Here is a 44829-nt window from a genome sequence, read left to right as displayed (position 1 = left end):
CTAATAATTTGACATGATTACCCAGTATCTGGTTAATTTCGGCTGCGATAATAGGAAAATGTGTACAGCCTAATACCAGCACATCAATATCAGCATCTTTAATAGGTTGCAGTATTAAGGCCAATTCTATTAGGTCTATGATTTCACCTGCGACATATTTCTCTGCCATCATAACCAATTCTGATGACCCGAATAATTCTACTTTGCAGTCATCGGCAAATTCATTGATCAGTTCTTGGGTATAGTCGCGCTTTACTGTGCCTGGTGTGGCAAGTAATCCAATATGCTTTTTAGCAGATAATGCGGCGGCGGGTTTAATGGCAGGTACAACACCAACAACAGGAATAGATAAACTCGCCCTTAACCTTGGCAATACTAAAGTGCTAGCGGTATTACATGCAACAACCACAATAGCAGCATTGATTTGATGCACCTGTTGCAGAATTAACTCAACACACCCTTCAATTAAATCTTCTTCTGATAAGTTGCCATAGGGCAAGCGGGCGTTATCAAATAAATAATGATAATCCCTATTTGGCAGTAACTTGCGGATTTCTGATAGTACTGATAAACCACCTATTCCTGAGTCGAATACTAAAATTGGCTCTGACAAAGTGGTCTCCTATTTTATATACATTGGATATCGACGCTATTTGTTATAAAATTTGCGCCCTTTTTTATTGCCTTTGGTGGAGAAAATGAATTTAGCAGCCATGGACCCAAATAACTATGCTACGCAACTTGAACAAAAGCGTAACAAGCTTGAACAAGCCTTTGCTGATTTTACCCCACCAGCATTAGAAGTGTTCGCTTCTGAACCTGCTAATTATCGGATGCGCGCCGAATTTAGAATGTGGCATGAAGGCGAAGACTTATATTACTACATGTTTGACAAAGCGCTGAATGCTAAAGTGCGCTGTGATCAATATTTACCAGCGGGTACTTTGATCAATCAAATGATGGCCGCCTTAATTGAAGAACTAAAACCAAGCCCTTCTTTGCGATATCGTTTATTTCAGATCGACTTCCTGTCTACTTTAAGCGGTGAGATTTTAGTATCTTTGTTATATCACCGTCAATTAGATGATCAATGGCTTGAAGATGCTAAGGCACTGAAGGCTAAACTCGCCAAACAATTTAATGTTAATTTAATTGGCCGAGCTAGGAAGCAAAAAATCGATTTAGATAAAGATTTTGTCACTGAAAAACTGAATGTGAACGGTAAGATGCTTGAGTATAAGCAGATTGAAAATAGCTTTACCCAGCCTAATGCTAACGTGTCAGTTAAAATGCTTGAGTGGGCAATAAACGCTACCCAAAATAGCCAGGGTGATTTACTTGAACTCTATTGCGGCAATGGCAATTTCACAATTGCATTGGCGCAAAATTTTTCACGCGTACTGGCTACTGAGCTAGCTAAACCATCAGTTGATGCTGCGCAATATAATATTGAAATTAATAAAGTCGATAACGTGCAGATTATTCGCATGTCTGCAGAAGACTTTAGTGATGCGATGACCAAAAAACGTAGCTTTAGACGCTTAGAAGGTATCGATTTGGACAGCTATGATTGCAATACTATATTTGTAGACCCACCAAGAGCCGGTATTGATGACGAAACATTAAAGTTGGTTCAAGGCTATGAGCGTATTTTATATATATCGTGTAACCCAATTACGTTAAAAGATAACTTAACGGTACTAGGCGTTACCCATAAAATTACCCGCTTTGCATTATTTGATCAGTTCCCATATACCGACCATATGGAATCGGGTGTGCTACTTGAGCGCAAGTAACGCAGCTTTATCAATATGAATAAAAAGGGCAGAGAGTTAATCTGCCCTTTTTATTAAAGTATATAACTGAATTATCAGCTGCGGTTGTCCATTTTTTGTTGTAATGCTTCAGCACCTGTCGCCACCATTCGTAAATGCAACACCAGTTGATCAGCCAGCGATTTTCGCTCACTTCGCTTTAGGTCTAATGCGCTAGCACCCGCATTGAACACTAAAGTCACCAAAGCCTCGGCTTGAGCTCGTGCAAGTGTTGGGTGTCTATTTGCGTGTGCTTCGGTGTAATGGGCTAGTTCAGAAATAAAGTGTTCAACCTCACGCTCAACTGCTGCGCGAAAAGCCGCTGATGTTCCTGAACGTTCATGTAATAGAATTCGGAACACATTGGGGTTTGATTCCATGACTTCCATAAAAGTGTCAACTGAAATACGAATAACACTCCCACCCGCTTCAGCACGTTGACGACCTTTACGCATCATTTGCCTAAGCGTTAATCCGCCCTCATCAACCATAGTCAGGCCAAGCTCATTCATATCTTTAAAATGACGATAAAAAGATGTCGGTGCGATGCCGGCTTCTCGAGCAACTTCACGTAAGCTTAAACTAGAAAAACTGCGCTCAGCACTTAATTGATTAAACGCTGCATCCACTAATGCACGGCGGGTTTTCTCTTTTTGTTGTGCTCTTACACCCATTTAAAAAATCGCTCAGTCAAGATTAATTAACAGATAATACCCCTTTTATCGTATAAACACAGCCCTATTGAGCTTGACCCAAAACAGATCACAGGATAAATTAGCTTACATATGTACGCTCAATTAGTTTAGACTCATATTTAAAAGTTAGCAGGAAAGCGATTAGATGAAAAAACCTCCTATTATTTGGCTTAACACCTTGTTGTTCGCTATTACCTTTATTGGTGCTGTGGTATTAGTGCCTTGGCGTGGTATAGCGCACGGTTTTGATGGTGTAGAATGGCTTGCCTTCATTGTTTTAGCCTATGCCAGTGGCTTGTCTATCACCGCTGGTTACCATCGTCTTTGGTCCCATAAGGCCTACAAAGCGCATCCGGCAATGCGAGTATTATTTGCATTAGGTGGCGCATTAGCATTACAAAATAGTGCTATACACTGGTGTAGTGATCACCGTGTACATCATAAACATGTCGATAATAACGACAAAGACCCCTATTCAGCTAAGCTGGGCTTTTGGTACAGCCATATAGGTTGGATGTTACGTGAATATCAAGCGAGTCGTTATAGTGATTACAATAACGTCCGCGATTTGCAAAATGACCCGATTCTTGTGTGGCAACACAAACACTATTTAGCATTGGTTATTTTAATGAATATCGGCTTACCCGCTTTGTTGGGCTGGTTAAATGGTGACATAGTGTCGATGGTATTAATGGCTGGCTTGCTACGATTAGTGGTAGTACACCATTGTACTTTCTTCATTAATTCACTTGCCCATATTTGGGGTAAACAGCCGTACACAAACAAAAACACCGCTCGCGACAATGCTTTTTTAGCCTTGCTGACATACGGTGAGGGTTACCATAACTTCCACCATATTTTTGAAAATGATTACCGTAATGGTATTAAATGGTGGGATTACGATCCAACCAAGTGGTTAATAAAAACGATGGACTGGGTTGGACTAGCCTCCGACTTACGTAAAGTACCACAAGAGCGTATTGAAGCGGCCAAACTGAAAATGCAACTGCAACGTGTGCAGTACAAGGTGGCCCATTTACCTAATTGTGATGAAATAATTGATACCTTCCAAGCTGAATATGAACTTATGAAGCAGCATTTGATGGAATACTATCAAGCCAAAAAAGCGTTGATTGAAGCTAAGCGAAAGCAATTAGTTGATACCCACTTAAAAGAACAGGTTCAAGAACTTCGCGAACGCTTTCTTGAGCAGCAGCGACAATGGAAAAGCCTGACGGCTGCTTATGCGTAGTTTTAGTCTGAATTCTAGCGGCCAATTAACAGCCGCTTTACAGTGACATTAATGCCGCGCCCTTTAAGGGCGCGGCATTTTTATTAGCCTGTTGACTGTGTCTAAAGACGTTATAGCCATTTCAAAAACTAATTCAAATGCGCTTTTTCTATTTAATGCTACCCAAGTACCAGATTATCTTTCACAATGAATCTATAACAGACCTTCACTTCCTTAGATTAAGTTATTCATTATGAAGTCCAATTATCAAGACATTCGCTTAACCGAATACAGCCACGGAGCCGGGTGCGGCTGTAAAATATCCCCCCAAGTACTCAGTACTATACTGTCATCACAATTACCGCTATTCACTGACCCTAATATCCTGGTCGGTAATGACACGCGTGATGATGCTGCGGTATACAAACTCAATGATGATATTGGGATTATTAGTACTACTGACTTCTTTATGCCTATCGTCGACGACCCTTTTACCTTTGGTCGTATTGCAGCGACGAATGCAATAAGTGATATTTATGCCATGGGCGGAACCCCTATAATGGCGATAGCTATTTTAGGCTGGCCAGTAAACAAACTGCCTGCAGAAGTGGCTCAACAAGTCATAGATGGCGGACGCCAGGCCTGTAAAGATGCCGGCATTATGTTAGCGGGAGGGCACAGTATTGATGCACCAGAACCTATTTTTGGTTTAGCAGTGACAGGCCAGGTACAACTCAATGATTTAAAGCAAAACAGCACGGCTAAATCTGATGACAAGCTGTATCTGACCAAACCTATTGGTATTGGTGTACTGACAACGGCTCAAAAACAAAAAAAGCTTAAACCCGAGCATAATCATATTGCGATTGATGCTATGTGTCAGCTGAATAAAGTTGGCCAAGATATCGCTAAAATAAAAGGCGTCAATGCCTTAACAGATGTGACTGGGTTTGGTTTAGCAGGTCATTTAATCGAACTCTGCCAAGGGGCTAATCTCACTGCGACACTTAACTTTAATGCCATTCCTAGATTAGCAGAAGTCGATAACTATATTGCCCAAGGTTGTATTCCAGGAGGAACAAGTCGTAACTATCAAAGTTATGCACCGCATTTACCATCATTGACCGATTACCAGCAGGCAATATTATGTGATCCTCAAACCAGTGGTGGTTTATTGATAGCAGTAAATGAATCGGCGCTGGCAGAGTTACACAAAGTATTAGCTGAGCATCAAATTGCCCTACATTGTATTGGGACATTGAGTAGCAATGCATTGAACACACCTGAACAACTAGTGGCTTTACTCAATGAGTAATACCATTGCCGCCAGTGAATACGGTCGATTGTTACTAGAAAAGCGACCTCTGATTGACGTTCGCGCGCCAATTGAATTCAATAAAGGTGCTTTTCCCGAGTCAGTTAATTTACCTTTGATGAATGATAGAGAGCGTCAACTAGTGGGTACCTGTTATAAACAGGAGGGGCAACAAGCCGCCATTACCCTAGGCCATCAATTGGTCAGCGGTGATATTAAGCAAAGCCGAATTGATGCCTGGTGCGAACAAGTACACCAACATAATCATAGTTATTTATATTGTTTTCGAGGCGGCCTTCGCTCTCAACTTAGCCAACAATGGCTGCAACATGTAGGTATTGATATTCCCTATGTTTATGGGGGATACAAGGCACTACGTAGCTTTCTGATTAGTACTATTGAACAAGCTGAATCAAATCACCATTTTTTGATTTTAAGCGGCAGTACCGGTAGTGGTAAAACTGAGTTTATTCATCAGCGTAAAGAAACCATCGACCTAGAAGGCCTGGCTAATCATCGCGGATCAAGTTTTGGTAAACAAATAAGCTCACAACCTAGCCAAATTAATTTTGAAAATAATCTAGGGGTCGCGTTACTTAAATATCAACAGGTCAAGTCATCATCCAAATTGCTGTTAGAAGATGAGAGCTTCTTAATTGGCCGTACCGCTATTCCGCAGCCATTTTTTAAAGCCATGCAGCAAGCGCCAATTGTATTACTTGAAGAAGCATTTAATGCCCGAGTCGATAGACTTCATGGTGAATATGTCAGTAATATGCACCAACAATATTGCACTCTATTCGGAGAGGTTGAGGGGTTTAACGCGTTTGCAGTGTATTTAGTCGACAGTATTAGCAAAATCCGTAAACGCTTAGGCGGAAAACAACATGACGAGTTACAAGGACTTATTCAACAAGCATTAAAGCAGCAGCAAAATCAGCATAATCTTGATGGTCATTACGCCTGGATAAGCCAGTTACTCAGCAAATACTATGACCCCATGTATCAATACCAACTGGATAAAAAACTCACTAAGGTGATTTTTAAAGGTAATGCCACTGAAGTGCACCAATGGTTGGATGAGCAAAAATAGACGCAAATAAAAAATGCCTGATGATTCAGGCATTTTTACTTACAAAGCACTGTTGATTTACGCTATTAAAGATTAAGGTTTATATCAATTAATTGATAAGTATACTTATCAAAAAAACTTGAACGGATTGCTGAATTTTCACGGGTTTTTTCCGCTCGCTGTTGACGAAACGCTTGGTACTGGCTGGGGGAATGGTTTTGATAACCATAAATAGATACCGTTATTCGCGGTTGCGTAAGCTGCTCAAAGCGCGACTCGATATTCGCCGGTAAACTCAACTCAGGCATAACGCCATTTAACGGAGCCTCTACACTCCAACGAGCCGTACCGTATTCGTACAAATTAACGGCTAAAAGTGTGTTGCCTAATCCTATATTGGTAAAGTTATAACTAGAGGTACCACCATTGAGCATTCCCTCCAAAATAGTTTGTGTTTCCGCTAACATTTCATATTGATTCAGCGGTATATGTAAGTCCTGTTGTGACATAGCATTAGTCACTTTCTTACGGATACCTGACTGATACGATACATCACCAAATTCATTGCCCCCCAATGACTCAAACATACTTACAGAAACAAAGTTATTCTCTAAAAGCGCCGGAAAAACCTGAGGCTCATTTTGCCACGCTAACCAATTAACCCGGCCAGACTCAGTTTCTGAAAACGTAGTGTATCTAACATTGCCTGGGTCATAAGGGTTAACAATCACACTGAGTAATGCACCTTCATTCTTAGCGTTGTCGAACTGGCTACTTGACACAGTGAAAGGTTGGCTAGAGTCATGTCCATTGACATCTAATATAGCAGAGTAAGCAATAACTCCTGATTGTTGCGGCATTAAGGTCACGTGAACTGGCGCAAATTTGCCATCATTCTTACATAATAATCTTGAGGTATTTTCGCTTCGTTCAAATAACGCGGTATAACCTGAATACACTGCATTAACATCACTGAGGTCAAAATTAAATGTTTCACATTCACATTGCGCATCTAAGCTATTTTGCCAGAAAGTGCGAACACCTAAATCACCTCCAGTAATCTCAGTATCGGTATTAACCAGCATTTCACCATCGATATCGACGGCTATACTGATGTGCTTAGCATCTGCAGGCCATAGAATATCGACTTTACCGCTGGAAGGACTTTTCGACTGACTTAAGATACTGCCATCTTGACGATGGACAATAATATCGGCACCCGCTAAGGGTTGGGTAAAGCTACACTGAGATGCTTCTGACAATAAATCGACAGTTAATCGTTTACTTGGCGATATACTTATATCGCCACCGCCATCACTGCCGCCACAAGCAGAAAGCATCATAATCACTGATGCGGAAAACGCACTGGTTAATATTCTGTTCTGTTTCATTTAATTTTCTAATTCCTTGAATAATTTTCACAATAACATTGCGGCTACATTATTCAGGATTATAAAAATAACACAATATGGATTTAATAATATGCTAAGGCCAGTTACTCAGCATTAAGTAACATGACATTCCATGGAAGATTTTTCGGTACCTACGACAATAAAATTTGGATTCTCTAGTGTATCTCGCTCATTGTAAGTCATTGGGTGCAAGTGGATATCAACCAAGGCTCCACCCGCTTCTTCGACAATAATTTGTGCAGCACCTGTATCCCACTCACCTGTTGGGCCCAAACGGATATAACAATCTGCCTGGCCTTCAGCAACTAAGCAACTTTTCAATGCTGCGCCACCTAACACCACTAACTCGCAGTCTTTGGGATGGCTAAATAATTTAAGTACCTTTTGGGGGTCTTGTCGGCGGCTAACCGCTATTCGCAGATGATTTTGCTCTGATAGCGCTAATTGAGTGCTAGTAATACGTACTTCACCTTCGGGGCTACGTTTATAGGCACCTAACCCTGCAATAGCGTAATAACATACGTCGGTCATTGGCACATAAACAATTCCCATGATGGGACGATTATGTTCAACAAGGGCAATAATCACCGAGAAATCACCACTACCAGCAATAAATTCACCAGTACCATCAAGCGGATCGACTAACCAATACTTTGACCAGCTTTGTCTGACAGACAAAGGAATATCAGCATCTTCTTCACTGAGAATAGGAATGTCCGGTGTCAATTTAGCAAGACGTGAACAAATGATGTCATGGGCGGCCAAGTCGGCAGACGTTACAGGGGTATTATCAGATTTTATCTCTCGTTTAAAATCACCTGACTGGTAGATTTTACGAATAGCATTCCCTGCTTCGATAGCAATTTCAATTGCTTGTTCGATGATGGCTTCAGGCTTCATTACAACTCCAGTTGCTGGAAATAAGCATGTATTACTGATTAAAACTAACTTTAGCTAATTTTAGCCAAAGTGCGAGGATAATACTTTACTGGGTAAGTGAATGGCACTTACCTCTGTATGACTCATACGGCGAAACAAGCAGTTATTTAGCTAGAAATTACTTCGCTAAAAACTGTTTAGCTAAAAAAAGTGCGCTTACACTTCGAGATTCAGAAAAGTCGGGGTTATCTAACAATGCTTGCCAATCATCTAGTGCCCAAGGCACCACAATAATCGGTTCAGGTTCATCACCTTCAAGTTCACTGGCATACAATTGTTCAGCAACAAAAATATGCATCTTGCTAGAGAAGTACCCCGGTGCCAGTGACAACGTTTTTAGATGGGTTAATTTTTTACTGGCAAAACCTATTTCTTCTTGTAATTCACGATTAGCAGCCTCAATAGCCTCTTCACTAGGATCAATAAGCCCTTTAGGAAAACCTAATTCGTAATTATCCGTTCCGGCGGCATACTCTTTTGCCAGTAACAACTGACCTTGATGAATAGGCACAACCATTACAGCGCCACGGCTTCCGCCCTTCATTCGCTCATACTGGCGCTCAACACCATTGGAAAACTTAAGATGAACTTGCTCAATTTGAAATAGCCGACTTTTAGCGACAATTTCTGTGTGCAAGATTTCCGGCTTACTATGCCGCTGTGTCATTGCAACCCCGTGTGACGAATGAAATAAGACAAGCGACAATATTACTACCCTAAGCGTAATCTACAACCGGAATTTACAGTCTTCTTAAAACAAGTTTCTATGTTTTAGTCATTAAAGATGATTCATAGCGCTACTTTTGGGATTCTGACTCAATAAAAAAGGAGCTAATTAGCTCCTTTTTCACTTCTACAACCCTTTAAAAATGATAACGTAAACTGAGCTGGCCAGTTAAAATATCATTTGGCTCAATATCAACATATTGGTACCCCAGCCCTAAAGACCAGGATTCGGTCATTTGGTAATGAAATTGCATTCCAATATACCAATCAGTACCACTAAGCTCGGTCATTATACGGTTATTATTCATCTGGCTGGCAATATCGGCATTCCATCTAAATAAACCGACCGGTATCTCAAATCGCCAATCCTGATGCTCAATTAAAGTAAAACGCAGCCCTAGGGTTATACCATCAGCCAGTATCGGCGTAACCGATTTCAATGCCTGGTGATAATTCTGCGGGCTTAAGGTGTTGCCTTTAAGTTGTGCAGTGCCGCTACCAAAGTCAGAATAACCTAACTCAACAGCAAGAAAATTGTTCCATTGATAACCCGCACTCAACCCCAATGCAGTATCGCTATCATCAACATCAGTGACTTCAGTATCGTTTGGATATTGCCAATTTTGTATCTTGCTATCAGCATACGCTTGTCCAACAAACCCATCTAGATACCAGCTGTTGGCTTCTGCTGCATTAGCTTGCGCTGTCACACCAATCAATAACACGCTGCTGATTGCTACCGCCAGCCATTTACCTCGACGCACTAAACCACCAAAAGCAAGTAGCACCAATCCGTACAAGGATAAGCTACCACCACCGGATTGATTATCGATAACAACTTCTTGATAAGCTTTAATGGTCACTAACACCTGCCCTGAGGCTTCGCCGCCAGCACCATCACTTATCAAATAGCTCAGTGTATCCACCCCTTCAAACCCCTGTTTAGGTGTATAACGAAGCTGGTTAGATTCTATCGATACAGCCCCTTGTAATGCTGTACCACTGACTAACGTTAAGCTGTCACCATCGATATCACTGTCGTTACTTAATACATTTAACAGCAAGCTGGTTCTATCATCCGTATTAGCTGTGTCATCGATTGTGGTGGGTGCACTATTAGCCCTCACGGATACCGTAAGTTGACTAGTTGATGTGCCACCTTGTCCATCTGAAATACTGTAGGACAGTACGTCTATGCCAATGAAGTCAACATCAGGAGTGTAACTGATTTGCTGGTTGGCTAAAATCACCGCATCACCAAAATCGCTGGTCACATTCTGCACGCTCAAGGTATCACCATCGATATCGGTATCATTTGCCAGCACATCTATATCAATACTTTGGTTCAATGATAAAGACGCACTATCTGCATTTGCCACTGGTAAGTGATTATTGTTAAGCATCACAGCAACCCCGCCCGGGTCTGAAACCGCGCTATTGACAAGACCATCATCATCGTTAGGGCCGCCATCTTCTATGGTTAACTGCACACAATGGTAGCCTTCAATTAAGCCGGGCTGCCATTCTGCAGCGCCTGGTGGCGGACAATAACCGGCAGAGCCCTGACTAGAGTGGATTGAATTGTTGGCATTCTCCACAAAGCTCACCCATCTTCCGCGCATAAACTTACGATACACACCGCTTGCCGGTATGGGTTGTATTTGCGGAATAACGATACTAACAGTCATGCCTGGTGTTGGGAGATCGTCGATTACAAAATCAAACAAGCCACCTGCTGGAATAAATGCTATTGGATCAGGGATTAAGTTATCGTCTGGTATCTGAAGACCTTGAGCACCATTAATTAGCGCCGCATTACCTAAGTGCAAACACACACCCGGCTCACTTTCTGCAAGGAAGGTCTGTTGCGAACTAACCTTTTCTTGCAGCACGTTACACTCATTAATCCCATCCAGGTAATCAGCAATACCATCACCATCGGTATCAGCAAAGCCTTCTTGATTATCTGGGATTAAATCACCATCGCTGTCACTTCCTGTTAGTACGGGTAAGCTGTCTTTCACCAATAAGGTTAATTGCACCTCAGTCGATAATTGCGGCGTACCATCATCGGTCACTACCAAGCTAATAGGATAAATACCCGCATCAAGCGTACTAGGGTCAAAGTAACTGCCATCGGCATCACTTTCTAACACCAACACACCTGTTGACCAGACCTCTGTAAGGCTATTTTGCAAATTCACATCTTGGCTTTTCGCCTGAATGTACACCTTTCCGTCTTGCTTACTCACTTGAGTCCGTGGCTCATTTGACTGGGTAACCACGATACTCGCTGTCGGCGCAATGTTAGCTTCAGTAATCAATAAGCGAGTTTCACGCTGACTGCTGAGGTTCAGGCTTGGATCTAAGCTGATTAGCAGCTCTTCATCCGCTTCCGTTATCCCATCATCGAACACATTGACGCTAAAGCTTGCGCTTAAACCAGAGGTTACCTCAAACACACCATCGACTAAATCATGATCATTGCCATCACTACTGCCAGACACGGTATAAGGAATGCTGACAGGATACTGCGGCGATGGACCATTTAAGAACACGCTGAAATGTGCTTCATTACCCTCGCTGACCACTTGGTTACGGCTAATGGAAATAAGCGGTTTCACTGTCACTTTTTGCGCTTTAATCGAACTGCGACCCTGGCTATCTGTAGCTTGCCAGTAGGCAACATGTTCACCTGGCGAAAACAGCTGCTTGGTGTTTACCAGGGATACCGCAAGTTTCTTGCCTGCTTTATCAACCGCTGTGGCAACACCTAGCTTAAGCTTAGTAAATAGCCCTGTCGCGTTAGCGGTAATGTCAGCAGGCACAGTAATCACAGGCGCATCAGCTGAGCTTTCACCTGTGATAAGCAATTGTACTTTTGCATTATTGCGACCTTTATGGCCATCGGAAATGCTATAACGCAGTGCCACTGGACCAACAAAACCCGCTGGAGCTTGGTATTTAAGCTGTGCAGCTACAATTAGCACGCTGCCGACATCGGCAGCAGCGCCATCTATGGTTAAGGTATCTCCATCAACATCTGTATCGTTGTCCAATACTGCTAAGGTATAGCTATTATCCGTCGACAGGCTTTGACTATAACTATCATCCACCGCTTTAGGCTCGTCGTTAACAGGTGTGACTATGATACTAATAACACCAGGAGTCGAACTCAACTCTGCATCTTTAGCAATAAAGCGCACACTGTCTTCACCATTAAAGTCTACATTTGGCGTGTATAACCACACTGACCCATGCTTATCTAATGTACCCGATGTTGGCTGAGTCACTACCTCAAAACTAACTGGATCATCGTCCTCATCAACAGCTGTAAAGTTAATTGACACAAAGGCATCTTCCTCTAGGGTGACCGTTGCATCATCAGCCACTGGTGCGATGTTGGTCGCATTCACTATTAGAGTAAATGTTTGAGTGGCAAATAAACCTGCTGCATCAGTCACTTTCAACCCAATGGCGTGGCTACCCACATCATCTCGATTGGGTACGCCACTTAACACTGCCGTTACTGGATTAAAGCTTAACCAAGCAGGTAACGATGAAGCACTAAACGTAAGAATGTCGCCAACACTATCTACCGCTGTCAATGTATAAACATAACTCGCTCTCTGATCAGTACTTAATAGTGGAGTAGAACTAATTACAGGAGCACCATTTGGCGTCACGCTATTTGAACTGGCTGACGCGGCACTTGTGCCTGTTGCATTTGTTGCCGTTACACTAAAGCTGTACGAGGTGCCGTTGGTCAGTCCTGCTACTGTTAACGGTGAGGCCGTTCCCGTAACCGTTAATCCGCCGGGACTAGAGGTCACTGTGTAACCGCTAATGACGCTGCCTCCATCACTCGCTGGGGCAGTAAAGCTTACACTCGCACTGCTATCTCCTGCTGTGGCGTTTACTGCTGTTGGCACGCTTGCAACCACACCATTCACAGCAAAACTCTGACTCACTTGAGCCGCTGCTAAATAGGCACTGTTACCTGCCTGATTAACATTAATTGTACAGATGCCGGGGGTGACAAAGCTCAATGCTCCGACACTGGTGATAGTACACACGCCGGTGGTGGATGAGGTAAAGGTCGGCGTTAAGCTTGAGCTGGCACTCGCCGTTAAGGTTGGGCTTGTGCCTATATTTTGCGCCCCAGGATTGGCGAACGTTATCGTTTGCGACCCTATAGGCGTCACGCTGTTCGATGCGCTTGAGCTACCACTGACACCCGCACTGTTTGTGGCTGCCACACTAAAGGTGTAAGCCGTACCATTAGTAAGGCCAGCAACCGTTAAGGGTGAAGCTGCGCCGCTGGCAGTCAAACCACCAGGGCTAGAGGTCACGGTATAAGCGCCAATCGCTGCGCCACCAGTATTAGTAGGTGCACTAAAAATCACACTCGCTTGAGCATCACCCGCTGTCGCAGTGCCTATAGTAGGCGCGCCTGCAACCACCGCTGTGACAGAGAAACTCTGACTCACTTGGGCTGCCGGTAAGTAAGCACTGTTACCCGCTTCATCAGCGTTAATGGTACAAGTACCCGTGGTGACAAAGCTCAAGGCTCCGACACTGGTGATGTTACACACACCCGTTGTGGATGAGCTAAAGGTTGGCGTTAAGCTTGAACTAGCTGTAGCACTTAGCGTTGGCGTGGAGCCAAAGCTTTGGCTACCAGGATTGGCAAAGGTTATCGTTTGCGACCCTATCGGCGTCACGCTATTCGATGCACTTGAGCTACCACTGACACCCGCACTGTTTGTGGCTGCCACACTAAAGGTGTAAGCCGTACCATTAGTGAGGCCAGTAACCGTTAAGGGTGAAGCTGCGCCGCTGGCAGTCAAACCACCGGGGCTGGAAGTCACGGTATAGGCCGTAATCGCTGCGCCACCAGTATTAGTAGGTGCACTAAAAATCACACTCGCTTGAGCATCACCCGCTGTCGCAGTGCCAATTGTTGGCGCGTCTGCAACCACCGCAGTGACTGAGAAACTCTGACTCACCTGGGCTGCCGGTAAATAGGCACTGTTACCCGCTTCATCGGCGTTAATGGTACAAGTGCCGGTGGTGACAAAGCTCAAAGCTCCGACACTGGTGATAGTACACACACCGGTGGTGGATGAGCTAAAGAGTGGCGTTAAGCTTGAGCTGGCTGTAGCACTGAGCGTTGGCGTGGTGCCAAAGCTTTGGCTACCAGGATTGGCAAAGGTTATCGTTTGCGCTGCAATCGGCGTCACGCTGTTCGATGCGCTTGAGGCCGAGCCAGTGCCCGCGGAATTTGTTGCCGTAACGCTAAAGCTATACGCGGTGCCGTTGGTCAGGCCAGTAACCGTTAAGGGTGAAGCTGCGCCGCTGGCAGTCAAACCACCGGGGCTGGAAGTCACGGTATAGGCCGTAATCGCTGCGCCACCAGTATTAGTAGGTGCACTAAAAATCACACTCGCTTGAGCATCACCCGCTGTCGCAGTGCCAATTGTTGGCGCGTCTGCAACCACCGCAGTGACTGAGAAACTCTGACTCACCTGGGCTGCCGGTAAATAGGCACTGTTACCCGCTTCATCGGCGTTAATGGTACAAGTGCCGGTGGTGACAAAGCTCAAGGCTCCGACACTGGTGATAGTACACACACCGGTGGTGGATGAGCTAAAGAGTGGCGTTAAGCTTGAGCTGGCTGTAGCACTGAGCGTTGGCGTGGTGCCAAAGCTTTGGCTACCAGGATTGGCAAAGGTAATGGTTTGCGCTGCAATCGGCGTCACGCTGTTGGATGCGCTTGAGGCTGAGCCTGTGCCCGCGGAGTTAGTTGCAGTAACGCTAAAACTATACGCTGTGCCGTTGGTCAGGCCTGCAACCGTTAAGGGTGAAGCTGCGCCACTGGCTGTCAAACCGCCAGGGCTTGAGGTGACGGTATAGCTAGTAATCGCTGCGCCGCCAGTATTAGTTGGTGCACTAAAGCTCACCGATGCTTGTGCATCGCCCGCTGTGGCTGTGCCTATAGTTGGCGCGCCTGCAACCACGGCAGTGACAGAGAAACTCTGACTCACCTGGGCTGCTGGTAAATAGGCACTGTTACCCGCTTCATCGGCGTTAATGGTACAAGTGCCTGTAGTGACAAAGCTCAAGGCCCCGACACTGGTGATAGTACACACACCGGTTGTGGATGAGCTAAAGAGTGGCGTTAAGCTTGAGCTGGCGCTGGCCGTTAGGGTCGGCGTGGTGCCAAAGCTTTGGCTACCAGGATTGGCAAAGGTAATGGTTTGCGCTGCAATCGGCGTCACGCTGTTGGATGCGCTTGAGGCTGAGCCTGTGCCCGCGGAGTTAGTTGCAGTAACGCTAAAACTATACGCTGTGCCGTTGGTCAGGCCTGCAACCGTTAAGGGTGAAGCTGCGCCACTGGCTGTCAAACCGCCAGGGCTTGAGGTGACGGTGTAGCTAGTAATCGCTGCGCCGCCAGTATTAGTTGGTGCACTAAAGCTCACCGATGCCTGCGCATCACCCGCCGTTGCTGTGCCTATAGTTGGCGCGCCTGCAACCACGGCAGTGACAGAGAAACTCTGACTCACCTGGGCTGCTGGTAAATAGGCACTGTTACCCGCTTCATCGGCGTTAATGGTACAAGTGCCTGTAGTGACAAAGCTCAAGGCCCCGACACTGGTGATAGTACACACACCGGTTGTGGATGAGCTAAAGAGTGGCGTTAAGCTTGAGCTGGCGCTGGCCGTTAGGGTCGGCGTGGTGCCAAAGCTTTGGCTACCAGGATTGGCAAAGGTAATGGTTTGCGCTGCAATCGGCGTCACGCTGTTCGATGCGCTTGAGGCTGAGCCTGTGCCCGCGGAATTTGTTGCAGTAACACTAAAGCTATACGCTGTGCCGTTGGTCAGGCCTGCGACCGTTAAGGGCGATGTCGCGCCGCTGGCCGTCAAACCACCCGGGCTAGCCGTCGCTGTGTAACCGGTAATTGCTGAGCCACCATTGGATCCTGGGGCACTAAAAGTCACTGAAACTTGGGTATCGCCCGCTGTAGCCGTGCCTATTGTTGGCGCGCCTGGGATAGTCAGTACATTGCTGGCCGTAATACCATTGCCAGTTAAATCAGCGACATTAATTGCTGCATCGGCACCCGCGGCCCAATTATCGGCAGCGGCAAGGTTATAAGTTGTTGCATCATTTGCGCTGGAACCATTTTTATTTAATAGTACGTTGACTCCGCTTTTATCCGTAGCACTCAAGGTGAACGTAAAACTGGTAGCGGAAGTGACTTCGACATTAGCGGTATCGGTAAGGCTATAAGTCCCACCCGCCTCGCCAGTGAAGGTGAATTTGTTGGCGACCACGTCATTAGTAGCACCTTGTGAACTTAAATAGCTACTGCCTGTTACCACCAACACACCGCTGGTATAATCATAGGCCGCACTGGTTATAGTAGGTACAGCCACATTACTGACGCTAATGTTATTTCCTGAAGAGTCTTCAACATTGAGGGCAGGATCAGCACCAGCAGCCCAATCATCTGCAGCATCGAGATAGTAAGTGGATATATCGCTAGATACTCCCCCATTTTTATTGGCAATTAAATTATAAGCCGCTTTGTCTGTGGCACTTAAGGTGAACGAAAAACTGGTATTGGATGTTATCTCTACATTGCTGGTATTGGTTAATGTATAGCTAGCTCCTCCTTCACCGTATAAGGTAAATTTATTGGCTATCATGTCATTGGCAACACTAGCACGTTGACTAAAACCTGATCCTGTCACTGTCAGCACACCGCTACTGGCATCATAAGTCGCATTGGTAATTGTCGGTAACGCAACATTCGATACTGTCACGCCATTTGAGGCATCTGCAATATTCCCGCCGGTGATCTCACTGTTCCAGTCATCAGCCACGGCCAGATTATAGGTAGTAGCACTAGTGGAGCTGGTGCCATTTTTGTTGAAAATGGTCTCGACAATCCCGTAGTCGGTCGAATTTAAAGTGACTGAAAATGATGTGCCACTGGTGGCCTCGACATCGGCAGATGTGAGCGTATAGGTAGTCCCACCTTCACCGACAAAAGTGAGCATGCTGACATTGATATCGTTACTCGCACCCAGTATGCCGACCATATTAGTGCCTGTAGCAGTAAGCACATGAGTGCTGCTATTGTAGGTGGCAGAGGTAATAGTGGGCGCGCTAACATTGCTGACAGTTATGCCATTACTGGTAAGGTCTGCTGGGGCTGAGGCGGTGGGATCCCAGTTGGTCGCCGCGGCTAAGTTGTAGGTAGTTGCATCAACCGATGACGTACCATTTTTGTTCAGCAGTCCATTAATCGCTAATTTGTCGGCGGCATTTAAGGTCACAGAAAAGGCAGTTGAGCTGCTGGCGGTCGCATTGGGACTGGTCAAGGTATAGGTGCCGCCATTGCGGCCAGTTAACGTCAGCTGAGTGACATCGATAGTGTCACTGGTGGTCATATTGGCAGCCGTGACCGCCAATGCCCCAGTCAAGGCATTATAGGTAGCGCTGGTAATAGTGGGAGCAGGTACAACCTTGGGGCTAAAATCCACATCATCTATATCTATATCAAGATCAGACCCACTGATACGAACCTCGTCAATATTTTCCCAGCTGGAATTACCCGAAACACTAAAGGTGCCAAAAAAAGTACCGCCAAGATTAAAAGTTGTACTTATTTGCTCAACATTGTCTTTATAGCCTTTGATCGTAAGATTAGTTGTTGAGCCCAACCCAGTTGAGACCGCAAAACTATTTAGCTTAAACTCATCGCCATCACTGGTTTTAAAACTAACAATTGTTGATGTATTGCCTCCTGTAGACCTATATCCGAGTGCATGGTCTCCTCCAGTCGCAAGATCTCCATTATTGACAATCAAAATATTTATAGAATCATTATTGGTATAGGTAATTCCCGCTATCGTCACCGAATTACTGCCCTGATCAGCAACCGGTAGGCCGTCATAATTTTGATCGACAGGAACCGCTGCCCAAGCAGGTTGTATCATGGTCAAGAACAAAATACTTACACATAATCTGAGCCAAGCAACACAATATTTTTTAGTACAAGTACCAAGGATGTGAATGGTATTGGCAAGCATATTTTTAAGCATAATATTCTCTTTTTATAATAGGTAGATGCACTTACTGGATAACAATTTTCACTTAACAACAAGGCGCTCCAACTAGGAACGCTTATCGAACATACATAACAAGGTTAATTACGAGATGGAAACAGACCTTCCAGGGCAATAATGAAATTAGTGCCTATATTTGGATTGCGCAAAGAGACTGGTGCCCCACTACCCAAGGATGCTGTATTACCGGTTGCACTGAAAGGCCTTAAGGTGACATCGGCAACATCCTTTGAATAAAGCGTACCAGGGCGGCCACCTGCGGCGATGGAGCCTAATACAGTTGAATCAGCCGGCTTAGATATCATATCCACACCTGCAGCTGACGCGGGTATTGCAACACTGACTGTTACCGTCAAAGGTCTATCGGGTAATTGATCCACACTTAAGTGAACCGATTCCTGACCGGCTAATACTCCTTGTTTAACTGGGGTTAAGCCTGGCCCCGCTCCCATACCAACAGGGCTGCGGCCACGTAAATCAGGAAGGCCGAAGCTAACCGTACCATTCCCACCATAGGTGGTACCTAGAAGTGAAAACAGGGCTTGGTTTGATGCTATGTCTAATAGTTGACCAGCACAAAACGCCCAACCTTGGGGAGCAAAATTCCCCGCAAACATACGGATTTCACCAATAAATGGTTCTGACATGTTTTCTCTCCTTAGATTATTTACGATTAAGTCTATTTAATCTTGCTTGTTTTAAACGTCAGGACTTGTGATATTTTAAGCACAAAACGCGTTACCTAAATTTATCGCTAATAAGCCCTTTGCGCTTTACTGCGTATCACCTAAAAACAATTACAATGATCCAAACGATACAAGTGTAGTAAACAAAACGACACTGCAAGGGTATATGCATAAAAAAAGATACATTGGTACTATATTTAAATAATGTCATTTATGTGCGGTATTGCCACTGCATGCTTTCATGAGTATCCGTAACACCTTGTATAGTAAAACCTTGCTGATAATAAAGTGCTTTCGCTCTTAGATTATCTATCGCTACAGACAAGTAAATAGGGACTTGACGCCCCTTGGCATCTTGCTTAAGCGCGTCTAACACTGCGGTGCCAACGCCTTTGCTACGGGTGTCAGGCGCTATCACCAAATCGACAAGCCACAAATATTCTGGCTTAACCTCTAAGGTCAGCTTGCCAATTACCTGAGCTTGGCGGCACAGGATATAATCCATTACCTTGGGGAATTGATTTTTGTAGGACATTTGTTGAAGTTGATATTGCTGCTGCAGTAGCATATCAACTGTAACTTGGGGTAATCCAAGTTGATAGAAATCGCTACGGGTAGAATAAAATAGCTGCGCCATAATAAATACGTCATCATCACTGGCTGGGCGCACATTGATATTCAATAGTGGGTTTAGCTGACTTAACATTAGTACTCCAAAAATAAGACATAGTTAGCAACTGAAGGTAGCTAACATACTTAACTTGCTGCTCTGCTGCACAATGTCAAAACATCTTGAAAATAGTGTTTATTAACATAAGGTCACCCTGCATTTTTAAGTAAGGTCCGAATTTAACTCCGAACTGTTATCACTATATGCTGTTAAATTTGTTAAATTTGTTAAATTTGTTAAATTTGTTAAATTGCGTTGAATCACATTAGCAAAGATAATGAATTTATACCCTTATCAAAGTGACGCTTAAACATTCAGCACACTTATTGAGGCTAGTATATAAAGGAAGAATGACAAGTGATGGCTAAAATTTTTGTCTGCAAAGGATTTATTGATGTTTAACTGGAATAATATAGATACAGTGTTACTCGACATGGACGGCACCTTGCTGGATTTACACTTTGATAACCATTTTTGGCTTACTTTAGTGCCACAGCAATTAAGCCAACAAAGACAAATTAGCCTTGATGCGGCCAAGCAATTAGTCGAAAACGCTTACCACAAAGTGACTGGCACATTAGATTGGTATTGTTTAGATTATTGGCAGCAGCAGCTTGAGCTTGATATTCTCACTCTGCATTATTCACTTGTTGAACGCATTCAAATGCGTCAAGACAGCATGCCTTTTCTTATGGCATTGGGTGCTATGAATAAAAAACGTATCTTATTCACCAATGCCCACCCTAAAAGTTTAGCGTTAAAACTTGAGCATACTGAACTGGCACAGGGTTTAGATGCCATGTTATCAAGTCATGAAACGGGTTACCCTAAAGAGCATCCGCAGTTCTGGTTGACGGCGATTGAAAAATATCAGCTAGATCCCACCAGATGTTTATTTATTGATGACAGTGAACCGATTTTAGCCGCATCGAAAAAGGCGGGCATAGGGTTTCAGCTAGGCATAAAAAATCCTGACAGCCAAAAAGGCCATAAGCTATTTAATGATTTTCCGGCAATTGATGATTACCATCATTTATTAGATGACTTACTTGCAGGCCAACATCTATAACGCTAGCCCAAGGTAGTAATGGCGCAATTGTCCATAACCTCACTGATGAAAAAAAGGGCGCAAATGCGCCCTTTCATAATCAATACTAAAACGCTCAGCACTCGCTGACGCTTATAAACCCGGGATAGCACCTTGATAGTTAATCGGATAATATCCTTGGCTATCTTGTCTACCCAAAAATGCTAAAGCTTCGGTTAAATCTTTTGGCTGAGCCGCTGTAGGTTTTATTTTAGCACTGACTTTAACCAAGTTATTTTCAGCCAAAGTAATAGTGCCCACCAAACCTAATTGATTCAATTGCTCGTCGGTAGTTAATTGCACTTGACCATCAAGACAGTTCAGACCTAAAGCAATATTACCCAATGGGTATTCGCCAAATTGATTAATGACATGGGTACTGTTTAAAAACAACTTACCTTTAAGCTGTTCACACCAGGGTAGCCCCTGCTCGAGCTTCTCTACCATTAAGCTGATGTCGCCATTTAGTTGCGCTCTAAACGGCAAGCGTGCTCCCGCAACAATAAAACTATTGGGCGCATCAAAGCGTAAATTTTCAACCTGCAAACCGGAAAAAGAGTAACTGATACTGCCTTTACTGCTGACAGCCGTTGCCCGCGTACCGATTTTAAAATCAATATCTGCACGGCCAATAAACAATGCCCACGGACTCAACTGCCAACTCACCTGTTCTAATTGGCGTTGATCGATACGCACCAGATCGGCTTTACCATCCCATAAAGTACCGTCCACACCCGCAAACTGAATATTATTCGGTAATGGCGCTACGCTCACTAACAGACTGGCAGGTAAATATACAATCAAAAAAATCAAATACACCACTACAGCAATGCCAATTTTGACAAATAATTTCACAAACATTCCTTACTGAGACAACTGAATACGTCTGACATTAACAAAACCCGCCGTATCTGAATCTGATAAATCGACGCTATCTAACGTTAAACCTTTTTGATCAACCAAATTATGTAAATAGTCTAACAGCGAGTCAAATGGCACTTCGTCCATCCACAGTTGAATTTTATTATCCTGCGGCTGCATTCGGGTTATTTCTAAATTATATTGGCTGGCGGTTTGGTTCACAATCGAGCTTAAACTGCCGCTAGCTTGAACTTTCGCTCCGGCTTTTTCAAGGCCAGCTATCTTATTGGCTGTTTGCTTCACATAATTTAAGTTTTGCAACTCAGCATTATAATTACGCTCGGCTGTTTGTTGAGCATTTGAAATAGGCGACCATACTCCCCAATACAAAATACCAATCACCACAAACACACTACAAAAACCGACTAATTGTTGCTCTCGATGCACTAAGCCTTGCCACCAAATACGCAAATTATCCATCTTATTTGCTCCTCAAGGTTAGTGTGCTGGTAACACTGTCTTCATTACTGTTCATTGCACCGCCATCGAGCTGGAAGTCTTTGCTGACAATCTCTTTAAATTTATCTAATTGGGCATAATTGTCAGCAACAACCTGCATCCTTAATTCATTACGGTTTGCATCAAAACGCAATGAGGTGGGTTTAAGTTGAGGTACACTGGAAAATGCGGGCTTCAACCCATCTAACATTTCAAAAAATGCCACTCCACCACCTTGACCTTGCATACTGCGCAACTGGCTATTGATTTGGGAGCGAATATCCACAATACGATTAATGCTTGGCGCTACAGACTTAAATATCGCCTCACTTTGAATTTTCATTGCCGCTGTCTGATGATTTAATTGAGAAATCGCCAAACCTTTATTAACTAGCGCCAATACCAAAACAGCTACCATCATAATCGCAGCATTACGCCATAACATAAGGTGTTTGCTGTATTCTCGTTTTGGCTTATATGCACCTGATAATAGGTTAACCGGGGCATTCAAAATGCCTTTGGCCAATACCATCATAGGGAGCTCAAGCGGCTTAGGTGACAGCGTTATATGGTTATCGTTAAAGGTTATTCCTTCACTATAACAAGCAACATCAATGCTCTGCTCGATAGCGGCACTTTTTTGCGCCTCTGCGACTAACTTTGGCAATGCTAAGTCAGTCCAGGCCTTAGGCAAACTTACACCAGCACCTTCGCCTGTTCGCAATAAATACTCATCACCAAAGCTCATAATAGCCCAACGACATTGCTCAAGGGGTAAGGCTAAGCAATCTGGTACAATGCGTTTTGCTTTTAAACCTGCATCCATTAACCATGTTAGCCATAATTGCATTTGTTGATGCTCAACCGCGACCACATTAACATTGTCACCATGACGGGTTCCTACCACAAAATGCATGTTATCTACATCACTGGCAATGGACTCTTCCAGCATAAATGGCAACGCCTTAAGCGCTTGACGTTGGCCTTTTTCAGGTACCGCTATTTTGGTTAACGTCATGCTTGCTGCTGGCACTAACACATCAACAGGTCGATTACCCACACGAGCTGTTAAGCTGTTAAGACTGAGCGCATCGGGTAATTCGCCTGAAGCAATGATTTCTTGCTCCTGCTCAGACCACACTAACCATGAACATGGGTGTTCTGCTGTTTTACCTAATCGGATAAATAGCCTTTCAGACACTGTTATTCTCCACCAATCTCTTACCGCATAATGCGGTTGAGTTTGTTATTATTGTTGGCCACCGTATTGGCGAGTGATGACATCTAAATTATTGCCACTGCGCTTTAATACACTGTCCATTCTGAATATTGCATTATCTACTTTGGCACCTGAGTGCAGTAAAAAGTAATCACTCGTAATCACAAAACTTGAACGAAGAGTCGCTTCAGATTTTATCCCTCTTACAGAGGAGTTATCCCAAAAATCTTCTATTTTTTCAAAACCATCTGCAGGTCGCTGGTTAATAATATTTTCGGCATCGGCAATAGAAATCTGATTATCCAACATGCCTACCATTAACGCCGCTTGTTCAACTTCAATCGTATTCACATTGAGCAATTGGCGATCATCACCGGGTATCGCACAAATATAGGGTAATAGTGTTACATATATATCTTGGGTAAAGCCCAGCACTGCACGAAGCTCACTACGATGCTGCATTAATGTATTCGCTGCACGATACGGTACTTTTCGAGACTCATATTCGGCATCTTCTGCACCAAATGGACCCGATAAAGTATCTTCATCAATATAATCTTTTAGGGTATGCGTTAAACGCTCTGCACCAAACTCATCCATGCCTAGGGCAATTAATAACCCTTGAAATTGCTTAGCCGCCAAGGTTAATTTTGGCTGCCCATTTTCAACTTCTTTTGACTCAAGCCCTACGGCATTCAAGTTGAAACAGGCACGCATATCTTGTATTTCACCGGCAATTTGGCCGTCTTCAACAGGAAAAATCACGTCGGCTAATGCCCAATATTGCTGGCGATGAACGATATTACCGTCGGCATCTTCAAAGTCTTGCTTGAGCACTTTCATTGCCAACTCTTCGCCGGACAGGGCATACCAATAAGCCTGATCATATTGCGCTAAATTAAGTGTACGACGCATTGAGAGCTGGTTGCGACTGGTGATGTTAGTGGCAATTGTGACTACCACAGCAACAATTAAAATCACCACTATCATGGCTACGCCCTGCTGCTTATGACGCCCCATCAACCTCGTCCACCATCATTACCATTGCCGACATTACGGCCATTATCATCAGTTCCATCACCATTATTCGTACCATCGTCAACTTTATCTTTGTCTGACTCATTATTACCGTTTGATCCATTATTAGAATCATTTTTGTCGCTAGGTTTGGGTGCTGATGCACCTTTGGGCAATAAAAACTGGCGTTGAATTTTTCCTAAGCCCTCAATTTCTAAGTTAATCGCAATCCCTTTTGGCATGGTGGTGCCATCGGTTTTTCGCTCCCATTTATCATTAATATAAAATGAATATTCTATTGATAATACATTTTCAATAATAAGTGTTTTTAATGGCTCTGCACCACTTTCAGGCTCTGGGTAAGGATAATACCAACGCTCTAAGCGACCACCTTGCACAACATAGGCAACCGACTGGATACTGCCTCGGGGTAAAATACCATCAGGGTTTAACCAACCTAACCGATAAAACACCAATGCTTCAGTTTCTGACTCAAGTAGGTTGTCACCACTTTGAAAATAACTGTTACTGCGTTCACCATCTAAGCCGCGAAATGTACGCGCAACTATTTGACCCAAATCTCGCTCAATTGCGCCAAAACCTTGTTGTAACGCTTTTAAACGAACGGAGAAAGCCTTGGTCACTTCATCGTTTTTCATTACGGTCGACAACACTGAGTTTGCTGCAAGGCCAATCATCGCAAAAATAGCGATAGCAATAAGCATCTCAAGTAAGGTAAAACCTTTATGGCCTTTAACCGCGGTTGTGAACATAACTACTCACTTGTGCCACTATGCGGGTATAACGCTGATCTTTACTCACACTGACTCGGATCATTCTGAAATTATCATCGGTGGTTTTTATCACTTCTTGACGCCAATACCACTCTTCACCGGCCAGCTCTACTTGGCCATCTTTTGAACCAATGTCGGGAAACTTATCCGGCAAGCGCGCCTCAACCATTTGATTACTGGCAACCCATTGCCCTAAGGTTCGCTCTTCTAAAATGGGCATGTTAGCCATTTGCTCGCCTAAACTTTTTGTGACTGACACAGCTGCAATAGAAAATACTGCTAAGGCGACAATCACTTCTAGTAAGGTCATGCCTTTAGAGTTCTTCATCAAAACGCCCTATCGATAATCGCCCTAATGCATCACCCACAACTAATACATCAATAGGTTGTCGGTTTTCATCGTTTATTGAAAAGTTCAGCTCAAATGGGGTCATCTCACCGCTTGGAAACAACAGAATTTGAGGTTCAGGATTTTTCTTTTTATCTTCAGCACTGGGCTCGTCAATAAAGGGCTCATCAAACCAAGAGTCTTGTTGCTCATCCTCTTGGTCAAGAGGCATACCATCTAACACTACATTAAGCGTCATTCCTGGCGCTAAATCATGAACAGATAACAGCTTATCTTGCTCTATGGGTTCCCATTTAGCATCTTTATAATACACAAATTGATATGCGCTTTCGTCAACCACTATGCCAATGAATTGGCCACTTAACACGGTTTCATCGAGTACTAATTCTACTGCAGCCATGAAGCGTTGAGCTTGCTTTTTTAACTCTTGCTCAGGCCCAGCACTGCCCATTGATAGGGTAACAGCCGCAGCGGCTAGCCCCATCAATAATGCAACAAGCAAGACTTCTAGTAGCGTAAAACCAGATTGACGATATTTATGCATGGTTTATTGGAAATCTTGTAAATTCCAGTTACCGATATCATCTTCAGTACCTGGTTGACCATCTGGACCTGCGCTAAAGATATCTAACTTGCCATTTTCACCTGGGCTTAATAATAAATATTCGTTGCGCCATGGGTCCTGTGGCAAACGTTTTACATAGCCATCATCACGGTAGTTACGTGGCTCTGGCGATGATGACGGTTTTTGAACCAATGCATCTAAACCTTGATCTGTGGTTGGATAAACACTGTTATCTAGCTTATACATGTCTAATGCGTTTTCGAGTGCAACGATGTCAGATACCGCTTTTTGCTGATCAGCTTTATCCTTGTTACCCATTAAGTTTGGAACAACCATTGAGGCTAAAATACCTAGAATAACGATAACAACCATGACCTCAAGTAAGGTAAAACCACGTTGTTTGGTTTGCTTTTGCATTGAATACTTCCTCTAAAACAGTGTTGTTAATATGATTTGGGTTAAGACTTTGCATTAACCGCTGATTAAATTGTTGAGCTCTAAAATAGGTTGTAAAATTGCCATTACAATAAATAACACTACACCTGCCATGCTAACAACAAGCAGCGGCTCAAATACGCCGATAGCAATATTGACGTTAGATTCAAATTCACGGTCTTGGTTATCTGCCGCACGTTCTAACATATTTTCTAGCTGGCCACTTTTTTCACCCGAAGCGATCATATACAGCATCATAGCGGGAAAAAGCTTAGTGTTGGTTAATGCTGCGCCTAAACTGGTGCCTTCGCGCACTCTAGCACCGGCATCATCAACGGCAGCACGCACTTTCACATTTTGCAGTACTTCACTGGCAATACGCATACCATCTAATAATGGCACCGCACTAGCGGATAAAATACTTAAGGTTCGAGCAAATCGTGCGGTATTGATACTCTTACTGACCTTACCAATCACAGGAAGTTTCAATAGTAATGAATCAAACTTCATCCGCATTGCTGGCTGAGTTAATAAGCGTTTAAGTACAACAAACAAGGCGACAATCACGCCAACAAGAATAAAACCGTAGTTTTGCACAAAGTCAGAGGCAAGAATTAAAAACTGGGTTGTGCCGGGTAACTCTTGGCCCATATGTTCAAATTGACCAACCACTTTAGGTACGACTGCAGCTAATAATACCGCAATGACGCCAATGGCAACCGTGGTCAGTACCGCAGGATAAATCATTGCCTGAGTCAGTTTTGATTTCAATTGTTGGCGGCGCTCGGTGTAATCGGCTAAACGATTTAACACTACTTCTAAATGGCCAGATTTTTCACCCGACGCCACCATAGCGCGATATAAGTCATCAAATACATGGGGGAATTCCGCCATTGAGTCAGCAAGGCTATAACCTTCGACCACCCGTGAGCGAACCGCCATAATCATATTACCTAAACGGGCTTTTTCAGATTGTTGCCCCACAGCTTTTAAGGCTTCTTCAATCGGTAAACCCGCGGCAACTAAGGTGGCAATTTGTCGGGTAATTAACGCCAATTCCGCGACAGAAATACGTTTCTTAAATAAGTTACCAAAACTAAAACCGCCACTTTGTGAACGAGCCTCTTTGTCTGCCACTTGCTGTATTTCTACCGGCATTAGGCGTTGCTCACGTAATTGACTACGGGCATGACGCGCCGAGTCGGCTTCTATCACCCCTTTTTGTTGCTTGCCTTTTTTATCAAGGGCTTTGTATTCAAACGCTGCCATTGATTATTCCTCGCGAGTGACGCGTAGTACTTCTTCTAATGTCGTTAAGCCTGCCAGCACTTTGCTCATGCCGTCATGACGAATACTTGGGATGGTTTTACGGACATATTTTTCAATGGCTAGCTCACCACGGCCACCGTGAATAAGTTCACGCACGTTATCATCAACCACCAGCAGTTCATGAATGCCGGTACGGCCACGATAACCATTTTCGCCACAGGCTTTACACCCTTTGGCGCGGAATATAACCCGTGTGTCATTGGCGGTTATGCCTAACAATTCACGTTCACGCTCATCGGGCACATGCGATTCTTTACATTTAGGGCATAAGGTACGAATAAGTCGCTGCGCTAATACGCCCAGTAAACTAGATGAAACCAGAAAAGGTTCTACGCCCATATCTTGCAGGCGCGTAATCGCACCAGAAGCGGTATTGGTATGTAAGGTTGAAATCACTAAGTGACCCGTAAGTGATGCTTGTATGGCAATTTGTGCGGTTTCTAAGTCGCGGATTTCGCCTATCATTACCACATCGGGGTCTTGACGTAATATGGCGCGTAAACCTCGGGCAAACGTCATGTCGACTTTATTGTTAACCTGAGTTTGGCCCACACCTTCTAATTCATATTCGATAGGATCTTCAACGGTTAAGATATTGGTGTCTTTGGAGTTGATTTCAGTCAAGCCAGCATACAAGGTAGTACTTTTACCTGAACCTGTTGGACCGGTCACCAAAATAATGCCATGGGGCTTACGAATAAGTTGATCGAATTGCTCGCGAATACCGGGTGTCATGCCCAATTGCTGTAAATCAAGGTTACCGGTATTTTTATCTAACAGACGCATCACCACACGTTCGCCATGACTTGATGGCATGGTCGAAACACGTACATCGACCGCACGTCCAGCAATACGCAGCGAAATACGTCCATCTTGTGGTACACGTTTTTCGGCAATATCTAATCGTGCCATCACTTTAATACGTGACACTAGTAAAGAAGATAACTTGCGGTTTGGTTTTAAAACTTCCTTCAACACACCGTCAATACGGAAACGAACAATAAGTTGTTTCTCATAGGTTTCAATATGGATATCAGAGGCTTCTTCTTTAATGGCTTCGGATAACAAAGCGTTAATCAACTTAATGATTGGCGCATCATCATCACCTTCGAGCAAATCCTCTGTTTGAGGCAACTCTTCAGCTAAGGTAAACAAGTCCATCTCGTTACCAATATCTTCCATAAGCTGTTGTGCTTCTGACGAATTGGCCTGATAAGCTTGGGTTAACTTAGCTTCAAAAGTGGTTTTTTCCAATTTGAATAAGGGTAAATCTTGTCCTGTATAACGACGCGCCTCAAGCATGGCTTCAATAGGGGTCGCCTCAGTGTAAAACAACGACAACAGCTCATCTTGTTTCGCCAGCACCAATTGAAAACGGTGGGCAAACGTGAACGGTAGTCGCTCTTTGCTATTAGAGTGGAAGACCTCATCGCCTTCCACTTCTAGCGCTAACTCTTGAGATGCCTGCGCCAACGGATCCGCTGCGATATCAGTCATCATTTTGCTCACTATCATTTAGATCATTTGTTTGTTTGCTTTCATTAATGCTTCTTAATGCCGGGTCAGTTTCACGCATTTGGGTTTCTAACCCTTTACCATTTTTATAACGTTCAAGTACCTGGTTAACGTCATCCGGAACATAAGTGTCTTGATCCCACTCGTCCAAAATTGGCACATTAGAGTCAGGCATTAAGTTGATACCGCCACGTTGCTGTTCAAGTTGCAGTGCACGGAAATAGTTATACTTACGACCCGCTATGCCCTCCATGGTGATACCGTCACGGATAATGGTTGGCTTAATAAACACCATTAGATTTTTCTTTTTCTTACCGCTTGAAGACGATTTAAAGAGATGACCAATAATAGGCAGATCACCTAAAAACGGCACTTTTTGCACGCTTTCTTGAACTTCTTCACTGATTAAGCCACCCAGTACCACAATTTGACCAGAATCAGCCATAACAGTCGTAGTTAAGCGGCGAGTCGCAAATGTCACATCAACACCGGTTTTACCGTTAATGCCTGACACCTCTTGCTCAATCGTTAGCTTAACCGAAGTCCCTTCGTTAATTTGCGGTACGACCTTTAATTTAACGCCCACTTCTTTACGTTCAACGGTTTGAAAAGGGTTACTGTTACCGTTACTGGAATTTTGGCTGCCGGTTAAAATAGGTACTTCATCACCAACAATAAACGAGGCTTCTTGGTTATCAAGAGTGGTAATTGACGGCGTTGCCAACACGTTTGAATTAGTGTCACTTGATACCGCTTGAATAAGTGCTCCAAAGTCACCCATAGCAACGCCCCAGGCCATGCCATTTACTTTGCCTAAAGCCTGTGCCAGTAAAGTAATATCGCCCTGAGAACTTGGGTTTTGACCAATTACCTCACCTGTACTTGGATTAGTAATAAAAGTACCTTCTTGTTCGCGTGCATTCCATATACCCGCACCAATCTCACCAATCGTTGGGCCTAGGTTATTAAACTGAGTGCCGCCACCGGCTTCGGTAACCCATTGAATGCCAAAACCAACATCATCGCCTTCGGCAACTTCAACGATAATGGCTTCAACCAATACCTGTGCACGACGAATATCGAGTTGGTTTATCACGCTTTCGATGGTGCGCATTTGATCGGGTTCAGCACTGATCACCAAGGCATTGGTGTCAGCGTGGGCCATAATATTAATTTCGCTACGGCGCTTACTGCCACCAGCTTGTTGAGCACCGTCTTTATCACTTTGTAAGTTTTGCGCAAAACCGGTTAACACTTCGACTAAATCTTCAGCATTGGCATAACGTAAATAACGTACTTTGGTATTACCGGTGTTGGCTTGCTCTGCATCTAAACGTTTAATTAACTCAACTACGCGTTGACGACTTTTTTCATCACCACTGACAATCACAGCATTGGTGCGCTCGTCGGCAACCACTTTAGGTGCTTGGCCAGGTAATTGTGATTGATTAGCACTTGAACGGTAAAGGGTGTCAATGATGCGAACAATTTCACCCGCCGAAGCAAACTCTAATGACACCACTTGAACTGCGGTATCACCCTGTTTGTCAACGCGGCGCACAATATCCACCAACTTGTTAACAACAGCGGCTCGCCCCGAAATCATTAATACGTTTGATGGGTCATAGTTAACAACGTTACCGCCACCCGCGTTATCATTTAATTGGCGCAATAGCGGTGCAAGCTGCTTAGCTTCGGTATTGTATAGAGCCACAATACGCGTCACCATTTCGTCACCTAAGCCAGGAGTAGAGTCATCAGCAACACGAATTGCAGCAGTTTTAGCGTCTTTATCTTTAATGACTTTAATGACATGGTTTTCCATTTCAACCACGGCATAACCATAGACTTGCAGCACATTGAGGAAAAACTGGTAATACTGATCGTCATTTAACAGATCATAACTACGCACATTAATTTTACCGCGCACTGTAGGATCGACAATAATAGTTTTATTCAGGTTTTTACCGACAATATTAATAAACTCTTGTATGTCAGTTCCTTTGAAGTTGGCAGCATATTGTTCCGACCAAGCGCCATGGGAAGCGAGCATCGCAGCACCAGCAATCATGCCTGCAATAATCTTGTGTCGAAGTCCTTTGTTATTCATTATTCTTATTCCCCTAATGCCACTAATTATTGTGGCAAACTAAACATGATTTCGACCAATTGTCCTTCGCGTTCGACCATCACCGACATTTCTGTCAGTTCAGACAACTGCGCCATCACTTCTAATGCCTGACTCATTTCGGTCAGATCAAATCCGTTAATTGATTTAGCTAAATCACTCGGTTGGAACCCTGCCTGTTTAAACAGTTCCGCATCTTTACCTGGATTTAAACGATACCCGGCTATTTCTCCGTCTCTTTGAACGGGGGAAATGGCAATATAATCGGTAATTTTACTTGGGTCAGACAGCAACTCATCACGTGAATGAGCCAATTCAGCAGAAAGCTCACTGTTGCGCATGTCCACTTGCCTAACATCACGCGAGTTAATTTTAGCCTGCTGGAGCTGCTGATTAACATTACTTTGCGTGGTGTATGCTAAGCCATCTAACATCAAGGTTTCATAGCGCCCCGAGTTAGTAATAATGATGCGGTCGGCGTAGACTTCTTTAAGTGAAGCAGACGTCCCTTTAATTTTATCGCCAAGGCTGTAGGTGTCTTGGTTGCCGCTAGATTCAATAACAGCCAGGCCATGTCGCTCTGATGTTGATGCAACCACACCCGTTAATAAAATTGATAAATTGGTTTTAGGTGCGTCAGTGATTTGCTCAACGACCTCTGCCTTAGGCCGACTATTATTGTTATTAACTTGACCAAACAATAATAAATTGCGTACAGCATCAAGCTCCACACGCTTGGCGGAAGAGGCCGACACAGGAGAGGGTTGCCAATTTGCCTGATTATCAGACACGGGCATTAACTTCCATGTAATTTGTGCAGCAAGCAGCAACACAATTATAAGACCTAAGCCAAAGACGATATTACTCACTTGTTTGTGAGGAATAACGGCAGCTTTAGTGATCAGTTTATCTAATAAATCCATAGGTTTTGGACCCTCTATACTTTTACAGTACAGGCCTCTGTTTTATGTTGTAATTTAGTTATAGCTACCCATGCTAACTCACACAGCAATAAGCAACAAGCCCAGAGCAGATCAATTGGCGAAATACGCCCAAATATGCTAACTTTACGCGCCAGAAAAGGGTGTGAGGTCGGCCGCTTTTTACGATGATACTTTATCGATATGACGGTAAAATGAATCAGCTTGTGAACTCAGTCCAGTTTAGGGAGGCGCTTTGAAAGACAATAAGTCCGATAAATCCACTATTAGGCTCGACAAATGGCTTTGGGCAGCTCGTTTTTACAAAACCCGCGCATTAGCCAAAGACATGATTAATGGCGGCAAAGTACATTACAATGGACAACGTACTAAATCCAGTAAGAATGCTGAGCTGGGTTGTAAAATACGCATTCGCCAAGGTCACGACGATAGAGAAGTTGTTATTGTAAAGTTATCGGAGCAACGCCAAGGTGCTGAAATTGCCCAAACACTTTATCAAGAAACCGAACAAAGCATTATTAAACGTGAGTTTAACGCCGAAGCAAGACGATTGAACATGCTAAACAATCCGGTTCCAGACCATAAACCGGATAAAAAACAGCGCAGACAGCTTATGCGCTTCAAAGAATTATAGAATTAGACGATTAATCAATTAATCGACTTATTACAGAAGAGATACGTGATGACTAACGATATATTACACCGCTACCTGTTTGATAACGCTGATGTCCGTGGTGAAATTGTTCAATTACAAGATTGTTACCAACAAGTACTATCCGCCCATGATTATCCTGTAGCGGTTCAGCATTTATTAGGTCAATTGATGGCAGCAACCTCTTTACTGACAGCCACAATTAAATTTTCTGGTGATATCAGCGTCCAGTTACAAGGTGACGGCCCAGTATCATTAGCGGTCATTAATGGCAATAACAAGCAAGTATTACGCGGCGTTTCACGCTGGAAAGGTGATATTGCCGCTGATGCTAGCCTGCAAGATATGATGGGCAAAGGCTATATGGTGATAACCCTAACACCGGATGAAGGTGAGCGTTATCAAGGTATTGTGTCATTAGACCACTCGAATATGGCGGCCTGTTTAGAAGAATACTTTAACCAGTCAGAGCAGCTACCGACTCAAATTCAGCTTTTTGCCAACGGTCAACAAGCGGCGGGAATGTTGTTACAGGTATTACCTTCTAAATCAGCTGAAAATGAAGACTATGAGCACTTATCAGCAATTACTGCCACAATTAAAGCTGATGAATTGTTCACCCTTGACGCTGAACAAGTGCTACATCGCTTATATCATCAAGAAGAAGTGCGTTTATTTGATCCTGTAAATGTGACATTTAAATGCAGTTGTTCACGCGAACGTACCTCAGCAGCTATTCGTACTATTCCACAGACTGAAGTGGAGCAGATTTTAGCTGAAGAAGGTAAAATTGATATGAACTGCGAATACTGCTCAATAATGTACACCTTTGACCGCATCGACATCGCCTCCATTTATGCCATAAGCCCAAGCAACGACACTGCACAATAACCTCACTACGTAAAAATAGCTGAAAGGGTTTCACAAAAAAGGCGCTAAATACGCCTTTTTTGACCTTTGTTCTCAGCAAAAAATAGACAAACCCGAAAAACTTTCAAAAAAATTACCAAACTGTTCGTTACCCCGCTTGCAACATACGTTACAATCAAGCATCTGAACGGCATAGACATATAATAATAGTCTTTCAGAAAACCTCTTTCTTATGCTTTAGAGCGAAAACGACCTATAAAATTGGAGATTTACACTATGGCGGATGTATCAAACCGCGTTCACCTTAATCCGACAACTGCGCAACTTGTTGAAATAGCGCTTCTTCGTGGCGAAGGTCAACTTACCGCAAACGGTGCATTAGTGGCAAAAACGGGCGAAAGAACAGGACGTTCACCTAACGATCGTTTTATTGTTAAAGAATCAGGCTCAGAAAGTGAAATTGAATGGGGCAAAGTTAACCGCCCATTTGATGCAGGAAAATTTGATGCGTTATGGGGCCGTGTGGAAGCTTACCTAGCAGACAAAGAGTTGTTTATGTCTGAACTTGAAGTGGGCGCAGATGATGACCATTATTTACCGATAAAAGTCACTACCGAATATGCATGGCACCAGATATTCGCACGTAATTTATTTATCACGCCAGAGACCTTTAACCGTGGCAACAAAGACGTTTGGCAAATAATCAATGCGCCAGGCTTTGTTTGTGTGCCAGAGCGTGATGGTACCAACTCTGAAGCAACGGTTATCCTTAACTTTGCAGAGCGTAAAGTCTTGTTAGCAGGTCTTAAATACGCCGGTGAAATGAAGAAGTCGATGTTCTCGGTGCAAAACTTCCTGCTACCAGCCAAAGGCGTGTTACCAATGCACTGCTCGGCAAACGTGGGTCATGATGGCGATACTACCCTATTTTTTGGTTTATCAGGCACAGGTAAAACCACCTTGTCAGCCGATCCAAAACGTTTCTTAATTGGTGATGACGAACATGGTTGGGCACCGGGTGGCGTGTTTAACATTGAAGGCGGCTGTTACGCCAAATGTATCGATTTAAGCCAAAAGAATGAACCTGTTATTTGGGATGCTATTCGTTTTGGTACCGTGCTTGAAAACGTCGTATTAGATGCTAACCGCGTGCCTGACTATTCAGATACCAGCTTAACCGAAAACAGCCGTGCAGCTTATCCTCTTGAGCATATTGCCCAACGTAAAGAAGAAAACTGTGGCGCAGAGCCAAACTCAGTGGTGTTTTTAACCTGTGATGTCTCTGGTGTATTACCGCCAGTTTCAATACTGACTAAAGAGCAAGCTGCCTATCACTTCTTGTCAGGTTACACGGCTAAAGTGGGTTCAACTGAAATGGGCTCTACTGCTGCGATTCAATCAACATTTTCAACCTGTTTTGGTGCGCCTTTCTTCCCTCGCCCAGCGGGCGTGTACGCTGAACTGTTAATGAAGCGTATTGAATCATTCGGTAGCCGAGTGTATTTAGTTAATACAGGCTGGACAGGTGGTCCACATGGTGTTGGTAAGCGTTTTGATATACCAACAACGCGTGCCATTGTTGATGCTATTGTTAGTGGTGAACTAAAAGATGTTGAAACAGTTCATATCGAAAAATTGAATTTAGCGGTACCCGTTGCAATTACAGGTGTTGATAGTAAGTTACTTAACCCAGTTAACACTTGGGCTGATAAAGCTGAATACGATAAGTATGCCCAACAAATTGCCCAAGAGTTTGCGGCAAACTTTGTTAAATACGATGTGTCAGATGCGATTAAAAATGCTGGACCTAAAGCTTAACTCCCCTTGCTTTAGGTTACTATTTTAACCGCCAATAAGCCCTAACCTAGTTAGGGCTTATTTTTTACCCTTTCGCTACCCGTTTAAACCTGTCTCACCAACAACCTATTCTGATTAACATCATCTGACTTACCCTATTAAATAGGCTATTGGGTTAATCTTCACCGGCCGCTATAGGTGTACCTGATTAGCCAAGTTAATAACTTTGTAACAAGCTTTAACATCTAGGTTATTTCACCCAAAACGTTGCTATGATAAGTAATATTTCAAACTGTTCAAACTCATAAGAATAATATTAAGCGAGCCACGATGCACAGATTAGCTTTATCAACCAGTATTGCCGCGATGTTACTGTCGACAGCATGTTTTGCCGATACACACTCAAATGCGCAATTTATTAATGATGCTATTTTGCCGCCAATGCATGCCTGGCAAGGTAAGAGTGAGTCATTGTTGGTGGCAAATGATCACCCATGGGTAACGCCATTTGAACAACAAAATTATCTTAGCAGCCCCAGTTATGCCGACACAGTAAGTTGGTTTGACAAACTTGTGCAAAGTAGCTCAATGCTTAAAAAAGTCAGTATAGGCAAAAGTCCGCAAGGGCGAGATATTTGGATGATTATCGCCTCTCAAAACGGCGCTGCAACCTCTGATCAATTAAGCGAAAACAATAAACCCACTGTGCTGGTACAAGCAGGTATTCACTCTGGTGAAATAGACGGTAAAGATGCTGGCATGATGTTGCTGCGCGACATAGCCCATGGCAACAAAAAAGCCTTATTAGACAATACAAACCTGCTTTTTATTCCTATTCTGTCGGTTGATGCCCATGAGCGAAGCAGCCAATATAGTCGCGTAAATCAACGCGGCCCCATCAATATGGGCTGGCGCACAACAGCGACAAATCTTAATTTAAACCGAGATTACGTAAAAGCAGATGCGCCTGAAATGCAGCATGTGTTAAGCGTCATTAACCAATGGCAACCTGACCTGTATATTGATGTGCATGTCACCGACGGCATTGACTATCAATATGATGTCACCTTTGGCTATAACGTTAAGCAAGGTGCTAGCCCACAGATATTTGCATGGCTGGATAGCACTTATAGACCAGAAATTGAATCAGCTTTGTCAGCCAATGATCATATTCCAGGTAAACTGATATTTGCCAATGACAATACCGACATGCACAAAGGTGTGTCTTACTGGAACCCAAGCCCACGTTTTTCAAATGGTTATGGTGACGCACGACATTTACCGACAATCTTAATTGAAAATCACAGCTTAAAACCGTTTAAACAACGCATTTTAGGCACCTATGTAATGTTAGAGCAAACCTTAAAAACGGTAGGAGAACACAGTAAAACCTTATCGGCGGCTATTCGTCAGGATCAACAACGGCTTGCCAGTAATATAGTATTAACTTGGAAAGATGAGCCCCAAGCAACATGGGACTTTAAAGGTATTGATTACAAGCTTGAAAAAAGTGCTATCAGCGGCGCAAATGTGGTGCGCTGGACCGCAGAGCCCAAGCTTTATAAAGACCTGCCTGTTATAGGCAATACGAAAGCTGACATCCAGGTGACTCGACCCAACGCCTATTATATTCCGCCACAATGGACAGCCGTGATTGAAAAATTAGCATTACACGGTATAGAAATGACCAGCTTGGTTAAGCCGATAACGATCACCGCCGAGCAGTATCGCTTTGAGCACCCTAAATTTGGCCAGCAGGATTATGAAAGTCGTCAAACAGTAATGGCCGATACCATCAGTGACACAGTCAAAGTAACACTCGATGCTGGTACAATTAAAATTGATACCGCACAACCGCTTGGCAACTTAGCCATATTGTTGCTTGAGCCACAGGCTGAAGATTCATTATTTTTCTGGGGATTTTTCAACACTATTTTTACTCGTACTGAATACATTGAAGATTATGCTGTTGAGCCTTTAGCAGTAAAAATGCTCGCACAAAATCCACAATTAAAAGCTGAATTTGAGCAGGCATTACAAGATGAAAGCTTTGCCAGTGACAGTGATGCAAGATTGCGTTGGTTTTATGAGCGCAGTCCATATTACGATCAACAATATCAAGTGTATCCAGTCATAAGAGAAGTCCAATAAACACGAAAATATCGCCATTGAAAATTATCGATGGCGAATAAGGTCAATCTACGCGATAGCTAAGGTTTGCTAATGTTAAATGAAATTACATGATAATTAGTGCTCACGCTTAACATCACCATCAGCCGCAACAGGAATACGCTACCATAATCATTAATAAAAATTGAGACCGCCTAAAGCTTACTAATTCTATTGATTATTTCATTATAACATTACGTATCAAATCGATTAATTAATGTTAGCTTTTGATGTCTAGGCAATTTTTTTACTGCTATCTCACGCTTGGTCGCACTGCTGCGGCAGCTCAATGACTCTTGATACACTAATGTTAGTGGGCCTTTACCTTTAAGATACTTTGCAGCCAAAGGGCCTGATGACTGATGCTCAGAGAAACGTCGGGCGACATCAGTGGTTATCCCTGTGTATAAATGCCCATTGGCACACTCAATTATGTATAAAAACCAATCTTTTGCTGATTTTTTTTGCTGCATATTTGCTAAAAACCTTAAGTTGGATCATAAAACACTACGATTATCATGGCATACTAACCGACAATTTTATCTTCTCACCACTTGGTGATGACAACCCTGCTTTTAAAGGAATATCTGATGATAGCAACTCAAGACCCTTGTGCTCAACCTACGTTATTACACCCAGATGACGCTATGGTACAGCTACTTGAACAAGTTGAAGCCACTGAAGACTCTGAAGTAGTTGAGTTATCACACTCTATCGGACGAGTATTAGCAGAAGATCTTGCGTCAGGTTTAGATTTACCTCCTTTTAATAATTCTGCGATGGACGGTTACGCAATGCGATTTGCGGACTTAACACCAAATAAGTCAGAAACCACACTCACTTTAGTTGGCAGCTCATTTGCTGGTCACCCTTATAGCGGTAAAGTCACTGCAAATACCTGTATTCGGATCATGACAGGTGCACCTGTGCCACAGGGTTACGATACCGTGCAAATGCAGGAAAAGGCGGTGACTAATGGTGAAGAAATTACGATTACCCACCCAGACAAGCATGGGGCAAATGTACGATATCGCGGTGAAGAGCTTACCGCTGGCACCAAAGTATTATTTAAGGGGACACAAATTAGAGCCGCCGAAATGGGCGTACTGGCAACAATAGGCATCAGTAAAGTTAGAGTGAAACGCGTCATAAAAGTCGCCTTCTTTTCTACTGGCGATGAACTTCGCCCGGTAGGTACAGAGCTTGCGCCAGGACAAATTTATGATTCAAATCGCTATTCGATTAAGGGACTCATGGCCAAAGCGAATGTCGAATGGATAGACTTAGGCGTCATTGAAGATGATAAAGAAGCGATTCGCGCTGCATTTAGAGATGCTGCCGAATGTGCCGACATGGTAATAACCTCTGGTGGGGTGTCGGTGGGTGATGCGGATTACACTAAACAAATTCTATCCGAAGAAGGTCAAATCACCTTCTGGAGACTGGCGATAAAACCCGGTAAACCTTTTGCTTTTGGTAAGTTAGGTAAGGCTGTGTTTTGTGGCTTACCCGGCAATCCGGTTTCATCTATGGTCACTTTCTATAAATTGGTGTGGCCTATCTTAAATAAAATGCAGGGTTTACCCCATAAAACACCGCTAACTTATCAGGCAAAATTACTCACCCCTATTCGCAAACACCCGGGGCGTGTTGAATATCAACGTGGTGTATTAACTCAAAACACCCAAGGTGAACTTGAAGTATCTACTACCGGTGGGCAAGGCTCTGGTATGTTAACGTCAATGAGTATTGCTAACTGCTTTATCAACCTAGCTCAATTCCAAGGTGATACTGAGGCTGGCTCTATGGTCACAGTAGAACCCTTTAATCATGTGTTAACTTAGGAGTTGATATGAGCCAATCCGAAGATAACGCTATCAGTGATAATTTGTGTCACGACGAGATATTGTCAGACAACGAAATGCTGCGTTACAGTCGCCAAATATCGATTAAAGCAATGGATATTGATGGCCAAGAAAAACTTAAATTAGCTAAGGTACTGATTATAGGCGCTGGCGGATTAGGTTGTGCTGCAAGCCAGTATCTTGCTGTTGCAGGTATTGGTGAAATAACACTGGTCGATTTTGACACAGTTGAACTGTCTAACTTACAACGCCAGGTTTTGCACCAGGATGCCAATATTGGTCAGGCTAAAGTTCACTCTGCCAAACAAACGTTAACTCAACTCAACCCACTGATTACCGTTAATGCGATTAACGCTTTACTCGATGATCAGCAAATCAACACGCTCGTTTCTACCCATAGCCTAGTATTAGATTGCACCGATAATGTTTCGGTGCGCGAACAACTTAACCACAGTTGCTTACAGCACCAAATACCGCTTGTTTCTGCGGCGGCGATTAGAATGGAAGGCACGGTGACAGTATTTGACTATCAACCCAATACACCTTGCTATCATTGCTACAGCCAACTTTTTGGCGAGCAACACCTAACCTGCGTAGAGTCAGGTATTCTAGCTCCAGTAGTCGGTTTGGTAGGGTGTATTCAAGCAACCGAAGCAATAAAAGTGATTACTGCAATGGGGCAACACTTAGTGGGTAGAATATTGATGATCGATGCGATGACGATGGAGTTTCGCGCCATGAAACTGACTAAACAGCCCCACTGTGAGGTGTGCGGTTCACCAACCAACAAACTTAAATAGCGGTTTAAACTGTAATATCACTGTCAGTTATAGGTAAAGTCGCATCTGTATTGGTCAGATTAGATTGTTGGTCTAACAAAGCCCGTTCAGCTTTAGACACATACTGTGGTTTATTCGCAGTATGTAATTTTTGATTGGCTTTTTTAGCTTTAGCTTTAAGAGTTTGGTTGATTTTCTTTTTTCGGTTCATGGTGATTTAACTTTTAAATAGTTTTCAAACAATAACTTGATACTCACTCAAGTCAAAAGGCACTTGCTGAGTATACTGCTAGCGAGTATTAACCATTAAAGCCGCAACATCTTAAATCAAGTAGACTTAACGCGTTAAGTTACCTCAAAAATACGGCTAGACTCGATATGGTTAGGCTATTACAACGCTGTTATTAATCTTGTAACACAACCCATAACGCATGAATTAAGCCTGGTACAAAGAAGAAAATACACAGCAAGATATTAATCAATAAATCCTTACCTGCGCCTTTTTTCAAAAAAACGCCAACTGGCGGCAACAATATAGCAATAATTACCAGTAATAATTTGTTGGTATCCATAAAGTGTTATGTCCTGATTTTGATAAATTAATTTACCGTATTAGCTTACACATGTGGCAACGGGTTTACTACATCAAAAAACAACACCCCTAGCGATATCGCACTAACAAGGCATAGCTAAAGCCTAAGGCTTTTGCGGCCAGTCAAGTTCCGCTGGCAATAACCACTCATTTAGCAGGCAAGTTTGCATCGCTGGTGCGAGGAACTGCTGACCTTGATGTGGCGCTTGTGTAAATTGATATTCTTGCCCCAAATAACAAAAATTTAATTGGTAAGCATGCAAGTAACAACGATCATCAATAGCTTCACCATAAAGGCTATCACCTAATATGGGTACACCAATACTGGCTAACGCCACTCTGAGCTGATGGGTTTTACCGCTGTGAGGCTTAAGCAAATAAGCCCGTATACCCGCCCCAATTGAAGTTGAATAAAACTGAGTAATCGCCGGATTATCTTTACTGCGTAACAGTTTATACATACTGCGGCGCGCTTTAGCCATATCACCAATCACCCAACCTTGCTTCTTTTTAGGTTTTCCATTGGCGATTGCTAAGTAGTATTTTTGAATTTGATGAGCGGTAAACATCTGCGTAAAACGGTTAGCGGCTTCGGGATTTTTAGCTAGGATGAGTAGCCCTGATGTTGGGGTATCTAAACGGTGCACCGCAAAGAGTTTTATACCGAGATCAATCTCAGCTTGGGCAACAACACCGGCAGAGCCGTCTTGGCTATGAAAATGCACATTGGGGGCTTTATTGATAATAATAAAGTCATCTTGTTGGCTAATAACTTGATACATGCTCATACCGCAACAGTTCGCTTATTTAAAATGGATACTAACTAATAATCCAGGGTGATTATCCGACATTTCAATACTGGCTTGATGACGCGATAAAATAGCTTTAACCATAGATAAACCTAAACCAGTGCCTTTAAAATGACGGCTAGGGTCAAGTCTGACAAGTCTTTCAAAGACACGTTCTTTATCTTCATCAGCGATACCTGGGCCATTGTCGGCAATTTTAATCCACTTACCATGCTGTTCTATATGAATTTTAGCGCCTTCTGGTGAATATTTTATCGCATTATCGACCAAATTAAACAATGCCTGAAACAGCAAGTGTTTATCCCCTTGTATCACCACGTCTTGACGCAAATCAATGGTGAACTGTTGTTCTTTGGCTTCAGCTAACACATCTGCCATTTCATATAAATCCTGGCAAATTTCTTGTAAATGCACCGGCTGTAAATCAAGTAACTGCTGACCTTCTTCAATTCGTGTTAATGACAACATGGCATCAAAGGTGGCCAAGCAGTCATCTAACTCTTCTAGCAACTCTGCGCGAGCATCGGCAAGCTCAGATTGAGGTTTGTCAGCAAGCTGCTCAATACCTATGCGTAAATGAGACAGCGGTGTACGCAGGTCATGGGCAATATTGTCGGTTACGCCCCGGACGGCACGTAAGTTTTGCTCTAAGGTATCTAACACCCGGTTAAACTGCTGCGCCAACATATCAAACTCGTCTTGCTGGCGTGAGACAGGTAATCGCGTGTCATAATGCCCCGCTTCAATTTGTTCACTAAGCTGATTGTATTGCACTAATCGACGCAAAATAGCCTTAGAAAAAATATACCCCAACGCCAAAGTTAAGCCCAATGTGAAAGCGACCGCCCAAAATGCCGCATTAACAAACTTTTCAATTAACATCGCTAATTGATCCGTTCGAGTCGCAATTAATACCGGGCCGTAATTGGTCATGGCCAAGCCGCCGGTCAAAATGTGCAGCTTATCTGGCCCGCCGGTAAAAATGGGAAACTGGCGCGTTTCGGGTAACAGAGGCATGTTGTCAGGTAAAAAAGTTAATGCGCCGACCATATCGACGCTATTTTTCCAGGCAATTAAAGCGGTTTTGGGATCAGATGCTTGAATTTGAGCTGCAAAGCTACGCCGATTAACGGTCAAAGCTAATTGCTGATAACGTTGCATCTCAGCAGCTAGGTGATTATCGACTTGATTTTCTTGCTCGATAATCAGTTGTCTGTATAAGCTAGAAATCAGCATCACAATTAAAATTGTCACTAAAGTAGAGAAAATTAATGTGATGCGCCAAGCGCTACTTTGGTAAGGCTTAATGCCCTTTGCAAAGACGATATCCAGCACCTCTTATGGTTTCAATTAACTCACCGTGTCCCAGTTCTTCAAACTTACGACGCAGCTTAGCAATATGCACATCAATCACATTGGTGCGGGGATCAAAATGATAGTCCCAAACTGCTTCAAACAATAAAGTACGGCTAATTACCTGATTAGGATGTTCCATCAAATATTTAAGTAATTGAAACTCTTTAGGTTGTAGCATTAACTCTTTGTCATCTAAGGTAACGTTTCGAGTCAACAACTCCATTTTAAGACCGCCGACCTCGAGATCTGTGGTCGTTGGCGCAACTACATTTCGTTGGGCTAGCTTTTCTGCGCGCACTAATAGCTCAGCAAATGCAAAGGGTTTGGTCATGTAATCATCCCCCCCGCTCGTAAGCCTTTAATTCGCTCATCAACGTGGCTTAAGGCCGATAAAATTAACACCGGTGTTTTATTACCGCTAGTACGCAGCGCTGACAACAAGGTCAAGCCATCAAGTTTGGGTAACATTCTATCTAGCACAATTAGATCATATTGATTATGTTTAGCCAGTGTTAGCCCTTCTTGGCCATCTGTAGCACTATCAACACTATACTGTTGCGCGGTAAACCCTTCTGCCACATATTTCAATGTTGTGGCATCATCTTCAACGATCAAAATACGCATAGTCATAGTCGCAATTAATCCCATTTAAGTAGTGGTAATGGACGGAGATTCTCAATATCGAAAGCGATGATTTTTTTGGCTTCGTTATTGAGCATTTGTAATTCAAGATAACTAATTGATAGGTCGTGGTCTAAATCAGCCTGCAATAAAAAACCGCTTTGATTAAGCGTAGCTAAGCTCACTAAAGAAGAGAAAGAAATATTTTTTTCACGCATCAAACTAACTGCATGAAGTAGTTCAATGTCGCGCCCCTCATAGGGCTCGCTGGCTTCTTCAAGCAGCGCTCCATTTTGGGCACTAAATTCAAATTGATAAAGCCGTTTTGATTCAGTATTAATTGCAGACAGCTGATAAACTAGCTGATCGTCTTCAATATTGAGGCCAAAGCCACACAAGGTTCCCTTGTCCTGTTGCTCCCAATGTTCCATCACAGAAATTGGCGTTAACAAGCCTTCTTGGGAAAGTAATGATTGTATTGATGGTGTGGCCATCGACACAAAAGGGAACAAGTACAGTGCAAAAAGCAGCCGAACCATTTTAAGCCTCGAATATAAAAGAATGCGTACCGTGATACTTTACCTAAGTCCTACTAAAGACCCAAGAAATGTAAGATTAATAATTGATCATGCAAGCAAGCGAAACTTTAGCTTTCAAGGCTTTTGGGGCCATTCAAATAGCATAAAATGGCAATCCACAGGCTCTAAGTTTAAGTTTGTAAAATTTGGATTTGATCAGACTTCAATGCCACTGTGGTTTTCTGACCTTGAACTAATGCGAGTTTATCGCATAAATGCGTTGGGATATCCGCATTAATGACTTGCTCAACGCCAGCAATACGGGCAATAACCCGAACAGATTCGCCCATCACCAGTAAAGATTCT

General features: G+C 43.4%; 37 protein-coding genes and 2 pseudogenes (2 of these 39 running past the window's edge). 11 read left to right on the top strand and 28 right to left on the bottom strand.

Annotated elements, in window-relative coordinates; genetic code table 11:
• A protein-coding gene (gene murI, locus ACRWQM_RS00425; protein ID WP_434930887.1) for a glutamate racemase crosses the window boundary here: on the bottom strand, window positions 1-613 show its 5' portion. The gene continues 161 nt to the left of window position 1, outside the view; 613 of the gene's 774 nt are visible here — the first part of the coding sequence; the start codon lies at window positions 611-613; the stop codon falls past the left edge of the window.
• An 85-nt stretch (window positions 614-698) separates the two neighbouring features.
• Here murI and trmA point away from each other — a divergent pair, with 85 nt between their 5' ends.
• The gene (trmA, locus tag ACRWQM_RS00420; RefSeq protein ID WP_434930886.1) at window positions 699-1796 is read left to right on the top strand and encodes a tRNA (uridine(54)-C5)-methyltransferase TrmA; all 1098 of its coding nucleotides are present in this window, start codon (window positions 699-701) and stop codon (window positions 1794-1796) included.
• Window positions 1797-1870: 74 nt separating this feature from the next.
• On the opposite strand, the gene fabR is transcribed toward trmA, so the two are convergent.
• Window positions 1871-2488: an HTH-type transcriptional repressor FabR gene (fabR, locus tag ACRWQM_RS00415; RefSeq protein WP_434927571.1), complete on the bottom strand. Its 618-nt coding sequence runs from the start codon at window positions 2486-2488 to the stop codon at window positions 1871-1873.
• Between the two features lie 166 nt (window positions 2489-2654).
• Here fabR and ACRWQM_RS00410 point away from each other — a divergent pair, with 166 nt between their 5' ends.
• From ACRWQM_RS00410 to mnmH, 3 genes are all read left to right on the top strand, one after another.
• Complete coding sequence (locus tag ACRWQM_RS00410; protein ID WP_434927572.1) at window positions 2655-3761, top strand: acyl-CoA desaturase; 1107 nt, start codon at window positions 2655-2657, stop codon at window positions 3759-3761.
• A 232-nt stretch (window positions 3762-3993) separates the two neighbouring features.
• Complete coding sequence (selD, locus tag ACRWQM_RS00405; protein ID WP_434930885.1) at window positions 3994-5055, top strand: selenide, water dikinase SelD; 1062 nt, start codon at window positions 3994-3996, stop codon at window positions 5053-5055.
• Complete coding sequence (mnmH, locus tag ACRWQM_RS00400; RefSeq protein ID WP_434927574.1) at window positions 5048-6148, top strand: tRNA 2-selenouridine(34) synthase MnmH; 1101 nt, start codon at window positions 5048-5050, stop codon at window positions 6146-6148. The genes selD and mnmH overlap by 8 nt, the downstream gene beginning before the upstream one ends.
• A 65-nt stretch (window positions 6149-6213) precedes the next feature.
• Here mnmH and ACRWQM_RS00395 read toward each other — a convergent pair whose 3' ends face one another.
• The 6 genes and pseudogenes from ACRWQM_RS00395 to ACRWQM_RS00370 form a co-directional block, all read right to left on the bottom strand.
• On the bottom strand, window positions 6214-7518 hold the full coding sequence (locus ACRWQM_RS00395) for a hypothetical protein (RefSeq protein WP_434927575.1): 1305 nt from the start codon (window positions 7516-7518) through the stop codon (window positions 6214-6216).
• Window positions 7519-7622: 104 nt separating this feature from the next.
• A pseudogene (gene cysQ, locus ACRWQM_RS00390) lies at window positions 7623-8439 on the bottom strand (3'(2'),5'-bisphosphate nucleotidase CysQ).
• A gap of 157 nt (window positions 8440-8596) precedes the next feature.
• Window positions 8597-9145: an ADP compounds hydrolase NudE gene (nudE, locus tag ACRWQM_RS00385; protein WP_434930884.1), complete on the bottom strand. Its 549-nt coding sequence runs from the start codon at window positions 9143-9145 to the stop codon at window positions 8597-8599.
• A 196-nt stretch (window positions 9146-9341) separates the two neighbouring features.
• The gene (locus tag ACRWQM_RS00380) at window positions 9342-18317 is read right to left on the bottom strand and encodes a fibronectin type III domain-containing protein (protein ID WP_434930883.1); all 8976 of its coding nucleotides are present in this window, start codon (window positions 18315-18317) and stop codon (window positions 9342-9344) included.
• A gap of 104 nt (window positions 18318-18421) precedes the next feature.
• Window positions 18422-18988, bottom strand: a complete 567-nt coding sequence (locus ACRWQM_RS00375; protein WP_434930882.1) for a phage tail protein — start codon at window positions 18986-18988, stop codon at window positions 18422-18424.
• A gap of 250 nt (window positions 18989-19238) precedes the next feature.
• Window positions 19239-19733 carry a GNAT family N-acetyltransferase gene (locus tag ACRWQM_RS00370; protein ID WP_434930881.1) on the bottom strand — a complete coding sequence of 165 codons (495 nt, stop codon included), beginning with the start codon at window positions 19731-19733 and terminating at the stop codon, window positions 19239-19241.
• 358 nt (window positions 19734-20091) lie between these two features.
• Here ACRWQM_RS00370 and yrfG point away from each other — a divergent pair, with 358 nt between their 5' ends.
• A complete protein-coding gene (gene yrfG / locus ACRWQM_RS00365) occupies window positions 20092-20766 on the top strand; it encodes a GMP/IMP nucleotidase (protein ID WP_434930880.1) in 675 nt (224 codons plus the stop codon).
• 111 nt (window positions 20767-20877) lie between these two features.
• Here yrfG and ACRWQM_RS00360 read toward each other — a convergent pair whose 3' ends face one another.
• The 12 genes from ACRWQM_RS00360 to gspC are packed head-to-tail and all read right to left on the bottom strand — an operon-like array spanning window position 20878 to window position 32417.
• The gene (locus ACRWQM_RS00360; protein WP_226412458.1) at window positions 20878-21639 is read right to left on the bottom strand and encodes a type II secretion system protein N; all 762 of its coding nucleotides are present in this window, start codon (window positions 21637-21639) and stop codon (window positions 20878-20880) included.
• 9 nt (window positions 21640-21648) lie between these two features.
• Window positions 21649-22125, bottom strand: coding sequence for a type II secretion system protein M (locus ACRWQM_RS00355; RefSeq protein WP_434930879.1), 477 nt, complete (start codon window positions 22123-22125; stop codon window positions 21649-21651).
• A 1-nt stretch (window position 22126) separates the two neighbouring features.
• Window positions 22127-23344, bottom strand: a complete 1218-nt coding sequence (gene gspL / locus ACRWQM_RS00350; RefSeq protein ID WP_434930878.1) for a type II secretion system protein GspL — start codon at window positions 23342-23344, stop codon at window positions 22127-22129.
• Window positions 23345-23392: 48 nt separating this feature from the next.
• Window positions 23393-24382, bottom strand: coding sequence for a type II secretion system minor pseudopilin GspK (gspK, locus tag ACRWQM_RS00345; RefSeq protein WP_434930877.1), 990 nt, complete (start codon window positions 24380-24382; stop codon window positions 23393-23395).
• Complete coding sequence (gspJ, locus tag ACRWQM_RS00340) at window positions 24382-25152, bottom strand: type II secretion system minor pseudopilin GspJ (RefSeq protein ID WP_434930876.1); 771 nt, start codon at window positions 25150-25152, stop codon at window positions 24382-24384. Before gspJ ends, gspK begins: the two co-directional genes overlap by 1 nt.
• Window positions 25133-25501 carry a type II secretion system minor pseudopilin GspI gene (gene gspI / locus ACRWQM_RS00335; protein ID WP_434930875.1) on the bottom strand — a complete coding sequence of 123 codons (369 nt, stop codon included), beginning with the start codon at window positions 25499-25501 and terminating at the stop codon, window positions 25133-25135. The genes gspJ and gspI overlap by 20 nt, the downstream gene beginning before the upstream one ends.
• On the bottom strand, window positions 25488-26066 hold the full coding sequence (gene gspH / locus ACRWQM_RS00330) for a type II secretion system minor pseudopilin GspH (RefSeq protein ID WP_434930874.1): 579 nt from the start codon (window positions 26064-26066) through the stop codon (window positions 25488-25490). The genes gspI and gspH overlap by 14 nt, the downstream gene beginning before the upstream one ends.
• Window positions 26067-26069: 3 nt before the next feature.
• Window positions 26070-26504: a type II secretion system major pseudopilin GspG gene (gene gspG, locus ACRWQM_RS00325; protein ID WP_226412444.1), complete on the bottom strand. Its 435-nt coding sequence runs from the start codon at window positions 26502-26504 to the stop codon at window positions 26070-26072.
• Window positions 26505-26558: 54 nt separating this feature from the next.
• The gene (gene gspF / locus ACRWQM_RS00320) at window positions 26559-27791 is read right to left on the bottom strand and encodes a type II secretion system inner membrane protein GspF (RefSeq protein WP_434930873.1); all 1233 of its coding nucleotides are present in this window, start codon (window positions 27789-27791) and stop codon (window positions 26559-26561) included.
• A gap of 3 nt (window positions 27792-27794) precedes the next feature.
• Window positions 27795-29348 carry a type II secretion system ATPase GspE gene (gspE, locus tag ACRWQM_RS00315; RefSeq protein WP_226415791.1) on the bottom strand — a complete coding sequence of 518 codons (1554 nt, stop codon included), beginning with the start codon at window positions 29346-29348 and terminating at the stop codon, window positions 27795-27797.
• On the bottom strand, window positions 29341-31476 hold the full coding sequence (gspD, locus tag ACRWQM_RS00310) for a type II secretion system secretin GspD (protein ID WP_434927589.1): 2136 nt from the start codon (window positions 31474-31476) through the stop codon (window positions 29341-29343). Before gspD ends, gspE begins: the two co-directional genes overlap by 8 nt.
• Before the next feature lie 26 nt (window positions 31477-31502).
• Window positions 31503-32417: a type II secretion system protein GspC gene (gene gspC / locus ACRWQM_RS00305; RefSeq protein WP_434927590.1), complete on the bottom strand. Its 915-nt coding sequence runs from the start codon at window positions 32415-32417 to the stop codon at window positions 31503-31505.
• A gap of 253 nt (window positions 32418-32670) precedes the next feature.
• On the opposite strand from gspC, the gene hslR reads away from it, so the two are divergent.
• The 4 genes from hslR to ACRWQM_RS00285 all read left to right on the top strand — a co-directional run bounded on the left by hslR (window position 32671) and on the right by ACRWQM_RS00285 (window position 37905).
• A complete protein-coding gene (gene hslR, locus ACRWQM_RS00300; RefSeq protein ID WP_226412436.1) occupies window positions 32671-33069 on the top strand; it encodes a ribosome-associated heat shock protein Hsp15 in 399 nt (132 codons plus the stop codon).
• Window positions 33070-33117: 48 nt separating this feature from the next.
• The gene (gene hslO / locus ACRWQM_RS00295; RefSeq protein ID WP_434927591.1) at window positions 33118-33978 is read left to right on the top strand and encodes an Hsp33 family molecular chaperone HslO; all 861 of its coding nucleotides are present in this window, start codon (window positions 33118-33120) and stop codon (window positions 33976-33978) included.
• A 234-nt stretch (window positions 33979-34212) separates the two neighbouring features.
• Complete coding sequence (locus ACRWQM_RS00290; protein ID WP_434928891.1) at window positions 34213-35775, top strand: phosphoenolpyruvate carboxykinase; 1563 nt, start codon at window positions 34213-34215, stop codon at window positions 35773-35775.
• Window positions 35776-36084: 309 nt separating this feature from the next.
• The gene (locus tag ACRWQM_RS00285) at window positions 36085-37905 is read left to right on the top strand and encodes a M14 family metallopeptidase (protein WP_434930872.1); all 1821 of its coding nucleotides are present in this window, start codon (window positions 36085-36087) and stop codon (window positions 37903-37905) included.
• 212 nt (window positions 37906-38117) lie between these two features.
• Here ACRWQM_RS00285 and ACRWQM_RS00280 read toward each other — a convergent pair whose 3' ends face one another.
• The gene (locus tag ACRWQM_RS00280; protein ID WP_434930871.1) at window positions 38118-38396 is read right to left on the bottom strand and encodes a GIY-YIG nuclease family protein; all 279 of its coding nucleotides are present in this window, start codon (window positions 38394-38396) and stop codon (window positions 38118-38120) included.
• Window positions 38397-38513: 117 nt separating this feature from the next.
• Here ACRWQM_RS00280 and moeA point away from each other — a divergent pair, with 117 nt between their 5' ends.
• Window positions 38514-39767, top strand: coding sequence for a molybdopterin molybdotransferase MoeA (gene moeA / locus ACRWQM_RS00275; protein WP_434930870.1), 1254 nt, complete (start codon window positions 38514-38516; stop codon window positions 39765-39767).
• An 8-nt stretch (window positions 39768-39775) separates the two neighbouring features.
• A complete protein-coding gene (gene moeB / locus ACRWQM_RS00270; RefSeq protein ID WP_434930869.1) occupies window positions 39776-40588 on the top strand; it encodes a molybdopterin-synthase adenylyltransferase MoeB in 813 nt (270 codons plus the stop codon).
• Window positions 40589-40592: 4 nt separating this feature from the next.
• Here moeB and ACRWQM_RS00265 read toward each other — a convergent pair whose 3' ends face one another.
• From ACRWQM_RS00265 to ACRWQM_RS00235, 7 genes and pseudogenes are all read right to left on the bottom strand, one after another.
• A complete protein-coding gene (locus ACRWQM_RS00265) occupies window positions 40593-40778 on the bottom strand; it encodes a DUF2986 domain-containing protein (RefSeq protein ID WP_226412422.1) in 186 nt (61 codons plus the stop codon).
• A gap of 193 nt (window positions 40779-40971) precedes the next feature.
• Window positions 40972-41139 (bottom strand): YqaE/Pmp3 family membrane protein, encoded by a 168-nt coding sequence (locus ACRWQM_RS00260; RefSeq protein ID WP_226412420.1) that lies wholly within the window; start codon window positions 41137-41139, stop codon window positions 40972-40974.
• Window positions 41140-41263: 124 nt separating this feature from the next.
• On the bottom strand, window positions 41264-41941 hold the full coding sequence (locus ACRWQM_RS00255) for a TIGR01621 family pseudouridine synthase (protein ID WP_434931943.1): 678 nt from the start codon (window positions 41939-41941) through the stop codon (window positions 41264-41266).
• Window positions 41942-41962: 21 nt separating this feature from the next.
• On the bottom strand, window positions 41963-43204 hold the full coding sequence (locus ACRWQM_RS00250) for a sensor histidine kinase (RefSeq protein ID WP_404830031.1): 1242 nt from the start codon (window positions 43202-43204) through the stop codon (window positions 41963-41965).
• Between the two features lie 67 nt (window positions 43205-43271).
• A pseudogene (locus tag ACRWQM_RS00245) lies at window positions 43272-43948 on the bottom strand (response regulator transcription factor).
• Between the two features lie 14 nt (window positions 43949-43962).
• Window positions 43963-44484 (bottom strand): hypothetical protein, encoded by a 522-nt coding sequence (locus ACRWQM_RS00240; protein ID WP_434927598.1) that lies wholly within the window; start codon window positions 44482-44484, stop codon window positions 43963-43965.
• A gap of 170 nt (window positions 44485-44654) precedes the next feature.
• Window positions 44655-44829: the 3' end of an ABC transporter ATP-binding protein gene (locus ACRWQM_RS00235; protein ID WP_434927599.1), read on the bottom strand. The gene runs 932 nt beyond the window's last position; the window shows 175 of its 1107 coding nt (coding positions 933-1107); the start codon falls outside the window, past its right edge — the gene reads right to left on this strand; the stop codon is at window positions 44655-44657.

The sequence above is a fragment of the Shewanella sp. HL-SH5 genome, from assembly GCF_051163755.1.
In the GTDB taxonomy this organism is placed as follows: domain Bacteria; phylum Pseudomonadota; class Gammaproteobacteria; order Enterobacterales; family Shewanellaceae; genus Shewanella; species Shewanella glacialimarina.
Note: the sequence above shows the minus strand (reverse complement) of the source record. Positions and strands in the feature narration are given on the sequence as shown.

What these genes read in the sequence shown, in the direction of transcription:
- nudE (WP_434930884.1), bottom strand. Translation starts at nt 9,145, where the DNA reads ATGACACAGCGGCATAGTAAGCCGGAAATCTTGCACACAGAAATTGTC.
- gspH (WP_434930874.1), bottom strand. Translation starts at nt 26,066, where the DNA reads ATGCATAAATATCGTCAATCTGGTTTTACGCTACTAGAAGTCTTGCTT.
- ACRWQM_RS00280 (WP_434930871.1), bottom strand. Translation starts at nt 38,396, where the DNA reads ATGCAGCAAAAAAAATCAGCAAAAGATTGGTTTTTATACATAATTGAG.
- trmA (WP_434930886.1), top strand. Translation starts at nt 699, where the DNA reads ATGAATTTAGCAGCCATGGACCCAAATAACTATGCTACGCAACTTGAA.
- moeA (WP_434930870.1), top strand. Translation starts at nt 38,514, where the DNA reads ATGATAGCAACTCAAGACCCTTGTGCTCAACCTACGTTATTACACCCA.
- ACRWQM_RS00395 (WP_434927575.1), bottom strand. Translation starts at nt 7,518, where the DNA reads ATGAAACAGAACAGAATATTAACCAGTGCGTTTTCCGCATCAGTGATT.
- gspD (WP_434927589.1), bottom strand. Translation starts at nt 31,476, where the DNA reads ATGAATAACAAAGGACTTCGACACAAGATTATTGCAGGCATGATTGCT.
- gspE (WP_226415791.1), bottom strand. Translation starts at nt 29,348, where the DNA reads ATGACTGATATCGCAGCGGATCCGTTGGCGCAGGCATCTCAAGAGTTA.
- yrfG (WP_434930880.1), top strand. Translation starts at nt 20,092, where the DNA reads ATGTTTAACTGGAATAATATAGATACAGTGTTACTCGACATGGACGGC.
- ACRWQM_RS00410 (WP_434927572.1), top strand. Translation starts at nt 2,655, where the DNA reads ATGAAAAAACCTCCTATTATTTGGCTTAACACCTTGTTGTTCGCTATT.
- hslO (WP_434927591.1), top strand. Translation starts at nt 33,118, where the DNA reads ATGACTAACGATATATTACACCGCTACCTGTTTGATAACGCTGATGTC.
- mnmH (WP_434927574.1), top strand. Translation starts at nt 5,048, where the DNA reads ATGAGTAATACCATTGCCGCCAGTGAATACGGTCGATTGTTACTAGAA.
- ACRWQM_RS00260 (WP_226412420.1), bottom strand. Translation starts at nt 41,139, where the DNA reads ATGGATACCAACAAATTATTACTGGTAATTATTGCTATATTGTTGCCG.
- gspG (WP_226412444.1), bottom strand. Translation starts at nt 26,504, where the DNA reads ATGCAAAAGCAAACCAAACAACGTGGTTTTACCTTACTTGAGGTCATG.
- ACRWQM_RS00265 (WP_226412422.1), bottom strand. Translation starts at nt 40,778, where the DNA reads ATGAACCGAAAAAAGAAAATCAACCAAACTCTTAAAGCTAAAGCTAAA.
- ACRWQM_RS00380 (WP_434930883.1), bottom strand. Translation starts at nt 18,317, where the DNA reads ATGCTTAAAAATATGCTTGCCAATACCATTCACATCCTTGGTACTTGT.
- ACRWQM_RS00240 (WP_434927598.1), bottom strand. Translation starts at nt 44,484, where the DNA reads ATGGTTCGGCTGCTTTTTGCACTGTACTTGTTCCCTTTTGTGTCGATG.
- gspJ (WP_434930876.1), bottom strand. Translation starts at nt 25,152, where the DNA reads ATGTTCACAACCGCGGTTAAAGGCCATAAAGGTTTTACCTTACTTGAG.
- ACRWQM_RS00375 (WP_434930882.1), bottom strand. Translation starts at nt 18,988, where the DNA reads ATGTCAGAACCATTTATTGGTGAAATCCGTATGTTTGCGGGGAATTTT.
- gspF (WP_434930873.1), bottom strand. Translation starts at nt 27,791, where the DNA reads ATGGCAGCGTTTGAATACAAAGCCCTTGATAAAAAAGGCAAGCAACAA.
- moeB (WP_434930869.1), top strand. Translation starts at nt 39,776, where the DNA reads ATGAGCCAATCCGAAGATAACGCTATCAGTGATAATTTGTGTCACGAC.
- fabR (WP_434927571.1), bottom strand. Translation starts at nt 2,488, where the DNA reads ATGGGTGTAAGAGCACAACAAAAAGAGAAAACCCGCCGTGCATTAGTG.
- gspK (WP_434930877.1), bottom strand. Translation starts at nt 24,382, where the DNA reads ATGGGGCGTCATAAGCAGCAGGGCGTAGCCATGATAGTGGTGATTTTA.
- ACRWQM_RS00250 (WP_404830031.1), bottom strand. Translation starts at nt 43,204, where the DNA reads ATGCTGATTTCTAGCTTATACAGACAACTGATTATCGAGCAAGAAAAT.
- ACRWQM_RS00355 (WP_434930879.1), bottom strand. Translation starts at nt 22,125, where the DNA reads ATGGATAATTTGCGTATTTGGTGGCAAGGCTTAGTGCATCGAGAGCAA.
- ACRWQM_RS00370 (WP_434930881.1), bottom strand. Translation starts at nt 19,733, where the DNA reads ATGTTAAGTCAGCTAAACCCACTATTGAATATCAATGTGCGCCCAGCC.
- gspC (WP_434927590.1), bottom strand. Translation starts at nt 32,417, where the DNA reads ATGGATTTATTAGATAAACTGATCACTAAAGCTGCCGTTATTCCTCAC.
- gspI (WP_434930875.1), bottom strand. Translation starts at nt 25,501, where the DNA reads ATGAAGAACTCTAAAGGCATGACCTTACTAGAAGTGATTGTCGCCTTA.
- ACRWQM_RS00255 (WP_434931943.1), bottom strand. Translation starts at nt 41,941, where the DNA reads ATGTATCAAGTTATTAGCCAACAAGATGACTTTATTATTATCAATAAA.
- ACRWQM_RS00285 (WP_434930872.1), top strand. Translation starts at nt 36,085, where the DNA reads ATGCACAGATTAGCTTTATCAACCAGTATTGCCGCGATGTTACTGTCG.
- selD (WP_434930885.1), top strand. Translation starts at nt 3,994, where the DNA reads ATGAAGTCCAATTATCAAGACATTCGCTTAACCGAATACAGCCACGGA.